This is a genomic window from Streptomyces sp. NPDC030838, from assembly GCF_055572035.1.
The window spans coordinates 1,187,400-1,243,093 of record NZ_JBVIED010000001.1 but is presented as its reverse complement, the minus strand read 5'-3'; the positions used below and the strand labels follow the sequence as shown (position 1 = coordinate 1,243,093).

General features: G+C 72.7%; 52 protein-coding genes and 1 pseudogene (2 of these 53 cut by a window edge). 23 read left to right on the top strand and 30 right to left on the bottom strand.

The annotated features are described in order from the left end of the window. Nucleotides 1-745: the 3' portion of an MDR family MFS transporter gene (locus ACZ42A_RS05625; protein WP_468525832.1), read on the top strand. Its footprint begins 491 nt before the window's first position; only the last 745 of its 1,236 coding nucleotides appear in the window; its start codon lies off the left edge, out of view; it ends in the stop codon at nucleotides 743-745. 10 nt (nucleotides 746-755) lie between these two features. Then, nucleotides 756-1,415: a hypothetical protein gene (locus tag ACZ42A_RS05620; RefSeq protein WP_468525831.1), complete on the top strand. Its 660-nt coding sequence runs from the start codon at nucleotides 756-758 to the stop codon at nucleotides 1,413-1,415. On the opposite strand, the gene ACZ42A_RS05615 is transcribed toward ACZ42A_RS05620, so the two are convergent. After that, nucleotides 1,383-2,201, bottom strand: a complete 819-nt coding sequence (locus ACZ42A_RS05615; protein ID WP_468525830.1) for a CDP-alcohol phosphatidyltransferase family protein — start codon at nucleotides 2,199-2,201, stop codon at nucleotides 1,383-1,385. The genes ACZ42A_RS05620 and ACZ42A_RS05615 overlap by 33 nt on opposite strands. Nucleotides 2,202-2,309: 108 nt before the next feature. On the opposite strand from ACZ42A_RS05615, the gene ACZ42A_RS05610 reads away from it, so the two are divergent. The 5 genes and pseudogenes from ACZ42A_RS05610 to ACZ42A_RS05590 all read left to right on the top strand — a co-directional run. Next, nucleotides 2,310-3,284, top strand: a complete 975-nt coding sequence (locus tag ACZ42A_RS05610; protein ID WP_468525829.1) for a zinc-dependent alcohol dehydrogenase — start codon at nucleotides 2,310-2,312, stop codon at nucleotides 3,282-3,284. 73 nt (nucleotides 3,285-3,357) lie between these two features. Further along, nucleotides 3,358-3,756 carry a 6-pyruvoyl trahydropterin synthase family protein gene (locus ACZ42A_RS05605; RefSeq protein ID WP_468525828.1) on the top strand — a complete coding sequence of 133 codons (399 nt, stop codon included), beginning with the start codon at nucleotides 3,358-3,360 and terminating at the stop codon, nucleotides 3,754-3,756. Continuing rightward, complete coding sequence (locus tag ACZ42A_RS05600; RefSeq protein ID WP_468525827.1) at nucleotides 3,753-4,934, top strand: glycosyltransferase family 4 protein; 1,182 nt, start codon at nucleotides 3,753-3,755, stop codon at nucleotides 4,932-4,934. The genes ACZ42A_RS05605 and ACZ42A_RS05600 overlap by 4 nt, the downstream gene beginning before the upstream one ends. After that, nucleotides 4,931-5,953, top strand: a complete 1,023-nt coding sequence (locus ACZ42A_RS05595) for a methyltransferase domain-containing protein (RefSeq protein WP_468525826.1) — start codon at nucleotides 4,931-4,933, stop codon at nucleotides 5,951-5,953. The genes ACZ42A_RS05600 and ACZ42A_RS05595 overlap by 4 nt, the downstream gene beginning before the upstream one ends. Continuing rightward, nucleotides 5,950-6,747, top strand: a pseudogene (locus ACZ42A_RS05590) (lysylphosphatidylglycerol synthase transmembrane domain-containing protein); the annotation flags it as partial. The gene ACZ42A_RS05595 and the pseudogene ACZ42A_RS05590, both read left to right, overlap by 4 nt. A gap of 191 nt (nucleotides 6,748-6,938) precedes the next feature. On the opposite strand, the gene ACZ42A_RS05585 reads toward ACZ42A_RS05590, so the two are convergent. Then, a complete protein-coding gene (locus tag ACZ42A_RS05585) occupies nucleotides 6,939-7,685 on the bottom strand; it encodes a creatininase family protein (RefSeq protein WP_468525825.1) in 747 nt (248 codons plus the stop codon). A 39-nt stretch (nucleotides 7,686-7,724) separates the two neighbouring features. Here ACZ42A_RS05585 and ribA point away from each other — a divergent pair, with 39 nt between their 5' ends. After that, entirely contained in the window at nucleotides 7,725-8,384 is a 660-nt protein-coding gene (gene ribA / locus ACZ42A_RS05580) for a GTP cyclohydrolase II (RefSeq protein WP_468525824.1), read from the top strand. Here ribA and ACZ42A_RS05575 read toward each other — a convergent pair. The 3 genes from ACZ42A_RS05575 to ACZ42A_RS05565 form a co-directional block, all read right to left on the bottom strand. Beyond that, nucleotides 8,308-9,621, bottom strand: a complete 1,314-nt coding sequence (locus ACZ42A_RS05575) for a serine hydrolase domain-containing protein (protein ID WP_468525823.1) — start codon at nucleotides 9,619-9,621, stop codon at nucleotides 8,308-8,310. The genes ribA and ACZ42A_RS05575 overlap by 77 nt on opposite strands. 393 nt (nucleotides 9,622-10,014) lie before the next feature. Then, nucleotides 10,015-11,397: an MFS transporter gene (locus ACZ42A_RS05570; RefSeq protein ID WP_468525822.1), complete on the bottom strand. Its 1,383-nt coding sequence runs from the start codon at nucleotides 11,395-11,397 to the stop codon at nucleotides 10,015-10,017. Continuing rightward, nucleotides 11,394-11,984 carry a TetR/AcrR family transcriptional regulator gene (locus ACZ42A_RS05565; protein WP_468525821.1) on the bottom strand — a complete coding sequence of 197 codons (591 nt, stop codon included), beginning with the start codon at nucleotides 11,982-11,984 and terminating at the stop codon, nucleotides 11,394-11,396. The genes ACZ42A_RS05570 and ACZ42A_RS05565 overlap by 4 nt, the downstream gene beginning before the upstream one ends. A 111-nt stretch (nucleotides 11,985-12,095) precedes the next feature. Between ACZ42A_RS05565 and ACZ42A_RS05560 the strand changes: the two genes are divergently transcribed. Continuing rightward, a complete protein-coding gene (locus ACZ42A_RS05560; protein ID WP_468525820.1) occupies nucleotides 12,096-12,521 on the top strand; it encodes a PPOX class F420-dependent oxidoreductase in 426 nt (141 codons plus the stop codon). Between the two features lie 54 nt (nucleotides 12,522-12,575). Here ACZ42A_RS05560 and ACZ42A_RS05555 read toward each other — a convergent pair whose 3' ends face one another. The 3 genes from ACZ42A_RS05555 to ACZ42A_RS05545 form a co-directional block, all read right to left on the bottom strand. Continuing rightward, nucleotides 12,576-13,793, bottom strand: coding sequence for an MFS transporter (locus ACZ42A_RS05555; RefSeq protein WP_468525819.1), 1,218 nt, complete (start codon nucleotides 13,791-13,793; stop codon nucleotides 12,576-12,578). A gap of 88 nt (nucleotides 13,794-13,881) precedes the next feature. Next, nucleotides 13,882-15,234, bottom strand: a complete 1,353-nt coding sequence (locus tag ACZ42A_RS05550) for an MFS transporter (RefSeq protein WP_468525818.1) — start codon at nucleotides 15,232-15,234, stop codon at nucleotides 13,882-13,884. Between the two features lie 199 nt (nucleotides 15,235-15,433). Then, entirely contained in the window at nucleotides 15,434-16,099 is a 666-nt protein-coding gene (locus ACZ42A_RS05545; protein ID WP_468525817.1) for a TetR/AcrR family transcriptional regulator, read from the bottom strand. 131 nt (nucleotides 16,100-16,230) lie between these two features. On the opposite strand from ACZ42A_RS05545, the gene ACZ42A_RS05540 reads away from it, so the two are divergent. Together ACZ42A_RS05540 and ACZ42A_RS05535 are read left to right on the top strand one after the other, a co-directional pair. After that, entirely contained in the window at nucleotides 16,231-17,106 is an 876-nt protein-coding gene (locus tag ACZ42A_RS05540) for a shikimate dehydrogenase (protein WP_468525816.1), read from the top strand. Between the two features lie 71 nt (nucleotides 17,107-17,177). Continuing rightward, nucleotides 17,178-19,019: a bifunctional sugar phosphate isomerase/epimerase/4-hydroxyphenylpyruvate dioxygenase family protein gene (locus ACZ42A_RS05535; RefSeq protein WP_468525815.1), complete on the top strand. Its 1,842-nt coding sequence runs from the start codon at nucleotides 17,178-17,180 to the stop codon at nucleotides 19,017-19,019. Here ACZ42A_RS05535 and ACZ42A_RS05530 read toward each other — a convergent pair. The 8 genes from ACZ42A_RS05530 to tkt are packed head-to-tail and all read right to left on the bottom strand — an operon-like array spanning nucleotide 19,006 to nucleotide 29,391. Further along, nucleotides 19,006-20,475: a membrane-associated oxidoreductase gene (locus tag ACZ42A_RS05530; protein ID WP_468525814.1), complete on the bottom strand. Its 1,470-nt coding sequence runs from the start codon at nucleotides 20,473-20,475 to the stop codon at nucleotides 19,006-19,008. The genes ACZ42A_RS05535 and ACZ42A_RS05530 overlap by 14 nt on opposite strands. Before the next feature lie 33 nt (nucleotides 20,476-20,508). Beyond that, on the bottom strand, nucleotides 20,509-21,108 hold the full coding sequence (locus ACZ42A_RS05525; protein ID WP_468525813.1) for a histidine phosphatase family protein: 600 nt from the start codon (nucleotides 21,106-21,108) through the stop codon (nucleotides 20,509-20,511). A 9-nt stretch (nucleotides 21,109-21,117) separates the two neighbouring features. Continuing rightward, nucleotides 21,118-21,999 (bottom strand): phosphogluconate dehydrogenase (NAD(+)-dependent, decarboxylating), encoded by an 882-nt coding sequence (gene gnd, locus ACZ42A_RS05520; protein ID WP_468525812.1) that lies wholly within the window; start codon nucleotides 21,997-21,999, stop codon nucleotides 21,118-21,120. 5 nt (nucleotides 22,000-22,004) lie between these two features. Further along, entirely contained in the window at nucleotides 22,005-23,666 is a 1,662-nt protein-coding gene (gene pgi / locus ACZ42A_RS05515; RefSeq protein WP_468525811.1) for a glucose-6-phosphate isomerase, read from the bottom strand. A 1-nt stretch (nucleotide 23,667) separates the two neighbouring features. After that, nucleotides 23,668-24,594, bottom strand: a complete 927-nt coding sequence (opcA, locus tag ACZ42A_RS05510; RefSeq protein ID WP_468525810.1) for a glucose-6-phosphate dehydrogenase assembly protein OpcA — start codon at nucleotides 24,592-24,594, stop codon at nucleotides 23,668-23,670. Then, the gene (gene zwf, locus ACZ42A_RS05505; RefSeq protein WP_468525809.1) at nucleotides 24,591-26,153 is read right to left on the bottom strand and encodes a glucose-6-phosphate dehydrogenase; all 1,563 of its coding nucleotides are present in this window, start codon (nucleotides 26,151-26,153) and stop codon (nucleotides 24,591-24,593) included. Before zwf ends, opcA begins: the two co-directional genes overlap by 4 nt. Further along, nucleotides 26,154-27,296, bottom strand: coding sequence for a transaldolase (tal, locus tag ACZ42A_RS05500; RefSeq protein ID WP_468525808.1), 1,143 nt, complete (start codon nucleotides 27,294-27,296; stop codon nucleotides 26,154-26,156). Nucleotides 27,297-27,315: 19 nt separating this feature from the next. Further along, nucleotides 27,316-29,391 (bottom strand): transketolase, encoded by a 2,076-nt coding sequence (gene tkt / locus ACZ42A_RS05495; RefSeq protein ID WP_468525807.1) that lies wholly within the window; start codon nucleotides 29,389-29,391, stop codon nucleotides 27,316-27,318. Between the two features lie 169 nt (nucleotides 29,392-29,560). Between tkt and ACZ42A_RS05490 the strand changes: the two genes are divergently transcribed. Further along, entirely contained in the window at nucleotides 29,561-30,454 is an 894-nt protein-coding gene (locus ACZ42A_RS05490) for a helix-turn-helix domain-containing protein (protein ID WP_468525806.1), read from the top strand. Nucleotides 30,455-30,501: 47 nt separating this feature from the next. Here the strand turns inward: ACZ42A_RS05490 and ACZ42A_RS05485 are convergent, their stop codons facing one another. From ACZ42A_RS05485 to ACZ42A_RS05465, 5 genes are all read right to left on the bottom strand, one after another. Further along, the gene (locus tag ACZ42A_RS05485; RefSeq protein WP_468525805.1) at nucleotides 30,502-31,899 is read right to left on the bottom strand and encodes a glycoside hydrolase family 16 protein; all 1,398 of its coding nucleotides are present in this window, start codon (nucleotides 31,897-31,899) and stop codon (nucleotides 30,502-30,504) included. Between the two features lie 156 nt (nucleotides 31,900-32,055). Continuing rightward, on the bottom strand, nucleotides 32,056-32,208 hold the full coding sequence (locus tag ACZ42A_RS05480) for a hypothetical protein (protein WP_468525804.1): 153 nt from the start codon (nucleotides 32,206-32,208) through the stop codon (nucleotides 32,056-32,058). 149 nt (nucleotides 32,209-32,357) lie between these two features. Further along, a complete protein-coding gene (locus ACZ42A_RS05475; protein ID WP_468525803.1) occupies nucleotides 32,358-33,740 on the bottom strand; it encodes an alpha/beta hydrolase family protein in 1,383 nt (460 codons plus the stop codon). Next, nucleotides 33,737-35,092, bottom strand: a complete 1,356-nt coding sequence (locus ACZ42A_RS05470) for an MFS transporter (protein ID WP_468525802.1) — start codon at nucleotides 35,090-35,092, stop codon at nucleotides 33,737-33,739. The genes ACZ42A_RS05475 and ACZ42A_RS05470 overlap by 4 nt, the downstream gene beginning before the upstream one ends. Nucleotides 35,093-35,196: 104 nt before the next feature. Then, nucleotides 35,197-35,625: a MarR family winged helix-turn-helix transcriptional regulator gene (locus ACZ42A_RS05465; protein ID WP_468525801.1), complete on the bottom strand. Its 429-nt coding sequence runs from the start codon at nucleotides 35,623-35,625 to the stop codon at nucleotides 35,197-35,199. A 199-nt stretch (nucleotides 35,626-35,824) separates the two neighbouring features. On the opposite strand from ACZ42A_RS05465, the gene ACZ42A_RS05460 reads away from it, so the two are divergent. Genes ACZ42A_RS05460 through ACZ42A_RS05445 form a run of 4 tightly spaced genes read left to right on the top strand, consistent with a single transcriptional unit; the run spans nucleotide 35,825 to nucleotide 39,604 of the window. Further along, nucleotides 35,825-36,751: an SDR family NAD(P)-dependent oxidoreductase gene (locus ACZ42A_RS05460; RefSeq protein ID WP_468525800.1), complete on the top strand. Its 927-nt coding sequence runs from the start codon at nucleotides 35,825-35,827 to the stop codon at nucleotides 36,749-36,751. Continuing rightward, complete coding sequence (locus tag ACZ42A_RS05455; RefSeq protein WP_468525799.1) at nucleotides 36,751-37,626, top strand: amidohydrolase family protein; 876 nt, start codon at nucleotides 36,751-36,753, stop codon at nucleotides 37,624-37,626. Before ACZ42A_RS05460 ends, ACZ42A_RS05455 begins: the two co-directional genes overlap by 1 nt. A gap of 11 nt (nucleotides 37,627-37,637) precedes the next feature. Then, nucleotides 37,638-39,140: an acyl-CoA synthetase gene (locus ACZ42A_RS05450; protein WP_468525798.1), complete on the top strand. Its 1,503-nt coding sequence runs from the start codon at nucleotides 37,638-37,640 to the stop codon at nucleotides 39,138-39,140. An 8-nt stretch (nucleotides 39,141-39,148) separates the two neighbouring features. Further along, the gene (locus ACZ42A_RS05445; RefSeq protein ID WP_468525797.1) at nucleotides 39,149-39,604 is read left to right on the top strand and encodes a MaoC family dehydratase; all 456 of its coding nucleotides are present in this window, start codon (nucleotides 39,149-39,151) and stop codon (nucleotides 39,602-39,604) included. 4 nt (nucleotides 39,605-39,608) lie between these two features. On the opposite strand, the gene ACZ42A_RS05440 is transcribed toward ACZ42A_RS05445, so the two are convergent. Continuing rightward, nucleotides 39,609-40,439: a PaaX family transcriptional regulator gene (locus tag ACZ42A_RS05440; protein WP_468525796.1), complete on the bottom strand. Its 831-nt coding sequence runs from the start codon at nucleotides 40,437-40,439 to the stop codon at nucleotides 39,609-39,611. A gap of 25 nt (nucleotides 40,440-40,464) precedes the next feature. Then, nucleotides 40,465-41,316 carry a hypothetical protein gene (locus ACZ42A_RS05435; RefSeq protein ID WP_468525795.1) on the bottom strand — a complete coding sequence of 284 codons (852 nt, stop codon included), beginning with the start codon at nucleotides 41,314-41,316 and terminating at the stop codon, nucleotides 40,465-40,467. Between the two features lie 152 nt (nucleotides 41,317-41,468). Here ACZ42A_RS05435 and ACZ42A_RS05430 point away from each other — a divergent pair, with 152 nt between their 5' ends. Beyond that, entirely contained in the window at nucleotides 41,469-42,809 is a 1,341-nt protein-coding gene (locus ACZ42A_RS05430; RefSeq protein ID WP_468525794.1) for a 6-phospho-beta-glucosidase, read from the top strand. 178 nt (nucleotides 42,810-42,987) lie between these two features. Continuing rightward, on the top strand, nucleotides 42,988-43,857 hold the full coding sequence (locus ACZ42A_RS05425) for a sulfotransferase family protein (protein WP_468525793.1): 870 nt from the start codon (nucleotides 42,988-42,990) through the stop codon (nucleotides 43,855-43,857). A 63-nt stretch (nucleotides 43,858-43,920) separates the two neighbouring features. Here ACZ42A_RS05425 and ACZ42A_RS05420 read toward each other — a convergent pair whose 3' ends face one another. Next, on the bottom strand, nucleotides 43,921-45,003 hold the full coding sequence (locus ACZ42A_RS05420; protein WP_468525792.1) for an ATP-grasp domain-containing protein: 1,083 nt from the start codon (nucleotides 45,001-45,003) through the stop codon (nucleotides 43,921-43,923). A gap of 369 nt (nucleotides 45,004-45,372) precedes the next feature. Here ACZ42A_RS05420 and ACZ42A_RS05415 point away from each other — a divergent pair, with 369 nt between their 5' ends. Next, nucleotides 45,373-46,224 carry a metallophosphoesterase family protein gene (locus tag ACZ42A_RS05415; protein ID WP_468525791.1) on the top strand — a complete coding sequence of 284 codons (852 nt, stop codon included), beginning with the start codon at nucleotides 45,373-45,375 and terminating at the stop codon, nucleotides 46,222-46,224. Nucleotides 46,225-46,229: 5 nt separating this feature from the next. Beyond that, entirely contained in the window at nucleotides 46,230-46,910 is a 681-nt protein-coding gene (locus ACZ42A_RS05410; protein WP_468525790.1) for a 4'-phosphopantetheinyl transferase family protein, read from the top strand. Nucleotides 46,911-46,978: 68 nt separating this feature from the next. Here the strand turns inward: ACZ42A_RS05410 and ACZ42A_RS05405 are convergent, their stop codons facing one another. Together ACZ42A_RS05405 and ACZ42A_RS05400 are read right to left on the bottom strand one after the other, a co-directional pair. Continuing rightward, on the bottom strand, nucleotides 46,979-47,215 hold the full coding sequence (locus tag ACZ42A_RS05405; protein WP_468525789.1) for a hypothetical protein: 237 nt from the start codon (nucleotides 47,213-47,215) through the stop codon (nucleotides 46,979-46,981). Nucleotides 47,216-47,483: 268 nt separating this feature from the next. Then, the gene (locus ACZ42A_RS05400) at nucleotides 47,484-48,143 is read right to left on the bottom strand and encodes a helix-turn-helix domain-containing protein (protein ID WP_468525788.1); all 660 of its coding nucleotides are present in this window, start codon (nucleotides 48,141-48,143) and stop codon (nucleotides 47,484-47,486) included. Between the two features lie 223 nt (nucleotides 48,144-48,366). Here ACZ42A_RS05400 and ACZ42A_RS05395 point away from each other — a divergent pair, with 223 nt between their 5' ends. Together ACZ42A_RS05395 and ACZ42A_RS05390 are read left to right on the top strand one after the other, a co-directional pair. Next, nucleotides 48,367-49,038 carry an MmyB family transcriptional regulator gene (locus ACZ42A_RS05395; RefSeq protein ID WP_468525787.1) on the top strand — a complete coding sequence of 224 codons (672 nt, stop codon included), beginning with the start codon at nucleotides 48,367-48,369 and terminating at the stop codon, nucleotides 49,036-49,038. 302 nt (nucleotides 49,039-49,340) lie between these two features. After that, on the top strand, nucleotides 49,341-51,392 hold the full coding sequence (locus ACZ42A_RS05390; protein WP_468525786.1) for a phosphocholine-specific phospholipase C: 2,052 nt from the start codon (nucleotides 49,341-49,343) through the stop codon (nucleotides 51,390-51,392). Nucleotides 51,393-51,396: 4 nt separating this feature from the next. On the opposite strand, the gene ACZ42A_RS05385 is transcribed toward ACZ42A_RS05390, so the two are convergent. After that, entirely contained in the window at nucleotides 51,397-52,353 is a 957-nt protein-coding gene (locus ACZ42A_RS05385) for a DMT family protein (protein WP_468525785.1), read from the bottom strand. Further along, the gene (locus tag ACZ42A_RS05380) at nucleotides 52,350-53,216 is read right to left on the bottom strand and encodes a phosphatase PAP2 family protein (protein ID WP_468525784.1); all 867 of its coding nucleotides are present in this window, start codon (nucleotides 53,214-53,216) and stop codon (nucleotides 52,350-52,352) included. Before ACZ42A_RS05380 ends, ACZ42A_RS05385 begins: the two co-directional genes overlap by 4 nt. A 217-nt stretch (nucleotides 53,217-53,433) precedes the next feature. On the opposite strand from ACZ42A_RS05380, the gene ACZ42A_RS05375 reads away from it, so the two are divergent. After that, entirely contained in the window at nucleotides 53,434-54,048 is a 615-nt protein-coding gene (locus tag ACZ42A_RS05375; RefSeq protein WP_468525783.1) for a TetR/AcrR family transcriptional regulator, read from the top strand. Between the two features lie 151 nt (nucleotides 54,049-54,199). Here the strand turns inward: ACZ42A_RS05375 and ACZ42A_RS05370 are convergent, their stop codons facing one another. Then, nucleotides 54,200-55,291 (bottom strand): DUF2510 domain-containing protein, encoded by a 1,092-nt coding sequence (locus tag ACZ42A_RS05370; RefSeq protein WP_468525782.1) that lies wholly within the window; start codon nucleotides 55,289-55,291, stop codon nucleotides 54,200-54,202. A gap of 88 nt (nucleotides 55,292-55,379) precedes the next feature. Beyond that, nucleotides 55,380-55,694, bottom strand: partial view of an anhydro-N-acetylmuramic acid kinase gene (locus ACZ42A_RS05365; protein ID WP_468525781.1) — the 3' end only. It continues 840 nt past the right edge of the window; 315 of the gene's 1,155 nt are visible here — the last part of the coding sequence; its start codon lies beyond the right edge, outside the window — the gene reads right to left on this strand; the stop codon is at nucleotides 55,380-55,382.

Below are 55,694 nucleotides of genomic sequence, written 5' to 3'. Positions count from 1 at the left end.
CGCGTTCGTCGGACCGCTGCTCGGCGCGCTGCTGCTCGCGGTGGACTTCCGCACCGCGTGCCTCGCCGGAGCGGGCGTCTTCGTGCTCGTCCTCGCGGGCCACGCGTGGCTGCTCCCGCAGCACATCCCGGGACGGAAACGGACCACCCTGCGCGGCGGGACCGGCGCGCTGCTGCGCAACCGCCGCTTCCTGGCGCTGTGCTGCGCCTACGGCGCCTACCTCCTCGCCTACAACCAGCTCTACCTCGCCCTGCCCGACGAGGTGGAGCGCGCGGCCGGCTCCCAGGCGCCGCTGGCCTGGCTGTTCGCCCTGTCCTCGCTCCTCGTGGTGACCGCGCAGCTGCCCGTGACCCGCTGGGTGGGGGACCGGCTCGCCCTGCGCCGCTCCATGGCCGCCGGGCTGCTGCTCATCGCCGCCGGGTTCGCGCTCGTCGCGGCGGCCCGGCCCGCCGGCTGGACCGGCACCGCCGGACTGCTGCCCGCGGCCGGGTTCGTCGTCCTGCTCACCCTCGGCCAGATGCTCGTCGCCCCCGCCGCCCGCGCCTGGGTCCCCGACCTCGCCGAGGACGGCCGCCTCGGTCTCTACACCGGCGCGCTCTCCTCGGTCTCCGGCCTGATCGTGCTGGTCGGCAGCGCGGCCACGGGGACGCTGCTGGACGCGGGGTTGCCGGTGGCGGTGCCGTGGCTGGTGCTGGCGGCCGTACCGGCGGTGGCGGTGGCGCTGCTGCCGCGACGGGCCGCATGAGATCCGCCGAATGAAGCCCCACCTGCCCGACGGCCTGACCCGGCGCGCCCGGTCCTTCCTCGGTACGCACGCGGTCAGGACCGACGTCCGGTCCACGGAGACGCAGCGGCGGTGGTACCTCGACCGGGGCGTCCCGGCGGCGGTGGTCGACCGGATGGTGGCCTTCCAGGAGCGCTGGGGCGGTCTGGTGCTGCCGCCGGCGCCGCTGTACGACGGCGGCCCCCGGCACTTCAGCGCCCACTCGCCCGAGGAACGGACGCCCGAGGGCTGGTGGTTCGAGGCCGGGCCGCAGCGGACGGCGGTTCCCTACTCCTTCATGATCGGCCCCGCCGGGGAGTTCGGCATCGACGGGGAGCGATGGGCGCCGCTGCACGCCACCGTCGAGGGCTGGGTCGAGTCGGTCGCCCTGCGCCACCACGCGTCCCTGGAAGCCCGGCGCATCACCCGGGTCACCGGCGAGGACGTCGACCGAATCGACCTCGCCGGCTACGCACCCGTCCGCGAGGTGCGCGGGCTGGCGGACACCTGGTGGCGCGGGACGGACACGCTGGTGGCCGTCTACGGAGGAGAGGCCGAGTGCCTGGACTTCCCCCGCGCCCGCACCGCGTGGATCTACTCCGGCCTCGACCGATGGGGACTACGGGGCGGAGTGGACGACGACGAGGTCTGAGGGCGCCACGGGCCCGACCGGCGCCACCGGCCCCGCCGACGCCACCGGCCCCGCCGCAGCCTCCCCCCGCACCACCCGCGACCGCCGCCACAGCCACCGCACATCCCGCCCGAACGACCACACCAGCAGCGCCAACGCCACCCCCACCACCGCGGCGTTGACCGCGACGGGCAGCAGACCGGAGGCGGCCACCAGCAGGAAGACACCCTGCACGGCCGCCACTGTCTTGCGGGCCGTGCTCGGCGGCAGCGGAGCGGTCAGCCAGGGCCAGACGCGCGCCGCGGCGACGAACGCATACCGCATACCGCCGACCAGCAACACCCACGCCCCCAGCTCGGCCGACACGTACACACTCAGCACGAGGATCAGAAACGCGTCGACCTCCATGTCGAAACGCGCCCCCAGCGCCGACGACGTCCCCGTGCGCCGCGCGACCTTCCCGTCCACACCGTCGAGGATCAGCGCCGCCGCCGTCAGGCCGACGAACAGCGTGACGGGCGGCGCGCTCTGGAAGGAGTCGGCGACCAGCGCCGTCACCCCGCCGACCAGGGTGGCGCGGCCGAGAGTGACGCGGTTCGCGGGGCCGAACGAGCTGAGCCGTGAGCGGTGGACGGCGCGGGAGAGGACCGCCCAGGTGGCGACCGCGAAGGCGAGACCGGTCAGCCAGCCCGCCGGGCCCATCCCGATCGCCGGGCCGAGCAGGGCCAGCAGCAGGATCTGCGCGCCCGCGCCCACCGCGGTCTCCTGCTGGACCAGCCGCGCACCGTATGTGTTGTTCAGGGCCACCGCACATCCTCCGGGCCGTGTGACAGATTCGATCAACGCCGCGTACTGTGCGCGGCCTGTGCAACCTCGGTACGTGCATCACTGGCCGACCGTTCAGGAGGAATGCCCATGACCCGCACCGCACGTGCGTTCTGGCTCACCTCTCCGGGCCACGGAGAGATACGCGAAGTCGACCTTCCGGACCCCGCCGAGGGCGAGGTGGTGGTGCGCGCGCTGTGGTCGGGGGTGAGCCGCGGCACGGAGACGCTGGTCTTCCGGGGCGAGGTGCCGCCCAGCCAGTACGCCACGATGCGGGCGCCGTTCCAGGAGGGCGACTTCCCGGGACCGGTGAAGTACGGCTACCTCAGCGTCGGCGAGGTGGAGGAGGGACCGGCGGACCTGGTGGGCCGTACCGTCTTCTGCCTCCACCCGCACCAGACCCGCTACGTCGTCCCCGCCTCCGCCGTCACCCCCGTCCCGGACCACGTACCGGCCGAACGGGCCGTGCTCGCCGGCACCGTGGAGACCGCCGTCAACGCGCTGTGGGACGCGGCGCCCCTGGTCGGCGACCGGATCGCGGTGGTCGGCGGCGGCATGGTCGGCTGCTCGGTGGCCGCGTTGCTGGCCCGCTTCCCGGGCGTACGGGTCCAGCTGGTCGACACCGACCCCTCTCGCGCCGAGGTCGCCAAGGCCCTCGGCGTCGGCTTCGCCGCGCCCGCCGACGCGCTCGGCGACTGCGACCTCGTCGTCCACGCCAGCGCCACCGAACAAGGCCTCGCCCGCGCCCTCGAACTCGTCGCCGCCGAGGGTACGGTCCTCGAACTCAGCTGGTACGGCGACCGGAAGGTGAGCCTGCCGCTCGGCGAGGACTTCCACTCCCGGCGGCTCGTGCTGCGGAGCAGTCAGGTCGGCACCGTCTCCCCGGCGCGCGCCCGGCGTTCGTACGGCGACCGGCTCGCCCTCGCCCTCGACCTGCTCGCCGACCCGGCGCTCGACGCGCTCGTCACGGGGGAGTGCGCCTTCGAGGACCTGCCCGACGTGCTGCCGCGGCTGGCCGACGGCCGTGTCCCGGCGCTGTGCCACCGGGTGCGGTACCCGAGATAACCGCCGCTGAACACGGGAAGGCCATCAGCCGTACTAGTCGGCATCGATGCACCGCACGTGAAGGGGCGTTCCCTTGTTCAGTGTCACCGTCCGCGATCACATCATGATCGCCCACAGCTTCCGCGGCGAGGTCTTCGGCCCCGCGCAGCGCCTGCACGGAGCGACGTTCCTGGTGGACGCCACCTTCCGGCGCGCCGAGCTGGACGACGACAACATCGTCGTCGACATCGGGCTGGCCACCCGGGAACTCGGCGCTGTGGTCGGCGAGTTGAACTACCGCAACCTCGACAACGAACCCGACTTCGCGGGGGTGAACACCTCCACCGAGTTCCTGGCGAAGGTCATCGCCGACCGGCTCGCCGAGCGGGTGCACAAGGGGGCGCTCGGCGAGGGCGCCCGGGGCATCGCGGGCATCACGGTCACGCTGCACGAGTCGCATGTCGCCTGGGCGAGTTACGAGCGTGCCCTGTGACCGACGCGACGATCCAGCGCACCTCGCTGGGCTATGTGCCCGTCCAGTCCCCCGCCCTGGCGGGCGCCGAGATCCTCCGGATGTCCCTGCGGACCGTGCACTTCGTCCTGCCGGGCGGCGTCGACGACCCAGCCGCGCCGAGCGGCGGCAACGTCTACGACCGGCGGGTCTGCCTGGACCTGCCCGGCTTCGGCTGGCAGGTCCACCGGCATCCGGTGGCCGGTGCCTGGCCCCGCCCGGACGCCGCGGCCCGCGCCGAACTCGCCCGTACGCTGCGGCAGATGCCGGACGGCGCGGTCGTGCTGCTCGACGGGCTCGTCGCCTGCGGCGTCCCCGAGGTGGTCGTCCCGGAGGCGGAGCGGCTGCGGCTCGCCGTCCTCGTGCATCTGCCGCTCGGCGACGAGACCGGTCTCGCGCCCGGGACCGCCGCCGAGCTGGACGCCCGCGAGCGGGCGGTGCTGCGGGCGGTGCCGGCGGTGATCGCCACCAGCGCCTGGGCGGTCCGCCGGCTCGTCGCCCACCACGGGCTGGTCCCGGACCGGGTGCACGCCGCCGCGCCCGGCGCCGACATCGCACCGCTCGCGCCCGGCACCGACGGTGTGTCACGGCTGCTGTGCGTCGCGGCCGTCACCCCGCGCAAGGGGCAGCACCGGCTGGTGGAGGCGCTGGCCGCGGTGACCGATCTGCCGTGGAGCTGTGTGTGCGTGGGCGGGCTGACGCAGGACCGGGAGTACGTGGCCCGGCTGCGCGCCCGGATCGACCGGTACGGCCTGACGGGGCGCGTCCATCTCGCGGGGCCGCGGTCCGGGGCCGACCTGGACGCGAGCTACGCCTCCGCCGACCTCATGGTCCTCACGTCGTACGCCGAGACGTACGGCATGGCGGTCACGGAGGCGCTTGCGCGCGGGATCCCGGTGCTGGCCACGGACGTGGGCGGACTCCCGGAGGCGGTCGGCCGCGCCCCCGACGGCGGCGTGCCCGGCATCCTGGTCCCGCCGGAGGACCCCGGCGCGCTCGCCGCGGAGCTGCGCGGCTGGTTCGGCGAGCCGGACGTGCGCCGCCGTCTCAAGGCCGCCGCGCGGGGTCGCCGGTCGGCCCTCGACGGCTGGGCCACCACCGCCCGGTCCCTCGCCGGCGTCCTGAGCCGGCTCCCCAGCGAACCCCGGAGGGCGGCATGAGCGACACCGGCACGACGGCACATACGACGGCACAGCGCAGGGACTGGATTCCCGCGCAGCCGGGCGCGGACGCCGGGAACGAGGCGGTGCCCGCGGTGATTCCCGGCGCCGGTCCCGTCGAGCGGTCCGCCGCGCGCCCCGGTGAGCGGCCCACCGTACGCCTGCGGGAGGGCGGCGAGGACGAGGAGCCGCCGCGGTACGCGCCCGAGTGGCTTCGGTTGCGGGAAGGCGCCGACGCGGCGGCGCGGGCGGCGGACCTGGTGGATCCGCTGCGGATCCGGCTGGCCAACCTGCCCGGGCGGTCCGGCGGGCTGGTCGTGCACGACCTGGGTTGCGGCACCGGTTCGATGGGCCGCTGGCTCGCATCCCGGCTCGACGGCGCCCAGCACTGGGTGCTGCACGACCGCGACCCCTATCTGCTGCACTTCGCCGCCGTGGCCTCCCCGCGCGCCGCCGCCGACGGCAGCCGGGTCACCGTCGAGACCCGCCGCGGCGACATCGCCCGGCTCACCCCCGACGCCCTCGCCGGGGCCTCCCTGGTGACGGCCTCCGCGCTGCTGGACGTCCTCACCCGCGAGGAGGTCGACACCCTCGCCGCCGCGTGCGCGGGCGCCGGGTGCCCGGCGCTGCTGACGCTCTCGGTGGCCGGCCGGGTCGAGCTGACCCCCGGTGATCCCCTGGACGCGGAGATCACCGAGGCGTTCAACGCCCATCAGCGGCGCTCCGGGCTGCTCGGCCCGGACGCGGTCACCGCGGCCGGCGAGGCCTTCGCCGACCGGGGTGCGACCGTACAAGTGCGGCCGAGCCCCTGGCGGCTCGGCCCCGGCGACGCCGCGCTGTCGGTGCAGTGGCTGCGCGGCTGGGTGGGCGCCGCCGTCGAGCAGCGCCCCGAACTGGCGGAGCCCGCCCAGAAGTACCTGGCGGCCCGACTGGCCGCCTGCGCGGCGGGGGAGTTGCGGGTCACGGTCCACCACAGCGACCTGCTGGCGCTGTCCCGCCCCGGCGGCGGGGCGTCGTGAAGCCGTCCCGTGCGCTGCGCACCCACCTCGGCACGCTCGCCGGTGTCGCCCTGCTCGCCGTCCTCCTCTGGCGGCTGGGCACCGGCGCGTTCCTGGACGGGCTGCGGCGGATCGACGGGCCCGCCCTCCTGGCGGCGGTCGGCATCGGCGTGGTCACCACGGCGTTCAGCGCGTGGCGCTGGCAGTTGGTGGCCCGGGGCCTCGGCATCCGGCTGCCGTACGGCCCGGCGGTGGCCGACTACTACCGGGCACTGTTCCTGAACGCGGCCCTGCCCGGCGGCGTCCTCGGCGACGTCCACCGGGCGGTACGGCACGGACGCAGCGCGGGCGACCTGGGCCGGGGCGTGCGCGCGGTGGTGCTCGAACGGACCGCCGGGCAGATGGCGCTGGCGGTGGCGGGCGCGGGGGTCCTGCTGGCCGTGCCGTCCCCGGTGCGCGCGGAGGTCCGGCAGCTCGCCCTGCCCGTGGCGGTGGCCGCGCTGGGCGCGGTGGCGGTCGGTCTGGCCGTACGGCTGAACCGGGGCCCGAAGGCGCGGGGCCGCTGGGCGCTCGGGGCCGAGATCCGAGCGGTGCTGCTCTCGCGGCGCAACGGCCCCGGTGTCGCGGTCGCGTCCGTGGTCGTCCTGGCCGGGCATCTCGCGATGTTCCTGCTGGCCGCCCGGATCGCCGGCAGCGACGCCTCCGCGGTGGTGCTGCTGCCGCTCGCGGTGCTCGCGCTGCTCGCCATGAGCCTGCCGCTCAACGTGGCCGGCTGGGGCCCGCGGGAGGGCGTCACCGCCTGGTCGTTCGGCACCGCCGGACTGGGCGCGGGCGACGGCCTCGCGGTCGCCGTGGTCTACGGCGTGCTGGGGCTCGCGGCGAGCCTGCCCGGCGCCCTGGTGCTCGCCGCCCGCCGGTCCGCAGCCCCGCGACCGGCCGGTACGGCGGGCGGCGCGGAGACCTCCGTGACGAAGCCCGTCGTACCGGCGCCCATTCCCGGAGGCCGCTACCCCCGGTCGTCCCCCTCGGAGGTGAGCAGCTTGAAATACGGGCCGAAGGAATCCACCAGACTCGCCAGCAGTTCCTTCCCCTTTTCCGCGGTGCCCAGGGAAGGCCGTCCGATGACCCCGGAATCGGTATAGGCGGACATACCGGTGGTGAGCAGATGACGCCGGTCGTCGGCGACGAAATCGGCGGTCTCATAACCGGGCCGGACCGATTCCGGATGAGTGTGCAGAAGGATGGAGGTCTCTATTTCGCCCGCGTGCATGTCGGTGAGCAGCGAGGTGGCCACCCCGGCCCGTTCCCGTGCCGTCTCCCAGTCCTCCGGGGCCGGGAAGAGGGCCATGCGCTCGCCGCGCGCGGCGGACTCCTGGACGACGTTGCCCAGGACGTAGTTCCCGCCGTGCCCGTTGACCAGCACCAGCGCCTCGACGCCGGACCGGCGCAGCGAGGCCGCCATGTCCCGTATCACCGCGTGAAGGGTCACCGAGGAGATGCTGACGGTTCCCGGCCAGGCCGCGTGCTCGTGCGAGCAGGAGACGGTCACCGGAGGAAGGAGGTGCACCGGGTACGCGGCGGCGATGTCCCGGGCGAGGGCGCAGGCGACGAGGGTGTCGGTGGTCAGCGGAAGGTACGGGCCGTGCTGCTCGAAACTCCCGACCGGAAGAACGGCGACCTGCCGTGGCGCACCGGCCCCGCGAGCCCGTACGTCCTCCGTGGTGTCCGCCGGCAACAGATCCCAACCATTCATTTCCGCACGGCCTTTCGTCTCTGATGGGGAACACAGATCATGACAGAAAACCTTGGCGTCATCGGCGGTAAGTCGGCCCTTCGCAGCGGAGTGGAACGCGTCGTGAATGCGCCGCTGCCCACCGTGTACGGACCGTTTCAGGCGATCGGATATGTCGACCACGACCGCGGTGAGGAGCAAGTGGCCCTGGTGCACGGCGATCTCGGCACCGACGGCGTGCTCACCCGGCTGCACTCCGAGTGCCTGACCGGCGACGCGTTCGGCTCGCGGCACTGCGAGTGCGGCGACCAGCTGGCGTCGGCGCTGCGCGCGGTCGTCGCCGAAGGCGCCGGTGTGGTCGTCTACTTGCGGGGCCACGAGGGCCGCGGCATCGGGCTGCTCGGCAAGCTGCGGGCGATGGCGTTGCAGGCGGAGGGCCTGGACACGGTGGAGGCGAACCTGGCGCTCGGCCTGCCGGTGGACGCCCGTGACTACGGTGCCGCCGCCGGGATCCTCCAGGACCTGGGGGTGCGCTCGGTGCGGCTGATGTCCAACAACCCGCGCAAGCGGGAGGCGTTGCTGCGGCACGGCATACAGGTCGCCGAAGAGGTTCCGCTCCTGATACCCCCGTGTGAGAACAACATCACCTACCTGCGGACGAAACGGGAGCGGATGGACCACCACCTGCCCCACCTGGACGCGGTGGCGCACTGGTCCTGAGCACCGGTGTGACCGCCTCGTGGACCAGCCGTTTCAGATCCGGGTAGACGGTGTGCGAGCGGCGTGGCCGCAGCTGGGTCAGGAACTGGACGGTCAGATCCCGGCTCGGATCGACCCAGAAGGTCGTCGTCGCCACCCCGCTCCAGCCGAAGGTACCCAGGCCGGAAGGCGACTGGGTGCGGGACGGATCGATCACCACCGACACGCCGAGCCCGAAGCCGACGCCCTCGTTGCCGGGTTCGTCGTGGGCGGGGCGGCTGCCGAAGGACCGCAGATCGGCGCCGCCGGGCAGCTGGTTGGTGGTCATCAGGTCGACCGTGCCGGGGGAGAGCAGCCGCACGCCGTCCAACTCCCCGCGGCGGCGCAGCATTTCCATGAACCGGTGGATGTCGTACGCGCTCGCCACCATGCCGCCGCTGCCGGACAGGAACCGCGGCCGGCCGTGCAGCGGCAGCCCGGGGATCGGCTCGATGCCGCTGCCGTCCTCCTTCTCGCCGTACAACTCGGCGAGCCGGCCCGCCTGTTCGTCGTCGACCTGGAACCCGGCGTCCGGCATGCCGAGCGGCCGGAAGATCCGCTCGGCGAAGAACTCGTCCAGCGGCCGCCCGGACGCCACCTCGATGATCCGGCCGAGCACATTGCTGGCCACCGAGTAGTTCCACTGTGTGCCCGGTTCGAACTGGAGCGGCATCCGCGCGTACACCGCGACCGTGCCCGCCAGGTCGGTGCCCGGCGCCACCGACGAGTGCAGACCGGCCTCGCGGTAGAGCGCGTCGACCGGGTGGGTGTGGTAAAAGGCGAAGGTCAGGCCCGCGGTGTGGGTCATCAGATGCCGGATCCGTATCGGACCGGCCGCCGGGCGGGTGCGGAGGTCGGCGCCGGATCCCTCGACGTGGACCTGGGCGTCGGCGAACTCCGGCAGATACCGGGCGACCGGGTCGTCCAGCGTCAGCCGGCCCTCCTCCACCAGCAGCAGGGCGGCCACCGCGGTGACCGGCTTGGTCATGGAGTAGATCCGCCACAGCGTGTCCGGCTCCACGGGCAGCCCGGCGGCGATGTCGCGGTGCCCGTAGGTGGTGAGGTGGGCGACCCGGCCGCCGCGCGCGACGGCCACCAGGAAGCCGGGCAGCCGCCCCGCGTCCACCTGCCGGGCGAAGTGCCGGTCCAGCCGCCCGAGCGCCTTCGCGTCCAGCCCGGCCTCGTCCGGCTCGACCTCTTGTCGCAGCAGCTGTGCCATCGCTCTCCTCCGATCGCGTTCGCCGAGGTGCGATCGGGCATACCCCGTACAGGCGCCCTCAGACCTCATGGTCGCGCAGGAACACCGGGAGGGGGTGCGCGACGGTCGTGAGGCGCCGGGGGCGTGGCGGGCGGCGCGTCCCGGACCTCGTCCGCCTGCCGCGCGGCGCCCGTGCGGTGCTCTGGGGGGTCGCAGGGGCCGGGCCCCTCCGGCAGCGCCCCGCACACCCGCGTCCGGCGGGCGCCCGCGGCCTCATGCACCTGCCACGTGCCGCCTGTGCAGCCCGCCCCGGCAGGGGCGATCCGGCGGGCTCCCCGGCGAGCCGCGTCCGGCGGGACGCTGGCCGCGAGTGGGTGGGGGTGCCGCCGAGCCCGGAGGGCGTGTCCCGCGACGTCAGCGACCGTCGCGCCCGGCAGCCGCCGCCGTGCAGTCCCGGGCCCGCTCCTCGACCGGCGTCTCGTCCTCCGCCACCACCCGCCCCGGCAGCGCACCTCCGATCACCGCGCCCACCGCACCCACCAACGCCAGCACCAGCAGGGTCGGGCGCAGGGAGTCGGTGCTCGCGAGGAGGGTTGCCGTCGCCACGCCCAGTACCGGGCCCACGTTCAGCGCGGTCTGCTGGAGCCCGCCGGCCACGCCGGCCGACTCCGCGGGGGCGTGCCGTACGACGACGTGGGTGGCCGCCACCATCACCGTGCCGAATCCGGCTCCGACCAGCGCGAACCCGGTGCACAGGGCGAGCGTGCCGGACGCGGCGGACAGGACCGCGATGCCGGCGGCGAGGACGAGCGTCGCCGTCATGGTCGTCCGGCGGGCGCCCGCCCGTCGCAGCAGGAGCGCGCAGAGCGGTGCGGCGGCGATCATCAGGACGGCCAGCGGCAGGCTGCGCAGCGCGCTCTGGAACGGATCGAGGCCGAGGGCGTCCTGGAGGAGGTAGACACAGAGGAAGAGCGTGCCGTGGAGGGCGGCCGAGGCGGTCACCAGCACGCCGAGCGCCGAACCGACGGACGCCGACCGCACCACGTCGCCGGGCAGCAGCGGATGCGCGGCCCGCCGCTCGTGCTGTACGAACACCATCCCGGCGACGATCGCCACCTCGAGAGCCGGTGCCGCCGAGGCGAGGCCGCCGGACTCCGCGACGCCGGCCAGACCGTGCACCAGGGCGGCGAGGACGAGCGCGAGCAGCAGCGCACCGGGCAGGTCCAGCCGTACGGCGGTCCGCGGCGGCTCGGGTGTCCGCGCGGCCAGGGCGACCAGCCCGAACAGCAGCGCCGGTACGACGTGCAGGAAGAACACCGCCCGCCAGCCCAGCTCCGTCACCAGCAGCCCGCCCAGGACCGGTCCGGCGGCGGCCGCCACCCCGATCGCGGCGGTGCGGACGGCGAGGGGCGTGCGCAGCCGGTCCGGTGGGTAGGCGGCGCGCAGCATGCCCAGGGTGGCGGGCTGCAGCAGTGCCCCGAACACGCCCTGGGCGACCCGGAGGGCGATCACCCAGTCGATGTCAGGCGCCAGCCCGATCCCCGCCGACGCGGCGCCGAAGCCCAGCATGCCGAGGCCGAACAGCCGCCGGTGCCCGTAGCGGTCGCCGAGCCGCCCCGCGAACACCAGCAGCGCGGCCACCGCGATGAGATAGCCCGTGGTGGTCCACTGCACCTGTGAGAAAGAGGCGCCGAGATCCCGCTGGAGGGTGGGCTGCGCGATGGTCAGGACGGTGCCGTCCAGGGCGACCACCACCGCCCCGGCCACGCTGCTCGCCAGTGTCAGCGGGCGGTTCACCGGCCGGCCCCGGGGCCGAGGTGGGCGTCCAGGGCGGTGTGCAGCAGCGGGACGAAGTCATCGGTGCCGGTGGCGAGTTGGAGGCTGCCCCAGCCCCACAGCTGGGCGATGCCGTGCAGGTTCGCCCACAGCGCGCCCGCCACCGCCCGGGCGTCGGCGTCCGGGCGCGCCCGGCCGACCAGCTCCACCAGGACGCCGAACAGCGGCAGGCTGGTGTCCCGCAGACCCAAGTGACCGCTCTCCAGCAGATCATGACGGAACATCAGCTCGTACATGCCGCGGTTGGTCAGCGCGAACTCCAGATAGGCCCGGCCGAGCGCCGCCACCTGATCGCGCGGGCTCCCCGAACCGTCCCCGAGCGCTTCTCTCGCCCGCTCGCCCAGCGCGTCGAAGCCCCGGCGGGCGATGGCCGACAGCAGCTCCAGGTGGGTGGGGAAGTGGCGGCGCGGCGCCCCGTGCGAGACACCGGCCCGGCGGGCGATCTCCCGCAGGGTCAGCGCCTGGGCGCCCTCCCGGGTCACCAGGTCGACGCCGACCTCCACCAAACGGGCGCGCAGGCCCGGCTCCTGATCGTCCACAGCACTCATGGACCATGTCTAGCAGGCGGACGTAGACACTGTCTACTCGCTGCTCTGTTCACTGTCCACCCCTACGACCTGCGGGGAATGCCGGTCCGCCGCGCGTGGGTTGATCGAGTCATGACCCAAGACGCTCTGCTCGCCCTGCTGTCCGAGGGCCACGAAGGGGTGCTCGTCACCCTCAAGCGCGACGGCCGCCCCCAGCTGTCCAACGTCACCCACGTCTACGACCCGGAGGAGCGGATCCTCCGCGTCTCCGTCACCGACGACCGCGCCAAGACCCGCAATCTGCGCCGGGATCCCCGGGCCTCGTACCACGTCACCACCGCCGACCGGTGGGCCTACGCGGTCGCCGAGGGCACGGCCGACCTCTCGCCGGTCGCCCGGGACCCGCACGACGAGACGGTCGAGGAGCTGATCCGCATGTACCGCGACGCCCGCGGCGAGCACCCCGACTGGGACGAGTTCCGGGCGGCCATGGTCCGCGACCGCCGCCTGGTGCTGCGGCTGAAGGTGGAGCGGGCGTACGGCATTCCCCGCCGCTAGGAACGGGCCCGAAATCCGGAACGGCGCCCGGTACCGGCCCAACGGCGCCCCGCGTCAGGAACCGGCGCGCGTCCCCGGGAAGCCGTGGACGCGCGCGCCCACCACCATGGCCACCACCGGCACCAGCAGCACCAGCACGCTCCACGGGAACGCGGTCGCGCCGAACAGGTCGAGCAGGATCCCGCCGACCACTCCGCCGCCGGCCATCGCCGCGTTCCACAGCGTGACCAGCATCGCCTGGGCGGCGTCCGCTCGTTCGCCGCCCGCGTCCGCGACGGCCGTCTGGAGCAGGGTGGGCGCACCGCCCCAGCCGAGCCCCCACAGCGCCGCCGCGAGCCACACCAGCGCCGGGATGTCGGCGAATCCGGCCAGCAGCGCCGCCGCCAGGCCGACCAGCAGGGCGCTCGCCACGGTGAGCGGGCGCAGCCGCCGGTCGATGTGCGCGCCGACGGCCCAGATGCTCAGCAGCGAGGCGCCGCCGAACACCAGCAGCACCAGGTCGGCCCGGTCGCCCATGCCGAACCGGTCGAGGAACGTGGCGATGTAGGCGTAGAGCACGGTGTGCGCCAGGACGAAGACGAGGGTGACGAACAGGACCGGCACCACACCGGGCACGGCCAGCGCCCGCAGCATCGGCTCGCCGGCGCCCGGCCGCTGCCCCGGCCGGTCGGGAACGCCGAGGGCGATCCAGCCGAGCAGCACCGCGGTGACCGCCGTCATCAGCCAGAACGCCGTACGCCAGCCCAGTGCCCCGCCCAGATACGTGCCCGCGGGCACCCCGAGCGACAGCGCCACCGGGATGCCGGTCATGACGACCGCGACCGCCTTGCCCTGGAGGGCGGGCGGCGCCAGGCGGCGGGCGTATCCGGCGAGCAGCGCCCAGGCGAGGCCCGCGGCCACCCCGGCCGCGAACCGGGCCGCCATGGTCAGCGGATAGCTCGCCGAGGCGGCGGTGACCGTGTTGGCGACGGCGAACCCGGCCATCGCGGTCAGCAGCAGCCGCTTGCGCCGCCAGTGCGCGGTGGCCGCGGACAGCGGGATCGCGGTGAGCGCCGTGCCGATCGCGTAGACCGTCACCGACTGGCCCATGGCGGGCTCGCCCACCCCGAGGTCCCGGCTCATCGCGGGCAGCACGCCCGCCGGCAGGGTCTCGGTGAGGCTGGTGACGAAGACGGCGGTGGCCAGGGCGAGAAGGGCGGTCAGGGGGAGCCGGGGCGGGGCCGCTTCCGGGGCCCGCCCGGCCTCGGGCTGGAGGAGAGTCCGGTTTCGCATGCCCGCAGGCTCGGGCCTGACACCGGTGTCAGGTTCAAGGGGCGAGCCCCCGGACGCGTCCGGGGGCTCCGGAGAAGGGCGGGCCGGGTCAGGCGGCGACGGTCTCCCGGTGCGGCTCACCGGTCGGCGTCCGCTCGCCGAGCAGCTCCGTCGGCACCCGGTGCGTCTCGCGCGCGGACAGCGCCGCGACCACCGGCGGCACGCACAGCGCGGCGGTGAACAGGGCCACGGAGAACCAGTCGTCGCCGTCCGGGCCCGCGATCCGCGCGGCGAACGTCACCGCGAACCCGGCGACGGCGAAGCCGATCTGGGTGCCGATCGCCATGCCGGACAGCCGCACCCGGGTCGCGAACATCTCGCCGTAGAAGGCCGGCCACACCCCGTTCGCGGCGCTGTAGACGACTCCGAAGGCGACGATGCCGAGCACCAGCGTCAGCGGGTAGGAGCCGGTGGAGATCGCCCACAGGTACAGGAACATCGCCACGGCGCTTCCGGCGGCGCCGATCAGAAAGACCGGGCGGCGGCCGATACGGTCCGACAGGATGGCCCACAGGGGGATCGCGGCGAGCGCCACCAGGTTCGCGAGCGCGCCCACCCAGAGCATGCCGGAGCGGCTCATCCCGACCGAGTCGCTCGTCGCGTACGCCAGCGCCCACACCGTGAAGATGGTGCTGACCGAGGCGATCAGGGCGCCCGCGACCACCCGCAGCACATCCGCCCAGTGCTCGCGCAGGAGGATCGCCAGCGGCAGCTTCGCGACCCCCTCGGTCGCGGCCTGCTGGGCGAAGGCCGGCGTCTCGTCCAGCTTGCGGCGGATCACCCAGCCGACCACGGCCACCGCGACGCTCAGCCAGAACGGCACGCGCCAGCCCCACGCCAGCAGCTGCTCCTCGGGCAGCGCGGCGACCGGGATGAACACCAGCGTCGCGAGAAGCTGGCCGCCCTGGGTGCCGCTGAGCGTGAAACTCGTGAAGAAGCCCCGCCGGCCCGGCGGCGCGTGCTCCAGCGTCATGGAGTTGGCGCTGGCCTGCTCGCCCGCCGCCGAGATGCCCTGCAGGACACGGCACAGCACCAGCAGGACCGGGGCGAGGGTGCCGACCTGGTCGCGGGTGGGCAGACAGCCGATGAGGAACGTCGACAGGCCCATCAGCATCAGCGTGAAGACCATGATCTTCTTACGGCCGAGCCGGTCGCCGAAGTGGCCGAGGAAGAGCGCCCCGACCGGCCGGGCCGCGTACGCCACCCCGAAGGTGGCCAGCGACAGCAGGGTCGCGGTGGCCGGGTCGGACTCGTCGAAGAAGACCTCCGGGAAGATCAGGGCGGCCGCGCTGCCGTAGATGAAGAAGTCGTAGTACTCCAGCGCGCTGCCGATCCACGCGGCGGTGGCCGCCTTCTTCGGCTGGCCGGGCGGGGCGGCGGAGGCAGGGGTGGGGACGGACACGGCGGCTCCTTCGGGGGGCTTCAACGTAGGCGGAGTACGGCGAGAGGGGAAGTGCCGGAGCTCGGCTAATTAACTCACTGGATAGTTAATCGGGGTTGGTTAGGGATGCTGCGCCCGTGTGTCGTGCGTGTCAAGGGTTCGTGCACAGGAGATTGCCGAGGTACGGGGCGAGCGGTACGGCCCGGGTGCGCCGCCCGGCTCAGTCCTCCGCGCGGTCCGCCGTGAGGTAGGCGATCACCATGTCGCCGAGCATCGTGCGGTAGTGCTCGCGCTGCGCGGGGTCGACCAGGTCGCGGCCGAACAGGGCGCCGAAGGTGTGCCGGTTGGCGACCCGGAAGAAGCAGAACGAGCTGATCATCGCGTGCAGGTCGACGGCGTCGACGTCGGCCGTGAACAGGCCCGACTCCTGGCCGGCCGCCAGGATCCGGCGGATTACGTCCAGGGCCGGCGAACCGATCCGCCCCAGCTCCTCGGAGGCGGCGATGTGCTCGGCGTCGTGGATGTTCTCGATACTCACCAGACGGATGAAGTCCGGGTGCTGCTCGTGGTGGTCGAAGGTCAGCTCGGCCAGCCGCCGGATGGCCGCGACCGGGTCGAGGTGCTCGACGTCCAGCTGCTGCTCGGCCTCCCGGATCACGCCGTACGCGCGCTCCAGGACGGCCGTGAACAGCTGTTCCTTGCCGCCGAAGTAGTAGTAGATCATCCGCTTGGTGGTGCGGGTGCGGGCGGCGATCTCGTCGACCCGGGCGCCGTCGAAACCGGCGCGGGCGAACTCCTGGGTGGCCACGTCGAGGATCTCGGCCTTGGTGCGGGCCGCGTCGCGGATCCGCCCGTTCGGTCGTGCCGGTTCGTCGACGCTGGTCATCGGGTTCCTTCGGGCGAGGGGCCAGTGCCGAGATTCTAGAAGGCCGTCGGGCGGGGCTTCCCCTCCCGGGGTGCGGCTGCTATGACTAACGTACTAGTTCGTACATTAGTCAAGCGCTGTCGGAGGTCCGCGTGCCCCAGGAGTCGTATCTCGTCGGACTGGTCGGATCCGGCATCGGACCCTCGCTCAGCCCGGCGCTGCACCAGCGGGAGGCCGACCGGCAGGGCCTGCGCTATCTGTACCGGCTCCTCGACATCGACACTCTCGGCGTGCCCCCCGAGGCCGTCGGCGACCTGGTGCGCGCCGCCCGCGACCTGGGCTTCGACGGACTGAACATCACCCACCCCTGCAAGCAACTCGTCCTCGGCCACCTGGACGCCCTCGCCCCGCAGGCCGAGGCGCTCGGCGCGGTCAACACCGTCGTCTTCGACGGCGGGCGCGCCGTCGGCCACAACACCGACGTCACCGGCTTCGCCGCCTCCTTCGCCCGCGGACTGCCCGACGCGCCCCTGGAGCGGGTCGTGCAGCTGGGTGCCGGGGGCGCGGGCGCCGCCGTCGCGCACGCCCTGCTCACCCTCGGCGCCGAGCGGATCACGGTCGTCGACGCGCTGCCCGAACGGGCCGCCGCCCTCGCCGGCTCCCTCACCCGGCACTTCGGCGACGGCCGCGCCGCCGCCGGCACCCCCGACCGGCTGCCCCGGCTGCTCGCGCGGGCCGACGGCGTCGTGCACGCCACCCCGACCGGCATGGCCGCCCACCCCGGACTGCCCTTCCCGGCCGCCCTGCTGCGGCCGGAGCTGTGGGTCGCCGAGGTGGTCTACCGGCCGCTGGAGACCGAGCTGCTGCGCACCGCCCGCGCGGTCGGCTGCGCCACGCTGGACGGCGGAGGGATGGCCGTATTCCAGGCAGTGGACGCCTTCCGGCTGTTCACCGGACGCGAACCGGACGGCGCCGCGATGCTGGCGGACATCGCCGAGCTGGCCGGGGCCGTGACCGCCCACCAGTAGCAAGGCCCCAGGAGCAAGGCACCAGTAGCAAGGCCCGTGCAGAGAACGTGCAGAGAAGAAGAGGTACCGCCGTGCGCACGTCCATCGCCACCGTCTCCCTCAGCGGACCCCTCACCGAGAAGCTGACGGCCGCCGCCCGGGCCGGCTTCGACGGTGTGGAGATCTTCGAGAACGACCTGCTGGCCAGCCCCCTCAGCCCCGAGGAGATCCGCCTCCGCTGCGCGGACCTCGGGCTGAGCATCGACCTCTACCAGCCGATGCGGGACATCGAGGCCGTGCCCGCCGAGGAGTTCGCCCGCAATCTGCGCCGCGCCCGGCGCAAGTTCGAGCTGACCCGCCGGCTCGGCACGGACACGGTGCTGGTCTGCTCCTCGGTCTCCCCGCTGGCCATGGACGACGACGCGCTCGCCGCCGAGCAGCTGAGCGCCCTCGCCGACGCGGCGCGGGAGGCCGGGGTGCGGGTCGCCTACGAGGCGCTGGCCTGGGGGCGGCACGTCAACACGTACGACCACGCCTGGCGGATCGTCGAGGCGGCCGGGCACCCGGCGCTCGGCACCTGCCTGGACAGCTTCCACATCCTGTCCCGCGGTTCCGATCCGAAGGACCTCGAAGGCATCGCGGACATCCCCGGCGAGAAGATCTTCTTCCTCCAGCTGGCCGACGCCCCGCTGCTCGCGATGGACGTGCTCCAGTGGAGCCGCCACTACCGGTGCTTCCCGGGGCAGGGCGGATTCGATATAGCGGATCTCGTACGCCGTGTACTGCATACCGGCTACGACGGGCCGCTCTCCCTGGAGGTCTTCAACGACGTCTTCCGCCAGGCCGAGTCCGGACCGACCGCCGTCGACGCCCGCCGCTCCCTGCTGGTCCTCCAGGAAGCCGTCGGCGCCGCCGCTCTCCCCGAGCCGGTCGTCCCCACCGGCGTCGCCTTCGCCGAGCTGGTCACCCCCGACCCCGAACCCGTCGCCGCGCTGCTCACCGCGCTCGGCTTCACCCGCACCGCCCGGCACCGCGGCAAACCCGTCGACCTCTGGCAGCAGGGCGAGGCCCGCATCCTGGTCAACACCGGCCCCGCCGCTCTCCCTCACTCTCGGCGTCGCTCGAGCGGGGGGACCCCCATCGACGGCACCGGGCTCGCCGCCGTCGGCCTGGAGTCACCCGACCCGGCCGGTGCCGCCCGCCGCGCCGAGGCCCTGCTCGCCCCCGTGCTGCCCCGCCGCCGCGCCTCGGGCGACGCCCCGCTCGACGCGGTCGCCGCCCCCGACGGCACCGAACTGTTCTTCTGCGCCACCGACCAACCCGGACTCCCCAACTGGCTCGCCGACTTCGAGCCCACCGGACACGACCCGGCCGCCACCGGCATCCGCCGGATCGACCATCTCGCCCTCACCCAGCCCTGGCACCAGTTCGACGAGGCCGCCCTCTTCCACCGCAGCGTCCTCGGACTGCGCGCCCAGGAGAGCGTCGACGTCGCCGACCCCTACGGCCTGCTGCGCAGCCGCGCCGTCACCACCGACGACGGCGGCGTCCGCATCGCCCTCACCGTCGGCGCGGCGCCCACCGACGACACCGTCCGCGCCCAGCACATCGCGCTGGCCACCGACGACGTGGTCGCCGCGGCCCGCCGCTTCCGCGCGGCCGGCGGCCGGCTGCTGCCCGTCCCCGCCAACTACCACGACGACCTCGCCGCCCGCTTCGACCTGCCCGACGAGGAGCTGGACACCTACCGCGACCTCGGCATCCTCTACGACCGGGACGCGCACGGCGTCTTCCGCCACTGCTACACCCGCACCGTCGGCCGGGTCTTCCTCGAACTGGTCCAGCGCGACGGCGGCTACCGCGGCTACGGCGCCCAGAACGCGCCCGTCCGGCTGGCCGCCCAGCACGCGGTGCGGCACCTCACGGGCGGCTGACGGTCCGGGTCACGCCCGCGAGGACCGCCGTCGCCAGGATCCAGCCGGTGAGCACCAGGACGTACGCCAGCGCCTGGTGCCAGCCGGCGGGCGCGAACGCCGCCTCCTGCCCGAAGGAGATCACCGGCAGCAGCAGGTCGAGGGTGTAGAACACCGGGTTGAAGTCCGGGGCCTCGCCCGGTTTCAGCGGCGGCGGATGCTCCAGCGCGTAGGCGACCGAGCCGACCGCGAGCAGCGACAGCAGCCAGCCGAAGGCCCGCATCGGCCGGAAGCCGTAGCCGACGGCCGCGTCCTGGACATGGCCCCACAGCCGGCCGTACCAGGGGAGCGTGCCGCGGTGCCGGCGCTGCTTGGCGAGCTGCACCAGCCGGGCCGCGTGGTCGTCGCCGACCCGCCGGTAGGCGGCGGTCAACTGCTCGTAGGCGTGCGGGACATAGCCGTCGCCGTCCCGCTCCAGCATCGGCAGCCGCCGTTCGGCGGGCTCGTGCGGGGTGAGCGAGGTGTAGCCGAGACCGCTGATCAGCACCCGCCGCGGCAGCATCTCCGGCTCCAGGAACAGCACCTCGATCTGGGCCCGGCGCAGATTCAGGGTGCCCTCCATGGCCGCGCCCTTGCGCAGCCACAGCTCCCCGATGGTGGCGCTGCCCGCCCGCAGCGCCGCGGCGGAGGGGTTCGCGAGATGGGCGTACGACAGGTCCAGGCGGCCCGCGATCCGGGCGCCGCGCAGTCCGATCCATCCCTGGACCCGGGCGCGGCGCAGCTGGAAGTCGCCGTCGACGGTGAGGGTCTGCGCGTCCACGGCGGCGCTCTCGCCGTGCTGGTGGAGCAGCGCGTCGTTGAGGTTGACCGACCCGGTGACGGAGGCCCCGTTGAGCCGTATCTCGCCGCGGGCGCGCAGCCGGGGCGCCCACAGGTCGTCGCTGATCACCGCCTGGTTGAGCTTGAGGACCGGGCCCGTGTCGTCCGGGGCGGTGAGGTCGGCGTCCTCCAGGAACAGCGCGCCGGATATCTGGGTCCCGGCCAGCTGCACCGGCCCCGAGATCCGGCAGCCGCTCAGCCGCAGGGTGCCGTCTATACGGGCGCTGCCGAGGCCGAGCCCGGGCAGCACGGAGCCGTGCAGGCTGAGCCGGCGCAGCTGGATGCCGTACAACTCGGGCCGTTCGGCGAAATGGCAGTGGCTGAGGCGGACCGGGTGGGAATCGAGGACGGCGTGAGTGAGGTCGAGCCGGCCGGTGATCCGGGCGCCGGTGACCTTCAGGGCCGCGATCTCGCCGTCCTCCTGCGGCGCGTGCAGCAGCAGTGCCTTCACCACCGAGGCGCGGAGGGTGCGTTCGGGGCCCCAGGACGCCCCGTCCACGGCGTCCTCGTCCCCGCCGGTGCGGAAGTCGACCCGCTCCCCGCGCGGGAAGGCCCGCCAGACGCGCAGCTCAGCCGGTGTCAGATCGTTGATCTCCATCAGCCGCGACTCTGGCGGGCCCCTGTGGCGGTGTCAACTCACGGTGTCAGGCCGCATGTTCCACTCGGCGATCACCGGCCGCCCGTGCTCCGTCGACAGCCGGCTCACGGTGCCCGTGGCGAGCTGGAACAGCCGCCCCTCGGCGGGTGGCAGACCCAGACGGCGGGCCGTCAGCACGCGCAGGAAGTGCGCGTGGGCGACGAGGATCACGTCACCGTCGGCGAGCGCCGGGCCGATCCCGGCCAGCACCCGGTCGGCGCGGGCGCCGATCTCGGCGGGCGACTCGCCCGGGTGGCCCTCCGGGCCCGGCGGGACCCCGTCGGTCCACAGGTCCCAGTCCGGGCGGGTGCGGTGGATCTCGCGGGTGGTGATGCCCTCGTAGCCTCCGTAGTCCCACTCGTGTAGGTCGGGGTCGGGTATCGCCCCGGTCAGGCCCGCCAGTTCGGCGGTGCGGACGGCGCGGCCCAGCGGGCTGGTCAGCGCCAGTGCGAAGGTCCGGCCCGACAGGAGCGGAGCCAGGGACTTGGCCTGTGCCTCACCGTGCCCCGTCAGGGGCAGATCGGTGAAGCTGGTGTGCTGTCCCGAGAGGCTCCACTCCGTCTCGCCGTGGCGGACCAGCAGGAGATCCCCCACGATGTCCGCCTACTTCTTCGCCGACTCGACGGCGTGGCCGCCGAACTGGTTGCGCAGCGCGGCGATCATCTTCATCTGCGGCGAGTCGTCCTGCCGCGAGGCGAACCGCGCGAAGAGCGAGGCCGTGATCGCGGGCAGCGGCACGGCGTTGTCGATGGCGGCTTCCACCGTCCAGCGGCCCTCGCCGGAGTCCTCCGCGTAGCCGCGCAGCTTCTCCAGGTGCTCGTCCTCGTCGAGGGCGTTGACCGCCAGGTCCAGCAGCCAGGACCGGATGACCGTGCCCTCCTGCCAGGAGCGGAACACCTCGCGGACGTCCGTCACCGAGTCGACCTTCTCCAGCAGCTCCCAGCCCTCGGCGTAGGCCTGCATCATGGCGTACTCGATGCCGTTGTGGACCATCTTCGCGAAGTGGCCCGCGCCGACCTTGCCGGCGTGGACATAGCCGTACGGCCCTTCCGGCTTGAGCGCGTCGAAGATCGGCTGGATCCGGTCGACGTGCTCCTTGTCGCCGCCGACCATCAGCGCGTAGCCGTTCTCCAGGCCCCAGACGCCGCCGGAGACCCCGGCGTCGACGAAGCCGATGCCCTTGGCGCCCAGTTCGGCGGCGTGCTTCTCGTCGTCCGTCCAGCGGGAGTTGCCGCCGTCGACGACCGTGTCGCCGGGCTCCAGCAGGTCCGCCAGCTCGTCGATGACGGACTGGGTGGGCGCGCCGGCCGGGACCATCACCCACACCGTGCGGGGCGCCTGGAGCTCCTCGACGAGTTCGGCGAGGCCGCTGACGTCGGACAGCTCGGGGTTGCGGTCGTAGCCGACGACGGTGTGGCCCGCGCGGCGGATCCGCTCGCGCATGTTGCCGCCCATCTTGCCGAGGCCGATGAGTCCGAGTTGCATGGTGGTTACTTCTCTTCCTTGAGGTCGCGGTAGGCCGCGACGAGGGCGGCGGTGGAGGGGTCGAGACCGGGCACGTCCGCGCCCTCGGTCAGGGCCGGTTCGACGCGCTTGGCGAGGACCTTGCCCAGCTCGACGCCCCACTGGTCGAAGGAGTCGATGTTCCAGACCGCGCCCTGGACGAACACCTTGTGCTCGTAGAGGGCGATCAGCTGGCCGAGCACCGACGGGGTCAGCTCCGGCGCGAGGATCGTGGTCGTCGGGTGGTTGCCCTTGAAGGTGCGGTGCGGGACCTGCTCCTCGGCGACGCCCTCCGCGCGGACCTCGTCGGCGGTCTTGCCGAAGGCGAGCGCCTGGCCCTGCGCGAACAGGTTGGCCATCAGCAGGTCGTGCTGCGCCTTGAGGTCGTCGCTCAGCTCGGCGGCGGGGCGGGCGAAGCCGATGAAGTCCGCGGGGATGAGCTTGGTGCCCTGGTGGATGAGCTGGTAGTAGGCGTGCTGGCCGTTGGTCCCGGGCGTGCCCCACACCACCGGCCCGGTCTGCCAGTCGACCTCGTGCCCGTCCCGGCCGACGTACTTGCCGTTGGACTCCATGTCCAGCTGCTGGAGGTAGGCGGTGAACTTGGAGAGGTAGTGGCTGTACGGCAGCACGGCGTGCGACTGGGCGTCGTGGAAGTTGTTGTACCAGATGCCCAGCAGGCCCAGCAGGAGCGGCGCGTTGGCCTCCGGGGGCGCGGTGCGGAAGTGCTCGTCGACGAGGCGGAAGCCGTCGAGCAGCTCGCGGAAGCGGTCCGGGCCGATGGCGATCATCAGGGAGAGACCGATCGCCGAGTCGAACGAGTAGCGGCCGCCGACCCAGTCCCAGAACTCGAACATGTTGTCCGGGTCGATACCGAACTCGGTGACCTTCCCGGCGTTCGTCGACAGGGCGACGAAGTGCTTCGCGACGGCCTTCTCGTCACCCAGCCCGGCCGGCCCGTTCAGCAGCCAGGTGCGGGCCGAAGTGGCGTTGGTGATCGTCTCGATGGTGGTGAACGTCTTCGAGGCGACGATGAACAGCGTCTCCGCCGGGTCCAGGTCGCGGACCGCCTCGTGCAGGTCGGAGCCGTCCACGTTGGAAACGAAACGGACCGTCAGGTCCCGTGCGGTGTACGGCCGCAGCGCCTCGTACGCCATCGCCGGGCCGAGGTCGGAGCCGCCGATGCCGATGTTGACGACGTTCCGGATGCGCTTGCCGGTGTGGCCGGTCCACTCACCGGAGCGGACCCGCTCGGCGAAGGCGCTCATCTTGTCGAGGACCGCGTGCACGGCGGGGACCACGTTCTCCCCGTCCACCTCGACCACCGCGTCGCGCGGGGCCCGCAGCGCGGTGTGCAGCACGGCCCGGTTCTCGGTGCTGTTGATCTTCTCGCCGCGGAACATGGCGTCCCGCAGTCCGAACACGTCGGTGACGGCGGCGAGTTCGCGCAGCAGCTCCAGCGTCTCGTCGGTGATCAGATGCTTGGAGTAGTCGATGCGCAGATCGCCGACGCGCACCACGTACCGCTCCGCGCGGCCGGGGTCGGTGGCGAACAGCTCGCGCAGATGCGCCCGCCAGGCGGCGCGGTGGTCCTCCAGGGCCGTCCACTCGGGACGCCGGGTGAGCCAGGGGGAATCGGAGGAGGCGGGCATCTCAGGCGTTCTCCTTGGTGTCCTTGCCGCGCAGGGCGACGGCGTACATCTCGTCGGCGTCGAGGCGCCGCAGCTCCTCGGCGATGAGTTCGGAGGTGGGGCGCACCTTCAGGGCGAGGGTGCGCGGCGGCTGGCCCGGCAGGGAGAGGGTGGCGAGCGGGCCCTCGGGCCGGTCGATGACGATCTCGCCCTTCGCGGTGCCGAGCCGGACGCCGGTGACGACCGGTCCCGCGGTCTCCACCCGCTCGACCTTCACGTGCAGCCGGGCCTCCAGCCAGCGGGCCAGCAGCTCGGCGCTGGGGTTGTCGGCCTCGCTCTCCACGGCCGCCGAGGTGATCGTCAGCCGGGCCTGGTCGAGGGCGGCGGCCAGCATCGACCGCCACGGGGTGAGCCGGGTCCAGGCGAGGTCGGTGTCGCCGGGCGCGTACGAGCGGGCCCGGACCTCCAGGACCTGGAGCGGCGCCTCGACGGCGTACATGTCGGTGATCCTGCGCTGGGCCAGCGCGCCCAGCGGGTCCTTGGCGGGCACCTCGGGGGCGTCCACCGGCCACCACACGACGACCGGGGCGTCGGGCAGCAGCAGCGGCAGCACCACCGAGTCGGCGTGCTCGGACACCTCGCCGTAGGTGCGCAGGATGACGGTCTCGCCGGTTCCGGCCTCGGAGCCGACCCGTACCTCGGCGTCCAGCCGGGACTGGGTGCGCTCGCGCGGGGTGCGGGCGTGCCGCTTGATGACGACCAGGGTGCGCGAGGGGTGCTCGTGCGAGGCCTGCTCGGCCGCCTTGATCGCGTCGTAGGCGTTCTCCTCGTCGGTGACGATCACCATCGTCAGGACCATGCCCACGGCGGGGGTGCCGATGGCCCGGCGGCCCTGCACCAGCGCCTTGTTGATCTTGCTTGCCGTGGTGTCGGTCAGGTCGATCTTCATGGCCTGCGCCAGCTCCGTCCGTCTCGTGCGAGCATCTCGTCGGCTTCCTTCGGTCCCCAGCTGCCCGACGCGTACTGGGCGGGCCTGCCGTGCGTGGCCCAGTACTCCTCGATCGGGTCGAGGATCTTCCAGGACTCTTCCACTTCCTGGTGACGGGGGAACAGGTTCGCGTCGCCGAGCAGCACGTCCAGGATCAGCCGCTCGTACGCCTCCGGGCTGGACTCGGTGAACGACTCGCCGTAGGCGAAGTCCATCGTCACGTCCCGGATCTCCATGGAGGTGCCCGGCACCTTCGAGCCGAACCGGACGGTCATGCCCTCGTCGGGCTGGACGCGGATGACGATGGCGTTCTGGCCGAGTTCCTCCGTCGCCGTTGTGTCGAAGGGGGAGTGCGGGGCCCGCTGGAAGACCACCGCGATCTCGGTGACCCGGCGGCCGAGGCGCTTGCCGGTGCGCAGATAGAAGGGGACGCCCGCCCAGCGGCGGTTGTCCACGTTCAGCTTGATCGCGGCGTAGGTGTCGGTGACGGAGGCCGGGTCGATGCCGTCCTCCTGGAGGTAGCCGCGCACCTGCGCGCCGCCCTGCCAGCCGCCCGCGTACTGCCCGCGCACGGTGTGCCGGCCCAGGTCCTGCGGCAGCTTGACCGCCTTCAGCACCTTCAGCTTCTCGGTGAGCAGCGACTCGGCGTCGAACGCGGCCGGCTCCTCCATGGCGGTGAGCGCCATCAGCTGCAGCAGGTGGTTCTGGATGACGTCCCGGGCGGAGCCGATGCCGTCGTAGTAGCCCGCGCGACCGCCGATGCCGATGTCCTCGGCCATGGTGATCTGCACATGGTCGACGTACGACCGGTTCCAGATCGGCTCGAACATCTGGTTGGCGAAGCGCAGCGCCAGGATGTTCTGGACCGTCTCCTTGCCCAGGTAGTGGTCGATCCGGAAGACCTGGTCCGGTTCGAACACGTCGTGCACGATCGCGTTCAGCTCCCGGGCGCTGCCCAGGTCGTGGCCGAACGGCTTCTCGATGACGGCCCGCCGCCAGGAGCCCTCCGGGGCGTCCGCGAGACCGTGCTTCTTCAGCTGCTGGACGACCTTCGGGAAGAACTTCGGCGGTACGGAGAGATAGAAGGCGTAGTTGCCGCTCGTGCCGCGCGAGGCGTCCAGCTCCTCCACCGCCGCGCGCAGCTGCTTGAACGCGTCGTCGTCGTCGAAGTCGCCGGGGATGAACCGCATGCCCTCGGCGAGCTGCTGCCAGACCTCCTCGCGGAACGGGGTGCGGGCGTGCTCGCGGACGGCCTCGTGCACGACCTGGGCGAAGTCCTGGTTCTCCCAGTCCCGGCGGGCGAACCCGACGAGCGAGAAGCCCGGCGGCAGCAGGCCGCGGTTGGCCAGGTCGTAGACGGCCGGCATCAGCTTCTTGCGGGACAGGTCGCCGGTGACGCCGAAGATGACGAGCCCGGACGGGCCCGCGATCCGCGGCAGCCGGCGGTCGCGCACATCGCGCAACGGGTTGGCCCAGCCGGCCGCCGGGGCGGTCAGCTCTTCGAGCGGGGTCTCGCTCATTTACGCGTCAACTCCCTTGCTCAGCAGGGACTTCGTCACCGCGTCCAGCAGGTCCTGCCAGGCGGCCTCGAACTTGGCGACGCCCTCGTCCTCCAGCTGCTGGACGACCTCGTCGTAGGAGATGCCCAGCCGCTCCACGGCCGCGAGGTCGGCGCGGGCCTGGGCGTAGCCGCCGCTGACGGTGTCGCCGGTGATCTCGCCGTGGTCGCGGACGGCGTTCAGGGTGGCCTCGGGCATCGTGTTGACCGTGCCGGGGGCGACCAGGTCGTCGACGTACAGGGTGTCCTTGTACGCCGGGTCCTTCACACCGGTCGACGCCCACAGCGGACGCTGCTTGTTGGCCTTGGCGCCGGCCAGGGCCGTCCAGCGGTCGCCGCCGAAGACCTCCTCGTACGCCTCGTAGGCGAGCCGCGCGTTGGCGAGCGCCGCCCGGCCCTTCAGGGCCGACGCCTCGTCGGTGCCGAGGACGGTGAGCCGCTTGTCGATCTCGGTGTCGACGCGGGAGACGAAGAAGGACGCCACGGAGTGGATGGTGCTCAGGTCCCGGCCCGCGGCCTGGGCCTTCTCCAGGCCGGCGAGGTAGGCGTCCATGACCGCGCGGTAGCGCTCCAGGGAGAAGATCAGCGTGACGTTGACGCTGATGCCCTGGGCGACCACCTCGGTGATGGCGGGCAGGCCCGCCTTGGTCGCCGGAATCTTGATCATGACGTTGGGGCGGTCGACCAGCCAGGCGAGCTGCTTGGCCTCGGCGATCGTGGCCGCGGTGTCGTGGGCGAGGCGCGGGTCCACCTCGATGGAGACCCGGCCGTCCCGGCCGCCGGTCGCCTTGTATACCGGATCCAGGATATCGGCGGCGGCCCGCACGTCGGCGGTCGTCATCATCCGGACGGCCTCGTCCACCGTCACGCCCCGCACAGCGAGGTCGGCCAGCTGCTCCTCGTAGCCCGCGCCGGAGCCGATGGCGGCCTGGAAGATCGACGGGTTGGTGGTCACGCCCACCACATGGCTGGTCTCGACGAGTTCGGCGAGGTTGCCGGAGGTGATCCGGCCGCGCGACAGGTCGTCCAGCCAGATCGACACGCCCTGGTCGGAGAGGCGCTTGAGGGCTCCCGCACTCGCGGTTGCTTCGGTCAATGTGATCATCTTCTTTCTGGCGGTCGGATCAACCATGGACGGCGGCGAGGGATTCCCGCGCCACGGCGACGACGTTGTCGGCGGTGAAGCCATAGGCGGCGAACAGGGTCTTCGCATCGGCGGAGGCGCCGAAGTGTTCGAGGGAGACGATGCGTCCTGCGTCACCTACGAACCGGTACCACGTCAGACCCACCCCGGCTTCGACCGCGACACGAGCCCGCACGGACGGCGGAAGGACGCTCTCGCGGTAGGCGCGCGGCTGCTCCTCGAACCACTCCACGGACGGCATCGACACCACGCGCGTCGGCACCCCGTCGGCCTGCAGCCGCTCACGGGCCGCGACGGCGAGCTGCACCTCGGAGCCCGTGGCGATGAGGATCACCTGGGGCTCGCCGCCGTCGGCCTCGCGCAGCACATAGCCGCCCTTCGCCGCGTCCTCGTTGGGCTCGTACGTCGGTACGCCCTGACGGGTGAGGGCGAGGCCGTGCGGGGCGGGCCGGGTGGCGTGGCGGCGCAGGATCTCGCGCCAGGCGATCGCGGTCTCGTTGGCGTCGGCCGGGCGGACGATGTTCAGACCCGGGATGGCGCGCAGCGAGGCCAGGTGCTCGACCGGCTGGTGCGTCGGGCCGTCCTCGCCCAGACCGATGGAGTCGTGCGTCCACACGTACGTCACCGGCAGCTGCATCAGCGCGGACATGCGGACCGCGTTGCGCATGTAGTCGGAGAACACCAGGAAGGTGCCGCCGTAGACGCGGGTGTTGCCGTGCAGCGCGATGCCGTTCATCTCCGCGGCCATCGAGAACTCGCGGATGCCGAAGTGGACCGTACGGCCGTACGGGTCCGCCTCCGGCAGCGGGTTGCCCTCGGGCAGGAACGAGCTGGTCTTGTCGATCGTGGTGTTGTTGGAGCCGGCCAGGTCGGCGGAGCCGCCCCACAGCTCGGGGATGACCTCGCCCAGCGCCTGGAGCACCTTGCCGGACGCGGCGCGCGTGGCGACCGACTTGCCCGGCTCGAAGACCGGCAGCCTCTCCTCCCAGCCGGCCGGCAGCTCACCCTTGCTGATCCGGTCGAACTCGGTGGCGCGCTCGGGCTGGGCGGTGCGCCATGCGGCGATCCGCTTGTCCCAGGCGGTGTGCGCCTCGGCGCCCCGGTCCAGGGCCCGCCGGGTGTGGGCCAGGACCTCGTCGGCGACCTCGAAGCTCTGCTCCGGGTCGAAGCCGAGGACGCGCTTGGTGGCGGCGATCTCCTCCTCGCCGAGCGCCGAACCGTGCGAGGCCTCCGTGTTCTGCGCGTTCGGTGCGGGCCAGGCGATGATCGTGCGCATCGCGATGATCGAGGGCCGCTCGGTCTCCGCCTGCGCCGCCTTCAGCGCCGCGTACAGGGCGTGGACGTCGACGTCGCCGTTCTCGGCGGGCTCGATCCGCTGGGTGTGCCAGCCGTACGCCTCGTACCGCTTCAGCACGTCCTCGGAGAACGCGGTCGCGGTGTCGCCCTCGATGGAGATGTGGTTGTCGTCGTAGAGGAAGACCAGGTTGCCGAGCTTCTGGTGGCCGGCGAGCGAGGAGGCCTCGGCGGAGACGCCCTCCTCCAGGTCGCCGTCGGAGACGATCGCCCAGATGGTGTGGTCGAAGGGCGACTCACCGGCCGGGGCCTCGGGGTCGAACAGACCGCGCTCGTAACGGGCGGCCATCGCCATACCCACGGCGTTGGCGACACCCTGCCCGAGCGGACCGGTCGTGGTCTCCACCCCGGCGGTGTGCCCGTACTCGGGGTGACCGGGCGTCTTGGAGCCCTGGGTGCGGAACGCCTTGAGATCGTCCAGGCTCAGCTCGTACCCGGCGAGGAAGAGCTGGGTGTAGAGCGTCAGCGAGGTGTGTCCGGGGGAGAGGACGAAGCGGTCGCGGCCCGTCCACTCGGGGTCGGCGGGGTCGTGCCGCATCAGCTTCTGAAAGATCGTGTACGCGGCGGGGGCGAGGCTCATCGCCGTGCCCGGGTGCCCGTTCCCGACCCGCTGCACGGCGTCCGCCGCCAGCAGACGGGCGGTGTCGACGGCACGCCGGTCGAGGTCGGTCCACTCGAAGCCGTCGGATGTCTGCGCGCTCATCTGATCGCAGCCCCCTTCAAAAAGTCATCGAAATCAGAGTCTTCGCTGGTCAGCCGCGTTCGACTCTAAAAGTCTGACTTTTTCGAGTGAAGGTCCGGGTGTGTCAGTCTGTGGTGAAAGTGGGACACCCCGACGGCTCAGCGCGCGACCGAGGCGGCACAAGAACGACATGGCGGACAGAACCATCCCCCAGGGTGACGGCGGCGGCATCCGGACCTTCCCCTTCCCCACCGACCGCAGCATCAGCGGCGTCGGCATGCAGGTCGGCCCGATGGGCGCCGAGCGGACCTGGCACGCCGAGGCGCCGCTGGACCGCGTCCACCGCATCGACTTCCACGTCGTGATGGTCTTCGCCGCCGGCCCCGTACGCCACATGGTCGACTTCACCGAATACGAGGCGACGGCCGGCGACGTGCTGTGGATCCGCCCGGGACAGGTGCACCGCTTCACGACCACGAGCGAGTACCGCGGAACCGTCCTCACCATGCAGCCCGGCTTCCTGCCCCGGGCCACCGTCGAGGCCACCGGCCTCTACCGCTACGACCTGCCGCCCCTGCTCCACCCCGACGCGCCGCAACTCGCCGCGTTGGAGGCCTCCCTCGCCCAGCTCCGCCGCGAGTACGAGGACACCGCCACCCTCCCGCTGAGCCTGCACACCGCCGTGCTGCGCCACTCCCTCACCGCGTTCCTGCTGCGCCTCGCCCATCTCGCGGCCGGCTCCGTGGAGGCGTCCCGGCAGCAGACCGACACCGCCTTCACCCTCTTCCGGGACGCCGTCGAGGCGGGCTTCGCCACCAACCACAGCGTCAGCGCCTACGCCGACGCCCTCGGCTACTCGCGCCGCACCCTCGTCCGCGCGGTCCGCGCCGCGACCGGCGAGACGCCGAAGTCCTTCATCGACAAGCGGGTCGTCCTCGAGGCCAAGCGCCTGCTCGCGCACACCGACCTGCCGATCGGCCGGGTGGGCGCCGCCGTCGGCTTCCCCGACGCGGCGAACTTCTCCAAGTTCTTCCACCAGCACACGGACGTGACGCCGGCGGCGTTCCGCGCGGAGCTTCGATAACGAAACGGGCCCCACGCGCGCGTGGAGCCCCGATTCGCAGAACGCGGTCAGCGGCCGAAGTGGAACCAGTTCACATTCACGAAGTCCGCCGGCTGCCCGCTGGTGAACGTCAGATACACATCGTGCGTGCCGGTGACCGACGAGATGTTCGCCGGGACCGTACGCCACGACTGCCAGCCGCCCGTGTTGCCGATCGCGAAACTCCCGATCGGCGCGTTGCTGCGGCTGTCCAGGCGTACCTCGACCAGGCCGCTCACCCCGGAGCCGGCGCCGCTGGCCACCCGGGCGTAGAACTGCCGGGCGGGCGTGGACCCGAAGTTGACGCCCCGGTAGAGGGCCCAGTCCCCGTTGGCCACCGCCCCGATGTTCTGCCCGCCGCCGGTGTCGGAGGTGGACTCGGTCATCACCCCGGACTGGCCGTCGTACGACTCGGCCTGGATGGCGCTGTACGCGTCGCGGTTGCCGGTCGGCGGGGGAGTGGTACCGCTCCCACCGGTCGACAGCACCTGGACGTAGTCGACGACCATGGAGTGGCCGGGGACCGTGCCGGCGTCCGGGCCGCCGCCGAACGCGTCGGGGAAGCCGCCGCCCATCGCCACGTTGAGGATGATGAAGAAGCCGTGGTCGGTGGCGTTGGACCAGGTCGTCGCGTCCACCTGGTTCTCGCGCACCGTGTGGAAGTGGGTGTTGTCGACGTAGAAGCGGATCTCCTCGACGCTGGTCGAGCGGTCCCACTCCAGGCGGTAGGTGTGGAAGCCGGCCTGGCAGGTGGTGCCGGGGCAGGCGGTGGAGCCGCCGATGCCGCTGGTCTCGTTGCAGGGGCCGCCCGGTGAGGTGCCGCAGTGCATGGTGGCCCAGACGGTGTTCAGGCCCTGGGTGTTCTCCATGATGTCCAGCTCGCCGACGGCGGGCCAGTTCCAGTAGTTGCCCCGGTAGGGCGCGCCCAGCATCCAGAACGCGGGCCAGTAGCCCTTGGCGGCGGCGCCGGTGACGTTCGGCACCTGGATGCGGGCCTCGACGCGCAGCGTGCCGTTCGCCGGGGGCTGGAAGTCGGTGCGGTTGGTCTCGATCCGGCCGGAGGTCCAGCGGCCGGCGGCGTCGCGGCGCGGGGTGATGCGCAGGTTGCCGTTGCCGTCGAGGGAGACGTTGTCGGTGCTGGACGTCATCGTCTCGACCTCGCCGGTGCCCCAGTTGGCGGGGCCGCCCGGGTAGCCGGTGCCGGTCGCGTACTGCCAGTTGGCGGTGTTCACGCCGCTGCCGGCGGCGCCGTTGAAGTCGTCGACGAAGACCTGTGTCCAGCCGGACGGTGGCGGCGGGGCCGCCGCGGTCGCGGACGGCGCGGTGACCGTCGTGGCGGCCGCCGCCAGGCCCAGGGCGCCGACGACGGCGACCAGCGCCCGCCGCAGCGGGCGCCGTCTGCGGGATGTGCCGGAGGGTGCACTCATGTGGGGGTGCCTCTCGGGTACGGGAGTGGATGCGCGGGTATCCGCCGAGAGCGCCCAAAGGTGTCTGAGAGCGCTCTCAAGGTGGGCCCAATGTGCTCGCCGTACCCCTGGACGTCAAGAGGTGAAACCGAGAAAGTCCTTTCCCCGCAGGGGAGTTCACCCCGTGAAGGAGGGTGGACTCCCCTGCGGGGACATGGGGGTCAGCGGCCCGCCGGTTCCGGCACCGCCCGTCGTGAACGCCCCGAAGACGACGGCCAGCAGCAGCGCCGCACAGCTGACCACCCGGCCGGAGCGGCCCAGCCCGGTCACCACGGCCTCCCTGTCGTCGCCGCGGCGCCCGCCGCGAACAGCACCAGGACCGGGCGGACATCGGCGGCTCCTCTGCGCACGGGCCGCTCCAGTATCCGGCGCGCGGGGGAGCGGGTCCTCACCGGTGCGAGGGATATCCGGGGTGCGGGTCAGCGCCTCGCGTCCCCGGGGTGGGCCAGGTCGTACGGGCGGGGGTACGGCGCCGGATGGTGGGCGACGTAGCGCGGATCGGATGGCGGGTCCGCCTGCTTCGCGCGGGAGTTGAGGGTGGCGGGGTCGGCGGTCCAGCGGCCCGTGGCCAGGCGGTGTTCCAGGGTGTGCAGGGCGGCCAGGGTCTCGCCGGTGGTGAAGGTGCAGTGGCCGGGGCCGTCGACGTAGGCCTGGGCGAGCAGGTTGCCGGATCCGGCGGCGGTGGCGGCGCGGCGGTAGGCGCTCTCGGCCTGGACGGGGATCAGCGCGTCGCCCGTGGTGTGGATGTTCAGCTGCGGGTCGTGCAGCCGGCCGGTGAGGACGCTGGTGTCGCGCATCCACCGGACGGCCGACGGGTCGCCCGCGATGCGGGGCGCTCGGTTCAGCGCCGCGAGGTCGGCGCGCAGCGAGACGCCCGCCTCCTTGTACAGCTCGCTCACCTCCTTGAACAGCGGGGAACGCCCCAGCAGCGCCGCGTAGTCGACGCCGGTGTTCCAGGAGGGGTTGCCGCCGGCCCGGGACTCGGCCTCCTGCCGCCAGCTGAACGCGGGCAGCCGCAGCAGGCCCATGACCGCCTCGTACTGGTTGGCCTGCTGGGCCTGCCAGTCGGTGGGCCCCGGCGCGGGCTGGGCGGGGTCGTTGTGGCCGGGAATGTTGTGCAGGGCGGCGGCCAGCGCGATCCGGGCGCGGCCCTGCGGCGTCCGCTGCGCGGCCTCGGCCTTGGCGGTGAGCTCGCTCGCGGCGCGCTGGGCGGTCTCCTGGTCGGGGAAGCCGGTGAGCGGGAGGTCCGTGTCGGGGGCGAGCAGGGTCTTCAGGGCGAACACCGGGTCCAGGGTGCTGTTCCAGTTGGCGATCCCGCCCTGCACCAGACCGCACATCGACAGGCTGCCGTCGAAACGGTCCGCGTGCCGCTCGGCGAGTGTGGTCGTGACCATTCCGCCGTAGGAGGTGCCCCAGGCGAGCGTCCGCCGGGCCGCGCCGAACCGCTCGGTGAACAGGTCCAGCGTGGCGAGCTGGTCGGGGACGGCGTCCGTGACCGCCCAGCCGGTCGTCGCGTACGAGGAGCCGATCAGGGCGTAGCCGTCGGCGAGGAGGGCCGTTCGGGTCTCGGGACTCGGCGCGTTCTGCGCGGGGTTGGGCCAGTCGGCGGCGCGGTAGCCGTGGCTGTAGAGGAGGACCGTGCCGTTCCAGTCGGCCGGTATGTCCATCAGGTAGGCGGCGCCGGACGGGAGACGGCCCTCCAGGTGGGCGTCTGCCGGGCGGGTGCCGTCCGTGGCGGCCCGGGCGGGGACTGCGGCGACGGTGAGCAGCGCCAGGGCGGCCAGGGCGGGTCGGATTCTCAACTCGGGGTTCCTTCCAGGGTGGTGGCGCGGGAGGCGGGGGATTCCAGGGCGTCCGCGCGGGTCTCGCGCAGCCGCCACACGGTGAGCGCGGTGATCGCCGCGCCCGCGCACAGCAGCAGCGCGACCGGGGCGCTGCCGCCCCCGGAGGAGGCGAGCAGACCGCTCGCGATCAGCGGGGAGAACCCGGCGCCGACCAGGGTCGCGGCCTGGTAGCCGAGGGAGGCGCCGGTGTAGCGGACGCGGGTGCCGAACATCTCGGTGAGCAGCGCGCCGAGCGGCCCGTACATCGTGGACTGGGCCAGGCCGTGCCCCAGGACCAGCGCGAGGATCAGCAGACCGGGGGAGCCGGAGTCGACCAGCGCGAGCACCGGGAAGGCGAGCGCGGCGGAGGCGACCGCGCCGGCCAGCACCACCGGGCGGCGCCCGACACGGTCGGACAACGCGGAGGCGGCGGGCAGCACCAGCAGTGCCACACAGGAGGCGACGGTCACCGCCGTCAGCACCTGCGGCCGGCTGTACCCGCCGTGGTCGACCGCGTACGAAATCATGAATCCGGTCAGCAACGACTGCGCCGTGAACGCCCCGATGCCCACACCCGCCGCCAGCAGCACCGGCTTCGGCCGGCGCAGCACCTCCACGACCGGCGGCCGCGCCGACGGCTCGCGGCGCACCTCGGCGAACAGCGGGCTCTCCGCGACCCTCAGCCGCACGAACAGCCCGACGGCCAGCAGCACGACGCTCAGCAGGAACGGCACCCGCCAGCCCCAGGTGCGGAACTCGTCGTCGGGCAGCGCGGACACCAGCGTCACCACGCCCGCCGACAGCACCGAGCCGAGCGGCGCGCCGAGCTGGGTGAAGCTGGACCACAGACCGCGCCGGGAGCCCTGGGTGCGCTCGGCGTGCTCGACGACCATCAGGGTCGCGCCGCCCCACTCGCCGCCGATCGCGACGCCCTGCACGACCCGCAGGGCGACCAGCAGGACCGGCGCCCACACGCCGATCGTGTCGTACGTCGGCAGCAGGCCGATGAGGAAACTGCCGCTGCCCATCAGGACCATGGTCAGCAGCATCATCGACTTGCGGCCGACCCGGTCGCCGAAGTGGCCGAAGACGATGCCGCCCAGCGGCCGGGCCACATACCCGGCGGCGAAGGTGCCGAACGCGGCGATGGTGCCGACGGCCGGGTCGGCCTCGGGGAAGAACAGCTCGCCGAAGACGAGTGCGGCGACGGTGCCGTAGACGAGGAAGTCGTAGAACTCCACCGCCGTGCCGAGCAGTCCGGACAGCGCGACGCGGCGCAACTGCCGGGATTCCGGGGACGGTTGACGGGCGGACGTACGGGATGGCTGCACGATGGGCTCCCTGGGGCCGGGCCGGTGCGTCGGCGAGGACGCCGGTGAAGTTATGCACTTCCCGTACGGCCGTCAATCATCTGCACAACATCAACTGCTGAACGTCAACTGCCGTACCCCGTCCCGGCGATCCGCAGCAGCAGGCCGTGCAGAGCCTCCCGCTCGGCCGCGTCCAGCGGCTCCACCAGCTCGTTGGTGACGCGCCGGCTCGCCTCGTCGGTGTCCCGCAGGAACGCCCGCCCGGCCTCGGTGAGGACGACGATCCGGCTGCGGCGGTCCTCGGGGGCGGGCCGGCGCTCGGCGAAGCCCTGCTTCTCCAGGTCGTCCACCAGGCTGACGATCGCGCTCGGGTCGTAGCCGAGCCGTTCGCTCAGCTCCCGCTGGAGGGCGCCCTCGGTGCCGGCGAGGAAGCGCAGCACCGCGTAGTGGCGCAGCCGCAGGCCCGACTCCTGGAGGAAGGAGTTGAACAACTGCCCCGAGCGCAGGCCCAGTCGGTACAGGAGATAGCCGGTGTCGGCGTGCAGGGCTCGCATCCACGGTTCCTGCGCGTCGATCGGGTCGGTGGGGTTCGCGGGGTGCTGCTGGCGGGCGATGGCGGGCTCCCAGTTCTAGGTGTGTCGATGTACCGATCCCAGCATCCCGCACCGTGCCGGTCGGTAACAACTATTGACGACAACAATTATTGCTCTTAGCTTCGATCTCGAACCGCACCCCATGTGAAGGGACCCACGCGTGCCCAGCATCGATCTGACCGGCAAGGTCGCCGTCGTCACCGGCGGCGGGCGGGGCCTCGGCCTCGCCTACGCTCACGCCCTCGCGGCCCACGGAGCCCGGGTGGTGGTCAACGACGTCGACGAGGCCGTGGCCGAACAGGCCGCCAAGTCCGTGAACGAGGCCGGCGGCACCGCCGTCGCCGAGGCGGTCCCGGTCGGGACGGCCGAGGCCGCCGACCGGCTGGTGGGCCGCGCGGTCGAGGAGTTCGGCCGGCTCGACGTCCTGGTCACCAACGCGGGCATCCTGCGCGACCGGGTGCTGTGGAAGATGACCGACGACGACTTCGACGCGGTGATCGCCACCCATCTGCGCGGCACGTTCACCTGCGCCCGCGCCGCCGCCGTACGGATGCGCGAGCAGGGCGAGGGCGGCACGCTGATCCTGGTCGGCTCCCCGGCCGGGCAGCGCGGCAACTTCGGCCAGACCAACTACGCCGCCGCCAAGGCCGGTATCGCCGCCATGGCCCGCACCTGGTCCATGGAGCTGGGCCGGGCGGGCATCACCGTCAACGCGATCGTGCCGGTCGCGGCGACCGCGATGACCGAGACCATCCCCGCCTTCGCCCCGTACGTCGAGGCGATGCGCGGCGGCGAGCCGCTGCCGGACGTCCTGCGCAAGGGCGAGGGCTTCGGCACCCCCGAGGACTGCGCGGCCCTGGTCCCCTTCCTCGCCTCCGAGCGGGCGCGCGGCATCACCGGCCAGTGCATCGGCATCGGCGGCGACAAGGTGGCGCTGTGGTCGCACCCACAGGAGATCAGGACGGCGTACGCCGACGGCGGCTGGACCCCGGACACGCTCGCCGACGTCTTCGCCGCCTCCGTCGGCGCGGATCTCCAGACGGTGGGCATCCCGGCCCCGAAGCTGCCGAAGCTCCCGGAGGCCTGATGGACATCGAGCAGCTGACCGCGATCGACGTCCACACCCACGCGGAGGTGTCCTCCCGGGGCCACTCCTCCCTGGACGACGACCTGCACGCCGCCTCCTCCGCCTATTTCAAGGTCGAGGGCGACCGGAAGCCCACCCTGGAGGAGACGGCCGCCTACTACCGCGAGCGGCACATGGCCGCCGTGATCTTCACGGTGGACGCCGAGTCGGCGACCGGCACGGCCCCCGTCCCCAACGAGGAGGTCGCCGAGGCCGCCGCCGCCAACGCCGACGTCCTCATTCCCTTCGCCTCCATCGACCCCTTCCGGGGGAAGGCGGGTGTGCGGCAGGCCCGCCGGCTGGTCGAGGAGTACGGGGTGCGCGGCTTCAAGTTCCACCCGAGCATCCAGGGCTTCTTTCCCGACGACCGCTCGGTGGCGTACGGCCTCTACGAGGTGATCGAGGAGACCGGGACGATCGCCCTGTTCCACACGGGCCAGACCGGCATCGGGGCCGGCGTGCCGGGCGGCGGGGGCATCCGGCTCAAGTACTCCAATCCGCTGCACGTCGACGACGTCGCCGCCGACTTCCCGCATCTGAAGATCATCCTGGCGCACCCGTCGTTCCCCTGGCAGGACGAGGCGCTGGCCGTCGCCACGCACAAGCCGGGCGTGCACATCGACCTGTCCGGCTGGTCGCCGAAGTACTTCCCGCCGCAGCTGGTGCGGTACGCCAACTCGCTGCTGAAGGACAAGGTCCTGTTCGGCTCCGACTTCCCCGTCCTCACCCCGGACCGCTGGCTCGCCGACTTCGCCGAGCTGCCCATCAAGGACGAGGTCAGGCCCAGGATCCTCAAGGAGAACGCGGCCCGGCTGCTCGGGCTGGCCAAGGCGTAGGGGGTGTGGCGATGCGCAACGAGGGAGTGGGGTCGTGGCCCGCGCGCCGGGCACGGAAGACCCCCTACCGTACGGCCCTGGTCCACGGTGAGCAGTCGACCGACTACCGCACCCTGCATACACGCACCACACGCCTCGCCCACGCCCTGCGCACCCGGGGCATCCGGCGCGGCGACCGGATCGCCTACCTCGGCCCCAATCACCCCTCCTTCCTGGAGACACTGTTCGCGGCGGGCACGCTCGGCGCGGTCTTCGTCCCGCTCAACACCCGGCTGGCCGCACCGGAGATCGCCTACCAGCTCGCCGACTCCGGCGCGAAGGTCCTGGTGCACGCGCCGGGCCACGCCGGACTGGTCGCCGGGCTGCCGGGCGGCACGGACGGGCGGACGTACCTCGAAGTCGGCGCCGACTACGAGAAGGCGCTCGCCGCCGCGCCGGACGAGCCGATCGACGAGCCGGTCACCGCCGACGACCTCTGCATCATCATGTACACCTCGGGCACGACCGGCCGCCCCAAGGGCGCCATGCTCACCCACGGCAACCTCGTCTGGAACGCCGTCAACGTCCTCGTCGACACCGATCTGACCGCCGACGAACGCGCCCTGGTCTCGGCCCCGCTGTTCCACACCGCCGGGCTGAACATGCTCACCCTGCCGGTGCTGCTGAAGGGCGGCACCTGCGTCCTCGCCGAGGCCTTCGACCCCGGTGGCACCTTCGACCTGGTCGAACGGCACCGGATCACCTTCATGTTCGGGGTGCCGACCATGTTCGACCAGGTGGCCCGGCATCCGCGCTGGGCGGACGCCGATCTGTCGTCCCTGCGGATCCTGATGTGCGGGGGCTCGCCCGTGCCCACCCCGCTGATCGCCGCCTACCAGGAGCGCGGCCTGACCTTCCTCCAGGGCTACGGCATGACCGAGGCCGCCCCCGGCGCTCTCTTCCTGGACGGCGAGCACGCGGTCGCCAAGGCGGGCTCGGCGGGCGTACCGCACTTCTTCAGCGACGTACGGGTGGTACGCCCCGACCTCACCCCGGCCGACGCGGGCGAGACGGGCGAGGTCCTGGTGCGCGGGCCGCACGTGATGCCCGGCTACTGGGGGCTCCCCGAGGAGACGGCCGCCGTCTTCGCGGACGGCTGGCTGCGCAGCGGGGACGCGGCCCGGGTCGACGACGACGGCTATGTGTACATCGTCGACCGCATCAAGGACATGATCATCTCGGGTGGGGAGAACGTCTACCCGGCCGAGATCGAGGATCTGCTCCTCGCCCACCCGGACATCACCGAGTGCGCGGTGATCGGCGTGCCCGACGCCACCTGGGGCGAGGTGCCGCGCGCGGTCGTCGTCCCGCGCGAGGGCGCCGCCCTCGACCCCGACGAGGTGCTGGCCTCCCTGGCCGGCCGCCTCGCCAAGTACAAGATCCCGAAGTCGGTGGTCCTCGCGGACGAACTCCCGCGCACCGCCTCCGGAAAACTCCTCAAGTCCCGTGTCCGCAACCGGTACGGCAACCCGTAAGGAACCGCATGAGCATCACCGTGAACGGCCTCGACGAACTGAAGAAGCTGGCGGGCAGCGACCTGGGCGCCAGTGAGTGGATCGAGGTCACCCAGGAGCGCATCGACACGTTCGCCGACGCGACCGGCGACCACCAGTGGATCCACGTGGACCCCGAGCGCGCCAAGGACGGCCCCTTCGGCGCCCCCATCGCCCACGGCTACCTCACCCTCTCCCTCTTCATCCCGCTGTTCACCGAGCTGCTGGACGTCCAGGGCGTCACCACGAAGGTCAACTACGGGCTGGACAAGGTGCGTTTCCCCGCGCCGGTCAAGGTCGGCTCCCGCATCCGGCTGACCGGCAAGCTGGCGTCGGTCGAGGACGTGCCCGGCGGGGTGCAGATCGCCGTCGACGGCACCCTCGAGATCGACGGCGGCGCCAAGCCGGCGGCGGTGCTGCGCAGCCTGTCCCGGTTCTACGCCTGAGCGTCTACGCCTGGGTGTCCCGCGCCGGCACGAGATCGAGGAGGCGTTCCGCCGCCGCGTCCGCGAGCGGGGCGAGACGGTCGTAGACCACCCGGAACGTCTTCTCGGCCGGCCCGGCCGGCCAGTCCTGCGGCAGATGCACCACCGGCAGCCGCGGATCGCGGCGGATGATGCGCAGCCACTCCGTCTGCAGCAGCAGCCGCAGCGCGAGCGCGTCGTCGGCGTCCGGCAGCCGGTTCTCCCAGGGCTGCCAGCGCTGTACGAACGCCGTGTAGCGCGCCGCGAGTTCCGACAGCTCCCAGGTCTCCTCGATCATCGCGCCGATGTCCGTCCCGGCGTCGGCATGCGCGCGGAACACCTTGACGTGCGCGGCGAGCCCCAGCTCGGCCACCAGCTCCGTCACGTCCACCTCGCCGGGAGCGATCCACAGCCCGTTGAACAGCGGGCCGAAACCGCTCCAGGTGAGCTTCGACCGCAGGTCGTGGCGCTGCCGCTGCCAGGACTCGGGCAGCGAGAAACCGAGCAGCGTCCAGGTGCCGTCCCACTGCCGGTTGACCGCGCCGGTCTGCCAGATCCGCCGCTCGCCGTCGCGCAGCACGGCCGCCGAGTGCTCGGTCAGGCCGAAGTACATCCGGCGTCCCTCGCGCTGGCGGCGCAGCAGACCGCGGCTCACCATCCGCGTCAGCGTCGAGCGGGTCGCCTGCTCGCCGACCCCGGCGCGGGCGAACACGTCGATGACGCTGCCCGAGTACACACAGACGTCCCGCCCGAGCACCTGGTCGCCCAGGAAGGTGAGCATCAGGGACTGGGGCCGCAGCGACTCTTCGGTGGTCACGCGGCCCACGGTACGCCCCCGGCGATCAGCCGGTGACCTCCCGGTACGCGTACACGGTGGTCGACACCACGCACACCCCGGGCTGGATCATCTGGACCCGCAGGGTGCCGCTGCCGGCGTCGTAGTCGACGCCTTCCGTCTCGTAGGTGTCACCCGTGCACGCGCTGCGCTGCGGCAGCGCGAACAGGCTCGTCACCGTGCCGGTGACGGGTCTGCCGTCCAGCGCGTGCGGGAGATCGACCTGGAGCAGCGGGCGTACCTCGGGGAAGTGGGTGCCGGTGGCGTCGTTGGAGGCGCACACCAGGCGGGTGTCGGTCAGGAAGTCGCAGCCCTGGATGTCGCGTACGGGCCGGTCCAGGGTGATCTGCCCGGCCTCCGCGAGCGTGCCGCCCGTGGCGGGGGTGCTCGGGTTGAGCAGCGGGGCGGGGAAGACCTGGAGCCGGTGCTGCTCGCCCCACTCGCCGGCGACCAGCCACCGCGCGTCGGGGGAGACGGCGGCGAAGGAGTTGTTCACCTGCTCGCCCTGGCTCAGCGGATGGACGTACTCGTAGCGCTTCCCGGTCGGCGTGGTCACCGCGAACATCTTCGACGTGGCCGTGTCCGCGCCCTGGTAGGCGTCGACGACGTGTCCGCGCGCGATGTCCGGGTCGCCGACGTGGTTCCAGCCCTTGAGCCGCAGGCTCAGCGGGATGTCGGCGAGCCCCCGGTACAGCAGGGAGCCATCCGCGTGGCTGGCGAGACCCTGTCCGCCGCCCAGGGTGTCGGTGTACGCCGTTCCGGTCTCCGTCCAGCGCGGCGCGCCCGCGGCGGAGGCGGTGCCCGCGGCGAGCGCGAGGGCGCCGGTCACGGCGGCGAGGGTGAGCAGATGACGCTTCATCAGACTCCTGTCCAAGCGTGGGAGATGGCGTTCGCATGGAACCACGTGACGGCGGGCGGGTCACGGTTCGCGGCGCGGGAGTACGCGGCGAGTACTGTGCACACCGTGCCGGACAGGTGATCACGGCGGACCTACGAGGAGGCGGGAGCGGCGTGAAGCTGACGATTCTGGGCGGCGGCGGATTCCGGGTGCCGCTGGTGTACGGGGCGCTGCTCGGGGACCGGGGCGAGGGGCGGGTGACAGAAGTCGTTCTGCAGGATCCCGACGCCGGTCGACTGTATGCGGTCTCCCGTGTACTGGCGGAACAGGCCGCCGACATCCCGGACGCCCCCATCGTCACCGCCACCACCGACCTCGACGAGGCCCTGCGCGGTGCCGACTTCGTCTTCTCCGCGATCCGCGTCGGCGGCCTGGAGGGACGCGCGAACGACGAGAAGGTCGCCCTGGCGGAAGGCGTGCTCGGCCAGGAGACGGTCGGTGCGGGAGGCATCGCCTACGGTCTGCGGACGGTCCCCGTCGCCCTGGACATCGCCGCCCGGATCGCCCGCCTCGCCCCCGACGCCTGGGTCATCAACTTCACCAACCCGGCCGGACTGGTCACCGAGGCCATGTCCCGCCGGCTCGGCGACCGCGTCATCGGCATCTGCGACTCGCCGGTCGGCCTCGGCCGCCGAATCGCCCGCGTCCTCGGGGTCGCGAACCCCGCCGAGGCGTGGATCGACTACGTCGGCCTCAACCACCTCGGCTGGGTGCGCGGTCTGCGCGTCGCGGGCCGCGACGAACTCCCGCGCCTGCTCGCCGACACCGCCCTGCTCGGCTCCTTCGAGGAGGGCAAGCTGTTCGGCGCCGACTGGCTCCGCTCCCTCGGCGCGATCCCCAACGAGTATCTGCACTACTACTACTTCAACCGCGAGACCGTCCGCGCCTACCAGGAGGCCGAGCGGACCCGCGGCGCCTTCCTCCGCGACCAGCAGGCCCGCTTCTACGCGGAGGCGGGCGACCCGGCCGTCTCCGCGCTGGCCGCCTGGGACCGCACCCGCGCCGAACGCGAGGCCACCTACATGGCCGAGAACCGCGAGACCGCCGGCGCCGGCGAACGCGACGCCGACGACCTCTCCGGCGGCTACGAGAAGGTCGCCCTCGCCCTGATGCGGGCCATCGCCCGCGACGAGCGCACCACCCTCATCCTCAACGTCCGCAACCGCGGCACCCTCGCCGTCCTGGACGCCGACGCCGTGATCGAGGTGCCCTGCCTGGTCGACGCCAACGGCGCACACCCGGTCGCCGTGGATCCGCTGCCCGGCCACGCCACCGGCCTGGTCTGCTCGGTCAAGGCGGTCGAGCGCGAGGTGCTGTCGGCCGCCGACTCCGGCTCCCGGGCGACGGCGGTCAAGGCGTTCGCGCTGCACCCGCTCGTCGACTCGGTGACCGTGGCCCGCCGGCTCGTCGACGGCTACACCGCCGTCCACCCCGGCCTCGCGTATCTCACGTAGCGCCAGGCGCGACGGTGGTTCCCATGAAGATTTAAGGAAGCGGTGAAAGCCCACGTCAGCGCGGCATTCCCGGCCGCCGTGAACCGGACTCGTTCCCTCCCGGACACCTGGAGTTCGCCCGTCCCCCCTGAGATGCGGGGCAACGCGAGAGAAAGGTGTCACCGTGCGAGACCCGCGTATGTCCGCCATCGGGAAGGGACTGAGGCGCCGCGGCAGGCTGATGGCCCAGGCGGTGAGCCCGCCGCGCCGCACCCTGGACGCCCTCCCGGCCCAGCCGCGGCGGCAGGAAGGCCAGGCCTACGTCGCCCCGCCCGCCCCGCGTCTGGTGGACTCGCCGGTCTTCGTGCTCTCCTCGGTCCGCTCCGGCTCCACCCTGCTCCGGGTGCTGCTCAACAGCCACAGCCGGATCCGCGCCCCGCACGAGATGCATCTGCGCACCGTCCACGTCCAGCTGGCCCGCGACTTCACCGCCGACGCCATGCGGGAGCTCCAGCTGGACCGGCAGGAGCTGGAGCACGTCCTGTGGGACCGCGTGCTGCACCTGGAGCTCACCCGCAGCGGCAAGGACATCATCGTCGACAAGACCCCGGCCAACACCCTCATCTGGCCCCGCCTGCACCGATGTTGGCCCAACGCCCGCTACGTCGTGCTGCTGCGCCACCCGGCCGCCGTCGTCGACTCCCTCACCCGCCGCCGCACCGACCCCGACCACGAGGCGATCCGCGCGGAGGTCCTCGAGTACAGCGAGAAGCTCGAGGAGGCGCGCACCCGCCTCGACGCCCACGTGCTCACCTACGAGTCCCTCACCACCGACCCGGAACGCACCACCCGCGCCCTCTGCGCCTACCTCGGCGTCCCCTGGGAACCCACGATGCTCGACTACGGCAGCCACGACCACGGCACGTTCCGCCCCCAGCTGGGCGACTGGAGCACCACCATCAGGTCGGGCCGCATCCAGCCGGCGAAGCAGCCCGAAGCGAAAACTCAACTTCCCGCGAAGCTAGGTGAGTTGGCACAGAGTTGGGGGTACGAGATCAACGCCGGATGAGCTATGGAAGGGGCGCGGGGAACTGCGCGCCCAGCCCCAACGAACCCGCACCCGGCAGACGACCTACAGCGGCAACATCTCAGCCGCCACACCGACGGAGTCAACCCGCTGCTGCGGCAGCGAGTACGCCCGCAACGGCCGAGGCCCCGCCACCACCGTGTAGTCCTGCCCGAGGAACGGCGGCGTGATCTCACCGGGATCCTCGCCGAGAGCCATCCGCACCGCGGCCCACGGCGCGTTCACCCCGCACAGCGACAACTGGTGCAACCCGCCGGCCGGCCGCGCGTTCACGTCCATCAGCACCGGCCGCTCACCGAACATCCGGAACTGGATGTTGGACAGATAGTGCAGCCCGAACCCCTCCGCGATCCGCCGCGCCGGCTCCAGCCACTGCTCGTGCAGCGTGAACCCGCGCCGGCGGCCGTTCTTGGTGCGGCCCACGGCCAGCCGCACCCGGTTGTCCGGTCCGGTGAGGCAGTCCACCGACACCTCCGGCTGCTCCAGCCGCGGCATCACCAGCCAGTCCACCGGCTCCTCGGCCTGCCGCACCGCCTCCACCACCAGGTCGAGCGGGACGTAAGGGGTCGGGAACCCGTTGAGGTGAAGGAGTGAGAAGGGGGCGCGCGTGACAACGCGGAAGCCCACCCCGCCCGCCCCGGAGGCCGGCTTGAAGCACGCCTTGTGCCCGGCCGCCTCCAACTCCTCGACAGCGGCGACGAGTTCGTCGGCGTCACGGACCCGCCACCACGGCGGCACCGGCACCCCGATGGCCTGTACGGCCTCGTAGGCGATCACCTTGTCCTGGAAGACGGCCACCGCCTCCGGCGGCGGCGCCAGCAGGGCCGTGCCGACCGCCTCGAACTCGGCGCGGTGCGCCACGATCGCCGCCTGGTGCAGCCGCGGCACGAACACGTCGATACCGCGCCGCGCGCACAGGTCGAGGGCGAACTCCACGTACGCCGCGGGAGACAGGCCTTCCGGCTCCAGATCCGCGGTGTCGGCGGCGGCCAGCACGGGAGAGTCCGGATCCCCGTGGGTCGCATGGATCTCGACGGCCCGGTCGCTGGGATTTCGGCGCAGCTGATCCATGAAGAACACGTTCTCCGCGTACGTGCGGTTGAGCCAGACGCGTACGCGAGAGACCATGCAGGCCGCCTTTCACGGTTCGCGGGCACGGCGGAGCGGGGCCGACCCGGCCAGGGGGATGAAGGGAGGGACACCAAACCGCCCCTGAGTGAAGGGGTTTCGTGGCGGTGGTGTTGGGGCGATCATACGGCTTCGCGGGCCCTGCGCGTGCAACGCGCGTGTTACGGATTATCCGATCATGCCCACGCGGATCGCAGGTTCCTGATACCCACCCGTTCCCGCCCGCTCCCGCCGTCCCGCGCGGTCCCCGCACCCAGGCGCACCCCCCTGTCTCACCCGTACGCCGCGCCGACGCCGCGGGTCGCCCTTGCCCGACGTGGCGCACATGTGTTCTCGTGGTGCCGTTCGCGTGATCCGAGGGGGCGACAGGTGACATCGACGGCCGGTGGTGCCGGGCAGCTGCTGGCCATCAGCGACCTGCACATCGGATACGAGGAGAACAGGGCGCTGGTCGAGAAGCTGCGCCCCGAGACCGACGACGACTGGCTCCTGGTCGCGGGCGACGTCGCGGAGAAGGTGTCCTCGATCGAGTGGGCGCTGGAAACCCTCGCCGGACGCTTCCGCAAGGTCGTCTGGGTGCCCGGCAACCACGAGCTGTGGACCCACCCCTCGGACCCCGTCACCCTGCGCGGCGTCGCCCGCTACGAGCACCTGGTCGAGATGTGCCGGCGGCTGGGCGTCGTCACCCCCGAGGACCCCTACCCCGTCTGGGAGGGCCCCGGCGGCCCGGTCGCCATCGCCCCGCTGTTCCTCCTCTACGACTACTCCTTTCTCCCCGCGGGCTGCGTGACCAAGGAGGAGGGGCTGGCGTACGCGCACAAGACCGGCATCGTGTGCACCGACGAGTACATGCTCCACCCCGACCCCTACCCGACCCGCGAGGACTGGTGCCGGGCCCGGGTCGCCGAGACCGAGGCCCGGCTCGCCGCGCTTCCCGAGGACCTGCCCACCGTCCTGGTCAACCACTGGCCGCTGGACCGGCATCCGACCGAGGTGCTCTGGCACCCGGAGTTCGCCATGTGGTGCGGCACCCGGCTGACCGCCGACTGGCACCGCCGCTTCCGGGTCGCGACCATGGTCTACGGCCATCTGCACATCCCGCGGACCACCGTGCACGAGGGCGTGCGCTTCGAAGAGGTCTCGGTGGGGTACCCCCGCGAGTGGCGCAAGCGCCCGCAGCCGCCGGGCCGGCCGCGCCGCATCCTTCCGACGGAGGCCTGAGCCCGGTGATCGAGGAACTGCTGCCCGACGCGGTGGTCGCGGTCGAGGCCCATGGAAGCGACGAGGCCGGTCAGGCCCCGCTGTTCCCCGAGGAGGAGCCGTTCGTGGCGCTGGCCGTGGCCAAACGGCGCCGCGAGTTCGCCACGGTGCGCGCCTGCGCCCGCCGGGCCATGGAGAAGCTGGGCGTGCCCCCGCAGGCGATCCTGCCCGGCGAACGGGGCGCGCCGCAGTGGCCCGACGGGCTGCTCGGCAGCATGACCCACTGCGACGGCTACTGCGCCGCCGCGCTGGTCCGCGCCGCCGACCTGGCGTCCCTCGGCATAGACGCCGAACCGCACGCGCCGCTGCCGGACGGTGTGCTGGAGGCCGTCGCCCTGCCCGCCGAGCGGGAGCGGCTGCGCCGGCTGGCCGCCGGTCTGCCCGAGCTGCACGGGGACCGCCTGCTGTTCAGCGCGAAGGAGTCCGTCTACAAGGCGTGGTTCCCGCTCACCGGGAAGTGGCTGGAGTTCTCCGAGGCGGACATCGACATCACCGTCGACCCCGACGACCGGGCACGCGGCGAGTTCCGCGCCGAACTCCTGGTCCCCGGACCGCTGCTGGGCAACCGCCGCGTCGGCCACTTCGAGGGCCGCTGGGCCGTCCATCAGGGCCTGGTCGCGACGGTGGTGACGGTGCCGCACGCCTGACCGGCGCGGCGGGGACGGCGACCCGGCGTCGCGGTGCCGCCGTCCTCCGTTCTCCCCGCGTCCGGGCGTCAGGAGTCCGGGCACCAGCTGTGCAGCAGCCGGAAGAACGCCTCCTCGTTGCCGCTCAGGCCCGCGTCCGCCAGCGCCTGCTCCGCCTCGGCGAGCACGGCGGGCGGCACGACCGGTGGTCCGGGCGCCCCGAGCGGGCCGGGCGCGGTGTCGAGGGCGGCCCGCACGGTCTGGAGCAGACGCAGATAGGCCTGGACGGCGGTGCGCTCGCGGTCGGTCAGTACGGCAGTGGGCATCGGTCGGCTCTCCCCGTCTGGGCGTCTCCCCGTGACGCGCCCGCACGGCGCGCCGCGCCCCGCGCGGTGCGGGACGTGTCTCCAGCTTGCCGTCCGCCACTGACAATGGGCCCTAGCGCCAACGCGGTTCGCCCGCTCAGCGGAGCCGAGACCCGGACGGAACGAGCCAGGAGAGCCTCTCCACGCTGGGCCGAACGGTCTACGTCCCGAGCACTCCGATGTTTGAGCGGCAGTGGTGACGCCGCGTCAGCTCCGGCTCACCCGCGGATCACGACTCGGGCCGCTTGACGCTCTCCAGGAGCATGTCGAGCCATTCGGCGACCTTGTCGCGGTGCTGGTCGGTGGGGAGTTGGGCGGCCCGCCAGGCGATCCCGCGCACGCCGTGGTCCTGCAGCAGCCGCTCCAGCGGGTCGTCGGCGGAGGCGGCCGCCGCCTGCCGTTCACGGTCGGCGAGCTTCTGGAGCAGTTCCTGCTCGGTGCGTTGCAGGGCGCCCGCCAGGGCCTCGGGGTCCTCGGCCGTCAGAAAGCCGGCGTGCACCCGGAAGAAGCGCTGGATGGCGTCACAGTGCTCCATGGTGGGGCGACGGTCGCCGTTGATGAGCGCCCCGGCCTGCTGCCGGGACATGCCGGCCCCGTCGGCGATCTCCTGCTGGGTGTACCGGCGGCCATTGGGCTTCAGCCGGGTGCGCCGCAGCAGGTCCAGCCGCTGCAGGAAACGCGCCTGCACATCGGGCTCGCCGGCGGGCCGGCCGCGCAGCAGCTCCTTGACCACCGGCTCGGGGACACCGCAGGCGACGGACAGCCGGGCGGTGTCGAAGACCTCGGCGTGCGGCACGCCGAGCCGGTCGGCGAGCGCGGTGACACGGGCGACCACGGCCGGCAGCACAGCCGTCGCCGTGGCGCCCGGAACCTCGTAGCCATCCGTCACCGACAGGTCTCCTACGTCTCTCACAGGCTTCTCACAACTGGTTGCCGTGAACTTCCCGGAGAGTAGCCGGTGGTTCGAACTCACATCCAGGTCTCGCCACAACTGTGGCCAATTTCAGCCGTCAACAGGCATGAAATGCCACGATAGTTGACACGCCTCGCGTCGGGGCCTCAGGATCAAGGCGCCGCGTGAAGGCCGCAGAGGCAAGAGGGGTGACCTCCCGATGGCGTATCAGGCAGGAGGGCAGCGGTCCGAGCTGCGGCCCGTACCCGAGTGTCCCGAGGCCCAGGCGTATCTGGAGGACTACGCCGCACTGATCCAGGCCGTTCCCCATCCCTCCGTCGTCGTCGACCAGGGGTGGGACGTCGTCCTGGCCAACAACGCGTTCGAGACACTTTTCCGGGGCGTGGGACCGCATCCCACGGCCATGCCGTGGGACAACTTCCTCAGGTTCGTCCTGTTCCACCCCGACGCGTGCACGGTCCTCGGCGAGCACGAGTCGCGCTGGTGCCTGCCGATGCTGGCGCACTTCGCCGCCGCCGTGGAGCGGTACGACCAGGACTCCCGGCTCCAGGCGATCCGCCGGGAGATCGCCCAGGACCCCATCATGGAGGCCGCCTACCGGCACGGCCTGCCGCACTGGATCCGCGCGGTCGGCGAGGAGGCCGTCGAGCACGACGGCGCGATCCGCCCGCTGCTCCACCCCGACCCGCGCTGGGGCGCCACCGACTGTCGCATCGTCGGCGAAACCCCCAAGACCCTGCAGAATCTGGGCTATACCCGGCTGACGCTGGTGCTGCGCGAGCCGCGCCGCGCCGCGTCCGCCCCGCGCCGGCGCGCCCGCGCCCGCCGCGCGGCGGGCCACCTCAGCGTGGTCCCCGCCCCCGAGGTCTGACCGGGCACCGTCGGCGTTCAGGTCGCCGACGGCGCCACGGTCGGACCGGGCTCTCCTTCTCGGCGTGGCCCGTCCCCTTCGCGTGGCCCGTCCCCTTCGGCGTGGCCGTCCCCTTCGGCGTGGCCCGTTCTCCGGTCCCGTTCCGGTCCGGCTGGAAACACACCTCACGTACCCACGACTTTCACATGCGCGCCACCACACCCTTCCCTGACGTTTGGTGCTCTTGGAACACTCCTTCCGCGCACATTCCGTCAAGTCCATCCGGCTGGTCGAACAACGTCAGGACGAGAGGTCCCCCACCCATGCCCGAAGTCAACCGGCGCAGATTCCTTCAGATAGCGGGCGCCACCACGGCGTTCAGCGCGCTCGCCAGCAGCATCGAGCGGGCCGCCGCCCTCCCGGCCAACCGCCGCTCGGGGACGATCGAGGACGTCGAGCACATCGTCGTGCTGATGCAGGAGAACCGTTCCTTCGACCACTACTTCGGGAAACTGCGCGGCGTCCGCGGCTTCGGCGACCCCCGCCCGGTCACCCTGCCCAGCGGCAAGCCGGTCTGGCACCAGCAGGACGGCGGCAAGGAGGTGCTGCCCTTCCACCCGGACGCCGACGACCTCGGCATGCAGTTCCTGGAGGGCCTGCCGCACGGCTGGACCGACGGCCAGCAGGCCTACAACGGCGGCAAGTACGACAAGTGGATCCCCGCCAAGGGCACCACGACCATGGCGTACCTGACCCGCGAGGACATTCCGTTCCACTACGCCCTCGCCGACGCCTTCACCGTCTGCGACGCCTACCACTGCTCGTTCATCGGCTCCACCGACCCGAACCGCTACTACATGTGGAGCGGCTACACGGGCAACGACGGCACCGGAGGCGGCCCCGTCCTCGGCAACGACGAGCTGGGCTACGGCTGGACGACCTACCCCGAGCGCCTGGAGAAGGCCGGCATCTCCTGGAAGATCTACCAGGACATCGGCGACGGCCTCGACGCGGCCGGCCACTGGGGCTGGATCGAGGATGCCTACCGCGGCAACTACGGCGACAACTCCCTGCTGTACTTCAACAGCTACCGAGGCGCCCAGCCCGGCGACCCGCTCTACGACAAGGCCCGCACCGGCACCGACGTCAAGAACGGCGACGGCTACTTCGACCGGCTGCGCGCCGACGTCCAGGCGGGCACCCTGCCGCAGATCTCCTGGATCGCCGCCCCCGAGGCCTTCTCCGAGCACTCCAACTGGCCGTCCAACTACGGCGCCTGGTACATCGCGCAGGTCCTGGACGCGCTCACCTCCAACCCGGCGGTCTGGGCGAAGACGGCCCTGTTCATCACGTACGACGAGAACGACGGCTTCTTCGACCACGTGGTCCCGCCGCTCCCGCCGAAGGACGCCTCCCGCGGGAGGTCCACGGTCGACGTCTCCCTCGACCTCTACCCGGGCGACAGCAGGCGCCCCGCCGGCCCCTACGGCCTCGGGCCGCGCGTGCCCATGCTGGTCGTCTCGCCGTGGAGCAAGGGCGGCTGGGTCTGCTCCGAGACCCTCGACCACACCTCCATCATCCGGTTCATGGAGCGCCGCTTCGGCGTCCACGAGCCGAACATCTCGCCCTGGCGGCGCGCGATCTGCGGTGATCTCACCGCCGCGTTCGACTTCTCCCGCAAGGACAGCGAGCCCGCCACGCTGCCCGGCACCGACGGCTACGAGCCGCCGGACCGCGAACGCCACCCCGACTACCGGCCGACGCCGCCGGCGCACCCCGACATGCCCCGGCAGGAGCCCGGTCTGCGCCCGGCCCGCCCGCTGAAGTACGCACCGCTGGTGGACGGCTCGGCGGACACGGCGGCGGGGAAGTTCACCCTCACCTTCGCCTCGGGGGCGAGGGCGGGGGCCGCCTTCCTGGTCACCTCCGGCAACCGCACCGACGGCCCGTGGACCTACACCACCGAGGCCGGCAAGAGCATCTCCGACACCTGGAACTCGGTGTACTCCAAGGGTGCGTACGACCTGACCGTGCACGGGCCCAACGGCTTCCTGCGGGTCTTCAAGGGCCGCAACAAGGTGGCCGGTCCCGAGGCGACCGCCCGGCACACCGGCGACGACGTCGAGCTGACCTTCACCAACAAGGGCTCCGGCACGGTCCGGCTCAAGCTCGCCGACGGCTACGCCGGTACCACGCAGACCCTCCAGGTGCGGCCCGGCGCGGTCGTCCGGCACACCGTCGACCTGGCGGCGAGCCGGCGCTGGTACGACCTGACGGTCACCTCCGACGCCGACCCGGCGTTCCTGCGGCGCTTCGCCGGGCACGTGGAGAACGGGCAGCCCGGGGTGAGCGACCCGGCGATCGTCACCGAGTAACCGCTCACAGCGGAGTCAGGTGCCCCGGATCCGGCCGCGGCTGCCGGGGCACCAGCGGCGGCTCGGTCAGGGGTACGGCGGGCAGGTCCGGCTCGGGCGCGCTGGCCGGCTGGGGTGTCGTAGCTGACACCGGCTGCGGCGCCGTGGGTGTCGTACGCGCCAGCAGGACCACGCCCCACGACGCCAGCGCGGCCCCCGCCAGCGCCAGCAGCACCCCCGCGGGTCCGCCTCGGAGGCGTTCGCCGAGCAGGGAGAGGCCGATCACCGCGGCGGCCACCGGGTTGGCCAGGGTCACCATCGCCAGCGGTGCGCCCAGGCCGCCCCGGTAGCCGGTCTGCGACAGCAGCAGCCCGCCGGTCGCGAACGCCGCGACGAGCAGCGCCACGGCGATCACCTGGACGTCGAACACCGGCCCGGACTGATCCGTGGCGGCGACCGTCACCGTCTGGGTGAGCGCGGAGGCGACACCCGAGGCGATCCCGGAGGCGGTGGCGTGCCGCAGACCGGGCCGGGCGCCGGGCCGGGCGAGCAGGCCGATCAGCACGGCGGTGACGCCCGAGACCGCCAGCGCCTCGGGGACGCTGAGCACGTCGTCGGGCGCGGGGCCGGACGCCGTGACGAGCACCGCGGCGAGCCCGACGAGGGTGAACGCGGTGCCCCGCCACTCGGCCGCGCTGACCCGCCGCCCGGCGATCCGCGCGCCCAGCGGCACCGCCGCGACGAGGGTGAGCGCCCCCAGGGGCTGCACCACGGTCAGCGGACCGTACTTCAGGGCGACGACGTGCAGCAGCGCGCCGGTGGCGTTCAGTGCCACGGCCACCCACCACGCGGCGCTGCCGAGCAGCCGCAGCACGCCGGTGCCGGGGGTGCGCGCGGCCAGCCGCTCCTGGGCCACCGCGGCGGCGGCGTAGGCGACGGCGGAGAACACCGACAGGACGAGCGCGAGGGCGGTGGCGCTCATCGGCCCGCCTCCACCAGCGCGGCCTTCTCTGTGGGAGCGGAGTCGAGCGGGTCCGCCGACTCCCGGGCGGGACGGAGCGCGCGGGTGCGCGCCGTCCGTCCGCCCTCGGCCGCGAGGGGATCGTCGGCCCGGGCCGGCCCGCCCCCGCGCGGCGGCCGGAGCACGGCGAGGGCGAGGACGAGCAGCACTCCGGCCACCAGCGAGTCGAGCCAGTAGTGGTTCGCCGTGCCCACGATCACCAGCAGGGTCAGCAGCGGGTGCAGCAGCCACAGCCACCGCCACCGCGACCGGGTCGCGGCGATCAGGCCGATCGCCACCATCAGCGCCCAGCCGAAGTGCAGCGAGGGCATCGCCGCGAACTGGTTGGAGAGGGTGTCGGTCGAGGGCGGCCCGTACACCGACGGTCCGTACACCCGCCCGGTGTCGACCAGTCCGGCCGCCGCGAGCATCCGCGGCGGCGCGAGCGGGAACGTGAGATGCAGCACCAGCGCGGCGGCGGTCACCGCGGCCAGCGCCCGGCGGGCCCAGACGTAGTGCCCGGGCCGGCGCAGAAAGAGCCAGACGAGGAAGGCGGCCGTGGCCGGGAAGTGCACGGTCGCGTAGTAGGTGTTCGCGATCCGCACGAGGGTGTCGCCGTGCAGCAGCAGCGACTGCACCGCGCCCTCGCCGGGCAGAGGGAGCGCTCGTTCCCAGTCCCACACGCGATCCGCGTTGCGGAACGCCTCGCCGGTGTGGCCGGTCGCCAGCCGGCGGCCGAGTTTGTAGACGAGGAAGAGCCCCGCGACGAGCAGGAACTCACGGACGAGCGGCGGCCGGGCTATCGCGTCGGACTCCGCTTCGGCAGGCTCGGTGCGGGCATTCATCCCCCGGCCCTTTCGGTGACGGTGGTGCGTGGGTGATCGTGCGGAACATGTGGCTCCGGATACGCGGGCGGCCATCTTATCGATACGGCCGCGTACCGATACGCCAGTGTACCGATACGCTCCAGTACCGGTACACTGGCGTATCGAAGAGGGTCGGAGCCCACGGAAACCGCACGGGAAACCCCTCGAACCTCGCTCGAGTCAGGGAGAAGAGCCGATGACGTCGCAGGCCGCGGACCGACCGGAGACGGTCGTCGCCTCGCGCCGCTCCAAACTCACGCCCGAACGCGAGCAGGAGTTCTTCGACGCCGTCCTGGACCAGATCCGCGAGTGCGGCTACGACGCCGTGACCATGGAGGGCGTCGCCGCCAGCACCCGCTGCAGCAAGTCCACGCTGTACCGGCAGTGGAAGACGAAACCGCAGTTCGTCGCGGCGGCCCTGCGCTCCAACCGGAGGGTGCGGTTCGCCGGCATCGACACCGGCTCGCTCGCCGGGGACCTGCGCGAGGTCGCCCGCTGCGCCGCCGCGTGGTCGGCGCAGGACACCAAGCTGCACCAGGCGCTCGGGCACGCCGTCCTGCAGGACAAGGAGCTGGCCTGCGCGCTGCGCGAGGCGCTGATCGAGCCGGAGATCGCCGCGCTGGAGGAGATCCTGCGGCGGGGCGTCGAGCGGGGCGAGGTGCCCGCCGGCCATCCGGCGCTGCCGTTCGTCCCCGCGCAGATGTTCGGCGTCCTGCGGGTCAGGCCCGTCCTGGAGGGCGAGTACGCCGATCCGGACTACCTGCTCCGGTTCGTGGAGGCCGCCGTGCTGCCGGCACTCGGCCTCACCTGAAAGACCCAGGCCGCGCCGTCCACGGGATGACTGGACGGCCGGTCTGACCGCGCCGCACCGTGGGGACGGGGGCGGCGCGCACCCCCGGCCGGGTGGGGTTCCTCTGGAGCGGAGAGGCACCCCACCCGGCCGACTGCTCGGTGCGGACGACTCAGACGTCCTGCCCGTTGCCGCCGCCGGGGCCGGCCTTGATGCTCTGGGTGAGCTCGTCGAGGAGGGACACCTTCTGATCGGCGTCCACGCCGAGGCGCAGCACGACCATCCGGCCGGCGTCGACCGGGGACGGGAAGGCGAGCGACTGCACGTAGCCGTCGGCGCCCTTGCTGGTGACCGCCTTCCAGCGGACCAGATAGCCCTTCTGCCCGGCCACGGTGACCGCCTTGGAGGCGAGCACCTGGTGGGAGGTGATCTCCCCGTAGGAGGCGCCGCCGTAGGACTCCTCGGCGTTCTCCGCGATGTCCGCCTTCGCGACCGCCTCCGCTGTGCCGCCCTTGGTGCCCAGCAGCTCGGCGGGCGCCGAGTACGCGCCGCCCTTGGTGCAGGTCTTGGAGGTCTCGCCGGGGCAGGGGTAGGTGTCGTCGGACGCCAGCTGCGCGCCCACGCTCATCGCCTGCCCGGTCCAGCCCTCCGGCACCTGGATGCTGATCCCGTTGGCGAGGTCGGACACCCGGCCGCCGCCCTCCACCTCCGGCGCCTCCGGCTGCTCCGGACCGGGCGACTGGCCGTCGTCCTGCCCGCCGGAGCCGCCGTCCCGGCCGTCCGGCCCCTGCTGGGAGTCGGCGCGGCTCGCCCCGCCGCCCCCGTCGTCCTTGGTCAGCGCGTACACCCCGACGCCGATGCTCGCCAGCACGGCGGCGGCCACGGCGACCGCGATGCCCGTCCGCAGACCCCGGCGCGGCGCGGCCGGCGGCTGCACCGGATACCCGGGATAGCCCGGGTGCGCCGGATACCCCGGATAGGCGGGGTGGCCGGCCTGCCCCGCGTCTACGGGCTGCCCCGTGTCTCCGGGCTGACCGAGCTGACCCGGCTGGCCGAGCTGACCCGGCTGGCCGAGCAGACCTGGCTGACCGGGCAGACCGGGCTGACCCGGCTGGCCGGGCGTCGGCGGACCCCAGGCGGCGGCCGACCCCGCGGGACGGGTCTGGTCCGTCCATGCCTTGCCGTCCCACCAGCGCTCGGTGGCGGGACCGTCACTTGTCTGCCCGGGGTCGGGGTACCACCCGGGAGGAGTCACCTGCGTCATGACCCCACCGTATGAGGCGACGGTGAAAGCCGGATGAGAGGGATCCCGACCGTTCACCGCCGATAACGGACACACCGTCACGTACCGCTCACTCGACCGTCAGTCGCTCCGGAGCGCGCCGCTCCGGCGCCGGCAGCCGCAGCCCGTGCCGGCCCGGCGTCACCGAGCCCAGGATGCTCGGATGGCGGGCGCCGGTGCTCGCCGGGACGGTGCCTGGCAGTCCGTGCACGGTCAGGAAACCGAGGACGGCGAAGGCGTACGCCTCCTTCGCGTCCGAGGGCAGCCCCAGGTCGTCCGAGGTGCGCACCGGCACCCCCGCCAGCCGTTCGCGCAGCATCCGCATCAGCACCGGATTGCGGGTGCCGCCGCCGGAGGCGATCACCTCCGTGCCGCCGGCCCGGCG

What these genes read in the sequence shown, in the direction of transcription:
- ribA (WP_468525824.1), top strand. Translation starts at nt 7,725, where the DNA reads ATGACAGAAAACCTTGGCGTCATCGGCGGTAAGTCGGCCCTTCGCAGC.
- ACZ42A_RS05425 (WP_468525793.1), top strand. Translation starts at nt 42,988, where the DNA reads ATGTCCGCCATCGGGAAGGGACTGAGGCGCCGCGGCAGGCTGATGGCC.
- ACZ42A_RS05595 (WP_468525826.1), top strand. Translation starts at nt 4,931, where the DNA reads ATGAGCGACACCGGCACGACGGCACATACGACGGCACAGCGCAGGGAC.
- ACZ42A_RS05390 (WP_468525786.1), top strand. Translation starts at nt 49,341, where the DNA reads ATGCCCGAAGTCAACCGGCGCAGATTCCTTCAGATAGCGGGCGCCACC.
- ACZ42A_RS05560 (WP_468525820.1), top strand. Translation starts at nt 12,096, where the DNA reads ATGACCCAAGACGCTCTGCTCGCCCTGCTGTCCGAGGGCCACGAAGGG.
- ACZ42A_RS05490 (WP_468525806.1), top strand. Translation starts at nt 29,561, where the DNA reads ATGGCGGACAGAACCATCCCCCAGGGTGACGGCGGCGGCATCCGGACC.
- ACZ42A_RS05620 (WP_468525831.1), top strand. Translation starts at nt 756, where the DNA reads ATGAAGCCCCACCTGCCCGACGGCCTGACCCGGCGCGCCCGGTCCTTC.
- ACZ42A_RS05610 (WP_468525829.1), top strand. Translation starts at nt 2,310, where the DNA reads ATGACCCGCACCGCACGTGCGTTCTGGCTCACCTCTCCGGGCCACGGA.
- ACZ42A_RS05565 (WP_468525821.1), bottom strand. Translation starts at nt 11,984, where the DNA reads ATGAGTGCTGTGGACGATCAGGAGCCGGGCCTGCGCGCCCGTTTGGTG.
- ACZ42A_RS05585 (WP_468525825.1), bottom strand. Translation starts at nt 7,685, where the DNA reads ATGAATGGTTGGGATCTGTTGCCGGCGGACACCACGGAGGACGTACGG.
- ACZ42A_RS05375 (WP_468525783.1), top strand. Translation starts at nt 53,434, where the DNA reads ATGACGTCGCAGGCCGCGGACCGACCGGAGACGGTCGTCGCCTCGCGC.
- ACZ42A_RS05450 (WP_468525798.1), top strand. Translation starts at nt 37,638, where the DNA reads ATGCGCAACGAGGGAGTGGGGTCGTGGCCCGCGCGCCGGGCACGGAAG.
- ACZ42A_RS05485 (WP_468525805.1), bottom strand. Translation starts at nt 31,899, where the DNA reads ATGAGTGCACCCTCCGGCACATCCCGCAGACGGCGCCCGCTGCGGCGG.
- ACZ42A_RS05370 (WP_468525782.1), bottom strand. Translation starts at nt 55,291, where the DNA reads ATGACGCAGGTGACTCCTCCCGGGTGGTACCCCGACCCCGGGCAGACA.
- ACZ42A_RS05445 (WP_468525797.1), top strand. Translation starts at nt 39,149, where the DNA reads ATGAGCATCACCGTGAACGGCCTCGACGAACTGAAGAAGCTGGCGGGC.
- ACZ42A_RS05530 (WP_468525814.1), bottom strand. Translation starts at nt 20,475, where the DNA reads ATGGAGATCAACGATCTGACACCGGCTGAGCTGCGCGTCTGGCGGGCC.
- ACZ42A_RS05555 (WP_468525819.1), bottom strand. Translation starts at nt 13,793, where the DNA reads ATGCGAAACCGGACTCTCCTCCAGCCCGAGGCCGGGCGGGCCCCGGAA.
- tal (WP_468525808.1), bottom strand. Translation starts at nt 27,296, where the DNA reads ATGATCACATTGACCGAAGCAACCGCGAGTGCGGGAGCCCTCAAGCGC.
- ACZ42A_RS05575 (WP_468525823.1), bottom strand. Translation starts at nt 9,621, where the DNA reads ATGGCACAGCTGCTGCGACAAGAGGTCGAGCCGGACGAGGCCGGGCTG.
- pgi (WP_468525811.1), bottom strand. Translation starts at nt 23,666, where the DNA reads ATGCCCGCCTCCTCCGATTCCCCCTGGCTCACCCGGCGTCCCGAGTGG.
- gnd (WP_468525812.1), bottom strand. Translation starts at nt 21,999, where the DNA reads ATGCAACTCGGACTCATCGGCCTCGGCAAGATGGGCGGCAACATGCGC.
- zwf (WP_468525809.1), bottom strand. Translation starts at nt 26,153, where the DNA reads ATGAGCGAGACCCCGCTCGAAGAGCTGACCGCCCCGGCGGCCGGCTGG.
- ACZ42A_RS05405 (WP_468525789.1), bottom strand. Translation starts at nt 47,215, where the DNA reads ATGCCCACTGCCGTACTGACCGACCGCGAGCGCACCGCCGTCCAGGCC.
- ACZ42A_RS05395 (WP_468525787.1), top strand. Translation starts at nt 48,367, where the DNA reads ATGGCGTATCAGGCAGGAGGGCAGCGGTCCGAGCTGCGGCCCGTACCC.
- ACZ42A_RS05420 (WP_468525792.1), bottom strand. Translation starts at nt 45,003, where the DNA reads ATGGTCTCTCGCGTACGCGTCTGGCTCAACCGCACGTACGCGGAGAAC.
- tkt (WP_468525807.1), bottom strand. Translation starts at nt 29,391, where the DNA reads ATGAGCGCGCAGACATCCGACGGCTTCGAGTGGACCGACCTCGACCGG.
- opcA (WP_468525810.1), bottom strand. Translation starts at nt 24,594, where the DNA reads ATGAAGATCGACCTGACCGACACCACGGCAAGCAAGATCAACAAGGCG.
- ACZ42A_RS05380 (WP_468525784.1), bottom strand. Translation starts at nt 53,216, where the DNA reads ATGAATGCCCGCACCGAGCCTGCCGAAGCGGAGTCCGACGCGATAGCC.
- ACZ42A_RS05385 (WP_468525785.1), bottom strand. Translation starts at nt 52,353, where the DNA reads ATGAGCGCCACCGCCCTCGCGCTCGTCCTGTCGGTGTTCTCCGCCGTC.
- ACZ42A_RS05455 (WP_468525799.1), top strand. Translation starts at nt 36,751, where the DNA reads ATGGACATCGAGCAGCTGACCGCGATCGACGTCCACACCCACGCGGAG.
- ACZ42A_RS05465 (WP_468525801.1), bottom strand. Translation starts at nt 35,625, where the DNA reads ATGCGAGCCCTGCACGCCGACACCGGCTATCTCCTGTACCGACTGGGC.
- ACZ42A_RS05435 (WP_468525795.1), bottom strand. Translation starts at nt 41,316, where the DNA reads ATGAAGCGTCATCTGCTCACCCTCGCCGCCGTGACCGGCGCCCTCGCG.
- ACZ42A_RS05545 (WP_468525817.1), bottom strand. Translation starts at nt 16,099, where the DNA reads ATGACCAGCGTCGACGAACCGGCACGACCGAACGGGCGGATCCGCGAC.